Genomic DNA, 54713 nt, shown 5'->3' on the forward strand with positions numbered 1-54713 from the left:
CGGTGGCCTCGAACGCCTTGCGCTGGCTGACCGGGCCGTAGGTGTCGACCTCGCAGAGCAGGCTCCCGCCGATGTGCAGCCCGTTCCCGTTCAGCGCGAAACCGTCCGGATTGGACAGTGAGGCGCCGGAGAAGTTGACGTTACCGCCGGTCCGCAGGCCGGGCACCCGGACCTCGCCGTCGGCCTCGAGCCGGTAGGCGAGCAGCGCCCCGGTGACCACCAGCCGGTCCGCCTGGATCGCCTTGCCGCGCGAATGCAGGATCCGGGTCCGGGTCAGCACGACCGAACCGTCGATCACCGCGTCGGTCAGGTTCACCGCGGCGTCCGGCATCCCGCGTTCGCGGTCGGAGCTGCGCCGGATGGTGGTCTCCGGGTTGCTGTCGTTGTCCGAATCGACCTGCACGATCGACCGGATCAGCCGGACGTCGTTGGCGCTGCGGAAGTTTCGCGCCTTCAGCCCGGGCAGCCAGCACTTGCGGAAGACCAGCCCGAGCAGTTTCGCCTCGCGCACGTCCGGCGGGTACTCGAACCGGCAGCGCTCGAAGCGGAACAGGTAGTCCAGGTCGGCCGCGCGCATGTCCAGCCGCCCGGTGATGTACCGGTCCTCGACCGTCACGATCGGCGCGGTCGTGTCCTGCTTGCGCCAGCGCAGCAACCCGACCGAACCCGGTTCCGCGACCTGTTTGAGCAGGTCCTCGGCCTTCAGTTCGTACCGCTTGTCCGGGACCCCGGCGAACGGGTCCAGCTGGGGCAACCCGTTTTCCGTCGGCGTCATCTGACCGTCCTCGATGCCTCCGCTGTCCCGCGACCCCCGTCGGAACGTCGGCATGAACGAACTCCTCTGCTCGGCGTGCACGGACTCCCCACCCGGCCGCCCCAGCGAAGTGGATCATGCGCCTGCCGCGCAATCGGCCAGGTGGAGTACACACCGTGCTTGGACGATCGCACAACGGCAAAAGTTCCTACAGCACGTGATCTGCTACTCGTCCACGTGCGTCGGGTTGAGCACCCGGGAGAGGAACGTCTGCGTGCGCTTGTGCCGCGGATTGCCGATGACCTGCGAAGGCGGCCCCTGTTCGACGACCACGCCGCCGTCCATGAACAGCACCTTGTCGGCCACCTCGCGGGCGAACTGCATCTCGTGGGTGACCACGAGCATGGTCATGCCCTCTTCGGCGAGCTGGCGCATCACGCTGAGCACGTCCCCGACCAGTTCCGGGTCCAGCGCGGAGGTCGGCTCGTCGAACAGCATCACGTCCGGTTCCATGGACAGCGCCCGCGCGATCGCCACCCGCTGCTGCTGGCCGCCGGAGAGCTGGGCGGGCATCGAGGATTCCTTCTCCGCCAGGCCGACCTTCTTCAGGTTGTCCCGCGCGATCCGCTCGGCGTCCTCCTTGTTGCGCTTGAGCACCTTGCGCTGCGCGACCGTGAGGTTGTTCAGCACGGACAGGTGCGCGAAGAGATTGAACGACTGGAACACCATGCCGATCGAGCGGCGGGCGCCGTCGAGGTCGCAGTCCTCGTCGGTCAGCTCGTGGCCGTTCACCACGACCTTGCCGGAATTGGGTTCCTCCAACAGGTTCACGCAGCGCAACAGGGTCGACTTGCCCGAGCCGGACGGCCCGATGATGCAGACCACCTGCCCCCGGCGCACGTCGAGGTCGACGCCCTTGAGCACTTCGAGTTCGCCGAAAGCCTTGTGCAGCCCGGAAACCTCGATCACGGTCTCGCTCGTCATACCGTTCCTCCACCGGGCACGCCGGCACCGTATTTCTTTTCCAGCCGCTGCTGCAGGATCGACAACGGGATCGTGATGACCAGGTAGCACAGGCCCGCCACGACGATCGGCGTCAGCCCCTTGGCTTCCAGCAGGGCCTGGCGGCTGAACTGCGCGAGTTCCTGCTGCAACGGCGTGGTGCCGAGCAGGAACGCCAGCGACGAGTCCTTGGTCAGCATGATCAGCTCGTTGGCCAGCGGCGGCAGGATGATCCGGAACGCCTGCGGGATCACGATGGTGATCATCGACCGGGTCGGGGACATGCCCAGCGAGCGCGCCGCCTCGACCTGGCCGCGCGGGACCGCCTGGATCCCGGCCCGGATCGTCTCCGCCATGTACGCCGAGGACACGATCCCCAGCGACAGCATGATCGCGATGTTGCGCGGCACCTGGGTGGAGAACGCGGTCGGCACGCCGATGCCGACCGCCAGGAAGATCAGCAGCGCGGGCAGGCCGCGGAAGAACTCGATGTAGCCGCGGGCGAACCAGCGGTACGGGCCGACCGAGGACAGCCGCATCAGCGCGAGCAGCAGCCCGAGTCCGAGGCCGAGCGCGAACCCGAGCGCGGTGAACACGATGGTGTTCTTCAGCGCCACGGTGATCACGTCGGGGAACTGCTTCGCGGCGACGTCGAGGTCGAAGAACGCCTTGCCGATCCGGTCCCAGTTGGCGGCGAACGCGACCACCGCGACGATGACCAGCAACAGAACATATTGGGCGCCGCGGAAAGCTTTGCGCCGTTGGCGACGGCTCAGTGCCATGTCACTCCTTCAACAGCACTGTGGCCGGTGCTGGGAGAGCACCGGCCACAGCGGCGACGTCACTTGCTCGCGGGGGCCGCGGTCGGACCGCCGGGCAGCCAGGTGGGGGCTTTGCCGAACCACTTCTGGTAGATCTGCTCGTAAGATTTGTCCTGCACGGAAGCCTTGAGCACGTCGTTGATCTGCTGCAGGAGGGCGGTGTTGCCCTTCTTGACGCCGATCCCGTAGAACTCGTTGGTCTTGAACTCCTTGGCGACCTCGGTGTCCTGGTTGGTCTTCACGAAGTCGTAGAGCACGCCGTTGTCGTTCACCCCGGCGGCGACGCTGCCGTTCTTCACCGCCTGCTCGAGCAGGGCGAGGTCGTCGAAGGTGACGATCTCCGCGCCCGGCGCCTTCTCCTTGGTGTAGTCGGCGCCGGTGGTGGCCGACTGCACGCCCACCTTCTTCCCGGCGAGCTGGGACAGGTCGTTGATCCCGGAGCCCTTCTTCACCAGCAGCGCCTGGGTGGCCTCGAAATAGGGGTCGGAGAAGTCGAACTTCTCCTTGCGCTTGTCGTTGATGGTCATCCCGGCGGCGGCGAGATCGCACTGGCCGCTGTTCATGGATTCGCCGGATTCGATGTTCTCGAAGGCGATGTCCACGATGTTCTGCTTGACATCGAGTTTCTTCGCGACCAGGTCCACCAGTTCGACGTCGAAGCCGACGATCTGATCGCCCTGCTTCACCTGGAAGGGCGCGTACGGCAGGTGCGTGCAGGTGGTGAGACTGCCCTGCTGGACCAGCTGGACACCCCCGGCGGCCGTTCCTCCTCCTTCGCCGCACGCGGTCAGCGCGGCGGTGAGCGCGAGCGCGGGCAGCAGGGCGAGCGCTTTGAGTTTTGATCGCGCCACGGTGTCACTCCTAGTAGTTCATACCGGTCGAGTGCCCGCATACTGCCACTCATCTGAACCGATGCCCAGCATTGCGAAGTTACGGCCCCGTTGCGGTGGGTTCGCCTTTCGGCCATTCGGAGCACCCGCCACTAGGCTTTCAGCGGCACGCGACGCGAGGGGTTCCGGGGTGGAAACCAGCACCGACCAGCGCTGGCTGATCAACGAGCTGTGGCTGCTCGCCGCGGTGCCGTTCGCCCTGGTCACCTGGCAGGCCGTCCAGGCGCCGCGGCTGCACGTGCTGCTGGATTACTGGCACGTCCTGGCGAAGGTCACCGCGGACGACGGCTCGCTGATCCCGGGCGCGCTGTTCAGCTACCACCTGGAGCAGCCGTTCGCGCTGCCGTCCCTGCTGTTCTGGGGCGACGCCGGGCTCGCGGGCGGGGACAACCGGGCGCTCACCCTGCTCACCGTCGCCCTGCTGGCGGCGGTCGTGCTGCTGTTGCGGTCGCTGCTGCCCGAGTCGCTCGGCGCGGTGCGCCGGACCGCGCTGACCGCCGGGTTCGCGTTCCTGCTGCTGTCCGCGCACGGCATCGAACTGTGGTTGCAGGGCACGAACGGCGCGAGCTGGGCGCCCGCGCTGTTCTTCCTGGTCCTCGCCGTGGTGTGCGCGCACCGCGGCCGGTTCTGGCCCGCGCTGGCCGCGGCGGCGATCGGGTCGCTGTCGTTCGGGGTGGCCTTCCCGGCCTGGTTCGCGATCGGCCTGGTCGCGTGGCTGCGGCGGGACGCCTGGTGGCGGGTGGCGGCCCCGGTGGCACTCGGCGCCGCGGTGCTCGCGTTCTGGCTGCTCACCCGCCCCGCCGGGGCGCAGGCGGCGGCCACCTCCGGGTTCGAGCCCGGGCATCGGCTCGCCGTGTTCGGCGCGAGCCTCGGATCCATGTGGTCACCCGGGGTCGCGTGGGTGGCGATCGCCGCCGGGGTGCTGGTCCTCGGCGTGCTGGCGTACTGCGGGCGGGCGGCCGTGCGGGCGCGGGCGGCCGATCAGGCGGGCTGGCTGGGGCTCGGCCTGTGCGCGGTGGCGCTGGCCCTGCTGCTGGCGCTCGGCCGGACGACCGGATCGGGCACGAACGTGGGCCTGCTCAGCCGGTACTCGCTGGTCGGCGGGCTCGCCGCGTGCGCCGCGCTCGCCCTGGCCGCGCTGCGCTGGAACCCGCGACCGGGGTGGCTGGTCGCCGCGGTCGCGGCCGTCGGCCTGGTCACCGAGATCACCGGGTACACGCAGGTCAACCAGGTGCGCGCGAGCTACGAATCGCTCGGCACGGTGGCCTACGCGCTACGCGTGAACGATCCGGCGGCGCTGGCCGAGCTGCGGATCAACCCGGCCGTCGTCCCGGCCGCGCGGTCGCTGGGCGCCTATCCGTTCACCGGCGACTTCACGCTGGGCTGCGGCGGCCGCGAACTCGGCGACCGGGTGCCGCCGGAATCCCCGCGCCCGCTGCCCGGACCGTCTGGTCCTTTGTCGACAAAAGGCGTTGTCGACACGCGGGCGCCGCTGCTGACGGGCTGGGCGGTGGTCGACGGGAAGCGGGCCGACTGCGTGCTGGTGACCGACGACGCGGGGACCGTGACCGGGGGCGGGCTCACCGGCGTCGGCCGCTCCGACGCGGGCGGCCTGACCGGCGAGCCGAACGCGGGCTGGCAGGCGGCCGCCGCACCGGACTCGCGCGGGCGGATCGTCGTGGTCTCGGCGGGCGGTGTGCTCTACCGCATCGACGAGAACGCGCACGGTGAGCGAGGATGACCGGATGAGCGGCAACTCGACACCCCGGCTGCCGCCCTCCGGCCGCCGGGCTCGCGCCCGGACCTCGCGGCGGAACGGCCACCCGGGCGCGCAGTTCGACGGTTACCTCGCCCCTTCGCGCCCGCACGCCGGCGCGTACGACGAGATGTTCGCGCCGGACGGCGTGGTGCGCTCGCCGTACCGCGCGCTGTACGAATCGATCGCCCGGCTGGACTCGTCCGATCTCACCGCGCGGGCCGAGGCGCTGGACCGGGCGATGGTGGACCAGGGGATCACGTTCTCGCTGTCCGGGCAGGAACGGCCCTTCCCGCTCGACCTGGTGCCGCGCGTGGTCGCGCCCGCGGAGTGGGGCAAGCTGGAACGCGGTGTGGCGCAACGGGTTCGCGCGCTGGAGGCGTTCCTGGCCGACGTCTACGGGGACGCCCAGATCCTGCGCGACCGGGTGGTGCCCCGGCGCCTGATCACCTCGTGCTCGCACTTCCAGCGCGAGGCGTTCGGCATCAACCCGCCCAACGGCGTGCGCATCCACGTGGCCGGGATCGATCTGGTCCGCGACGAGGCCGGGACGTTCCGCGTGCTGGAGGACAACCTGCGCAACCCGTCCGGGGTGTCCTACGTGATGGAGAACCGGCGCACCATGGCGCGCGTGTTCCCGGACCTGTTCGCGCAGCACCGGGTGCGCCCGGTCGGCGACTACGCCGCGCACCTGCTGCGCGCGCTGCGGGCGGCGGCCGCGCCGAACGTGGCCGATCCGACGGTCGTCGTGCTCACCCCGGGCGTGCACAACTCCGCGTACTTCGAGCATTCCCTGCTGGCCCGGCTGATGGGCGTGGAACTGGTCGAGGGCCGCGACATGTTCTGCCGGGACAACGTGGTCTACCTGCGCACCACCGAGGGCGAGCGGCCGGTCGACGTGATCTACCGGCGCATCGACGACGAGTTCCTGGATCCGGTGCACTACCGCCCGGATTCCGTGCTCGGCGTGGCCGGGATCCTGAACGCGGCCCGCGCGGGCAACGTGGTGATCGCGAACGCGGTCGGCAACGGCGTCGGCGACGACAAGCTCGTCTACACCTACGTGCCGGATCTGGTGAAGTACTACCTGAACGAGAAGCCGCTGCTGCCCAATGTGGACACCTACCGCTGCTGGCTGCCGGACGAGCTGGACCACGTGCTCGCCCACCTCGACGAGCTGGTGATCAAACCGGTCGAGGGGTCGGGCGGCTACGGGATCGTGTTCGGCCCGGACGCCTCGGCCAAGGAGCTGGCCACCATCCGGCGCAAGGTCAAGGCGCACCGGCGCGGCTGGATCGCCCAGCCGGTCGTCCAGCTCTCCACGGTTCCGTCCAAAGTGGATCAGCACCTGGCGCCCCGGCACGTGGACCTGCGGCCGTTCGCGGTCAACGACGGCAAGGAGATCTTCGTGCTGCCCGGCGGGCTCACCCGGGTGGCGCTGCGCGAGGGCAGCCTCGTGGTGAACTCCTCCCAGGGCGGTGGCTCCAAGGACACCTGGGTGCTCGCGGCGAAGTCGTCCAGCGCGGAACGCGAGCTGGAGCAACCGGCGCTGGGTTCGGCGTCTACTGTGGACGGAATGGTCGCGGAGCAGGGGCCGGAGCTGACCACCGCTCAGCAGCAACAGCAGCAACAGGCATAGTGAGGAGGCCACCGTGCTCGCCCGCAACGCCGAATCGTTGTACTGGATCGGCCGGTACGTCGAGCGCGCCGACGACACGGCGCGGATTCTCAACGTCTCGGTCCACCAGCTGCTGGAGGACGCCACCATCGATCCGGACACCGCGAGCCGCCAGCTGCTCGCGGTGCTGGGGATCGTGCCCGGCGAGATCGAACTGGACGTGTGGAAGCTGACCGAACTGGTCGCGTATTCGAAGGAGAACGCGGCCTCGATCGTCGGGTCGATCAACTCGGCGCGGGAGAACACCCGCGGCGCGCGCGAGGTGGTTTCGACCGAGCTGTGGGAATGCCTGAACGCCACCTGGAACGCGGTGCCCGACCGGCAGCGGTACGCCCGCCGCGCCGGGCCGCACGCGTTTCTGTCCTTTGTGGAGGAACGTGCGGCGATGTTCGCCGGGCTGGCGGATTCCACGATGAGCCGCGACGACGGCTGGCTGTTCCTGGTGCTCGGGCGGTCGATCGAACGCGCGGACATGGTGGTGCGGCTGCTGCTGTCCCGGGTGCACGATCGCGCGTCTTCGCCGGGGTGGATCACCGTGCTGCGCTCGGCGGGCGCGCAGGACACCTACCTGCGCACGTTCCGCGGCGCGCTGGACGCGGGGCGGGTGGTGCAGTTCCTGTTGCGGGACACGCTGTTCCCGCGGTCGGTGTTCCACGCGCTGCGGCAGGCCGAGGACTGCCTGCGCGAGCTGGACCCGAGCCTGAACACGCGCGGGAACGAGAAGGCCGAGGCGCTGCGGCTGCTCGGCCGGGCCCGCAGCGAGCTGGAGTTCCTGCGCCCGTCGGACCTGCTGGAGGACCTGCCGCGGCGGCTGGGCGCGCTGCAGAACTCGATCCGGGATGTCGGGGAAGCGGTGTCGATGCAGTACTTCCACACGTCGCCGTGGGTGGCGTGGCGCGGGGCGGAGGTTTCGCTGTGAACGACAGTTGGCGCGTGCGGGTGGTGCACAGCACCGGTTACCGCTACGAGACACCGGCGACGCAGTCGTACAACGAGGCCCGGCTGACCCCGCGTTCGGACCGGCGGCAGAACGTGGTCGCCACGCGCGTGGAGACCACCCCGGCGACCCGCGCCTACCGGTACACCGATTACTGGGGCGCGGTGGTCACCTCGTTCGACCTGCACGCGCCGCACACCGAGTTCACCGTGCTGGCGACCTCGGTGGTGGAAACCGCCGACGCCAGCGAGCCGATCCACGAGGCGAGCTGGCGCGATCTGCGGTCGGACGCCGTGGTCGACGAGCACACGGAGTTCCTGACCCCGACCAAGTACACCCCGCGCGACCGGGAACTCGCCGGGGTCGCGCGGGATCTGCGCAAGGGCAAGGATCCCGCGGACGCCGTGCTCGCGATCTGCGACTGGGTGCACGAGCAGCTGAAGTACCAGCCGGGCACCACCGGCGTGCACAGCACCGCGACCGATGCCTGGCAGGCCCGCGAAGGCGTGTGCCAGGACTACGCGCACGTGACCCTGGTGATGCTGCGCGCGATCGGCATCCCCGCCCGGTACGTCTCGGGTTACCTGCACACCCGCCCGGAAGCCAAACTCGGCGAAACCGTCGCGGGCGAGAGCCATGCGTGGATCGACGCGTGGACCGGCGGCTGGTGGGCCCACGACCCGACCAACGCGATTCCCGTCGGCCCCCGCCACGTCTGGGTCGCCACCGGCCGAGACTACGCCGATGTGGCGCCCCTGAAGGGAATCTTCACCAGCGGCGGCCAATCCACCCTGGACGTCTCGGTCCAACTGACCCGCCTCGCCTGACCCCGCGAGTCGCACACTCCGGTAACCGAGTTGCACACTCAGGCAAGCGAGTTACACGTTCACGACCGGACCAGCGTGTCCCCGCCGGGCGCACGCGGCCATCCGTTGCGGTGATTCGGCGTGCCGTGCGGACACCGTGCTGACCAGCGGTTCTAGGTTCTGGTTATGCCCGGAAAACCGGATCGGTCCACCTCGCCCCGACGCCGCGAACTCGCCGACGAACTGGCTGATGCCCGCAAGCTCGCGAACCTGTCGGTGCGGGACCTGGCGGACCGGATGGAGTGCTCGCCCAACAAGGTCTTCCGCATGGAGACGGATGCCAAGGGCGCCACCGAATTCGACGTGACCTCATTCCTCCTCCACTGCGGCGCCTCGCGGGAGAAGACCCTGCGAGTCCTGAACCTGGTCCACGAAACCGACGATGCCTACCGGCTCCGAACGCACGGCGAGCGCCTCCCCGACGAGTTGCGTTCGCTGGCAGTGCAGGAGAACCTGGCCAACTCGATCACCGGCTTCGAGCCCCAGCTCATCCCAGGAATCCTGCAGACCGAGGACTACGCCCGCGCGGTTTTCAGATCAGCTGGGATGTTTGCCGAAGATGACATCGAAACTCGGGTTCGGGCCCGGCGCGCTCGGCAACACGTGCTGCACCGGCCGCAGCCTCCTCGGTTCACCTTCTTCCTGCACGAGCAAGCGGTGCGCACGATGGTCGGCGGGCCGAGCGTGATGCATGAACAGATCCTGCACCTGCTCCTCACCGGTTCTGCCGGGCGAGCGGTGCTACGGGTGATCCCGGAGTCGGCTTGCCCGGGCGGTGTTCTGGGAGGTTCGTTCTGGTTGCTGCGGTACATCGAACATCGGCCACTGGTGTACGTGCAAACCGAAGCGGTCAGTCTCTTTCTCGAAGATCCCGAACAGATCGCTCACTACCAGAAGATCCTCGCCAGGCTGGCCGAACTCGCCCTGGATGGGCGACAATCGCCGGAGTGGCTTGCCACCGTGGCAAGCGATCTGGAGCGATTGAAGAACGGATCGAGATGGCCGCCGGAGACACCACCGACCTGATCTGGCGCAAGAGCAGCTACAGCACTGGCGCAGGTGGACAGGAGTGTGTCGAGGTCGCCTTCAGGTCGCCGTCTGTGGCCGTGCGGGATTCCAAGAACCCGGGGTCGGGCGTGCTTTCCTTCCCTCCGGCGCAGTGGCGGGCGTTCATGACCAGGCTGAGGGTCAGGCGATAGCCGCGATGTCGCCGTCGTCGAAGTAGATCGCTTGGTGGAGCCTGCCGCCAAGGGCGGCGGCATAGCGGACCAGCACATCCTGACCCGAGATCTTGCCCTGCTCGATCTGGGAGACGCGGCCCTTGGTGACCCCCATCCGGTCGGCGATCTGCTGCTGGGTCAGGCCACGGTTGCGACGGATTTCGGCCAAGCGATGCCCTTGGACCGTCGCGAGCAGTTCCTGCTTGCCAGCTTCGACGGCTTCCTCGCCACCGGCGCGTTCGACGTGTGCCGTGCGAACGTCCTTCCAACGTGTATATCCGGTCATGACCTGCCCTCCTCTTCTGCCTGACGTTGCTTCAGATAGATCTCATACCGTTGCTCGGCCAAGGGAATCGCGTGCCGATACCAGGCATTCCACTGCCCGGCCTTGTCACCCGCGACCAGAAGGACGCTGGACCGCCACGGATCAAACACGAATAGGATTCGCACGGTACCAGGCCGCAACTCCTTCAGGTTCTGAATCTGGGAGCCGATGATCGTGTCGACCAGCGGTCGCCCCAGACCGGGACCGCCCTCGGCTAACGCGTCGATCGCCTGCACAACCCGTGCGTGCGTCGCGTCGTCGAGGTGCTCGATCCACCCAAGGACCTCATCGACGACATAGACTTCCCACTCCTCGACGGCCACCCAGCAAGTTTAGCAAATGCTATACCTGCGGCGGCGTTGGAGGATGAGGATCGCGATCAAGTAGACGCCGCCCAGGGCCGCCGCGACTACGCCGACCGGCAACAGCGAGGCGTCCAGGAGGCGTTGGCCCAGGTAGTCGGCGGCGACCACGAGCAACGCGCCCAGGCACAGGGAGGCCAGCAGGTTCGGGCCGGGGCGCCGGGTGAGGCGGCGGGCCACTTGCGGGGCGCACAGGGCGATGAACGGGATCGGGCCCGCGGTGGCGACGGCGACCGCGACCAGGGCGACCGCCAGCCCGAACAGCGCCGGGCGCACCCGGCCCACCGCGACGCCGATGCCGATGGCCGCGTCATCGCCCATTTCCAGCATGCGCAGGGGCCGCCCCAGCACGAGCACCGCGGGGATCAGGATCACCAGCGCGGCGGCGATCGGGACGAAGTAGTTCCAGTCGCGGCCCGCGAGGTTGCCGACCAGCCACGTGGTCGCGGCACCGGCGTTCGCGGTGAGCGCGCGGGTCAGCAGGTACGACTCCACGCCGACGAGCACCGCGCTGAGCGCGATGCCGATCAGCACCAGCCGCCCGCTCCGCAAACCCTGCGGCGCGCACAACGCCATCACCAGCGCGGCGGTGAGCAGCCCGCCGATCAGCGCGCCGACGGCGACCAGCGCGGGCGAACCGCCGAACAACAGAATCGTCGCGACGCCGCCGGTCGCCGCCCCGGTGGTGAAGCCGAGGATGTCCGGGCTGCCCAGGGGATTCCGGGTCAGCGTCTGGAAAACCGTCCCGGCGAGCCCGAGCGCGGCGCCGACCAGGATGGCGACCAGCACGCGCGGCAGGCGGCCCGTGACGACCAGGTACTGGGCCTTGGTTCCTTGCCCGGCAAGGGTTTCCAGCACCTCGGCCGGGGTCAGGTGGTAGTCGCCGGTGCCCACCGACAACACCGCGAGCACGAGCGTCACCAGGACGAACCCGGTGATCACCACGGCCGAGCGCTTCATCGCCGCACCGCCTTCAGCCGCCGCACCACGAGCACGAACGCGAGGCCGCCCACGATGTCGGTCATGATCCCGACCTGCACCTCGCCGGGCGAGCCGAGCACCCGGCCGAGCACATCGCAGCCGAGCAGCAGCACCGGCGCGAGGATCAGCGACAGGAGCAGCACCCACCGCTCGTCCTGCCCGGCCAGCAACCGCGCCAGGTGCGGAATCATCAAGCCCACGAACGCGATCGGCCCGCAGGCCGCGGTCGCCGCGGCGCACAGCAGGCCGACCGCGACCATGCTCGCGAGCCGGGTGAACGCGGGGTTCGCGCCGAGCCCTCGCGCGGCGTCCTCGCCGAGTGCGATCGCGTTCAGCGCGCGCCCGAGCACCAGCGCCAGCACGACCCCGGCGAGGAAGAACGGGATCAGCCCGCCGAACGCGCCGACGTCCCGGTTGGCCAGCGAACCGACCAGCCAGAACCGCATCTGATCGAGGTTGTGCGTGTTGATCACCTGCATGGCCTGGTTGAACCCGACGAACGCCGCCTGGATCGCGACCCCGGCCAGCGCCAGCCGGATCGGGCTGGTCGCGCCGCGGCCGCCGCCGACCGCGTAGACCAGCGCGGTGCCGAGCAGCGCGCCCGCGAACGCGAACCACACGAGCTGGCCGGGCTGCGTGATACCGAGCCCGGCCGAGGCGGCGACGATCGCGACCGCGGCGCCGTGGTTGATGCCGAGCAGCCCGGGGTCGGCGACCGGGTTCCGGGTGACCGCCTGCATCAGGGCTCCGGCGAGGCCGAGCGCCATCCCGACCCCGACGCCGAGCAGGGTGCGCGGCAGCCGGTCGCCGCGGATGACCGCGTCCTCGTAACCACCCGAATTGGCGAAGAGACCGTGCAGGACCTCACTCAGCGTAAGCCTGTTCGAGCCGATCGCGATGGACAGCAGCACCACGGCCACCAACGCGGCCACGGCGCTGAGCAGGATCAATGCCCGCGGAGGCCGCCGGATGCGCGGCGGAGCGGGCGAGGTGATCGTCACCATGGTCATCAGATTAAGGTAAGGCTAACCTGTGGCCGTGACCCCTCTCCGTAACCAGCTCTCCCGGCGCGGATTCCTCCTCGGCACGGCCGGGGCGGGCGCGCTCGCCGCACTGACCGCCTGTGGCTACCAGGACGACAAAGCCGCCGGGGGCGGCGGCACCTGGACCTTCACCGACGACCGGGGCCGCAAGCTCGAAGGCGAGCGGCCGACCCGGATCGTCGCGCAGGTGACCGCGGCCGCCGCGCTGTGGGACTTCGGCGTGCGGCCGATCGGCGTGTTCGGCCCGTCGAAGCTGCCCGACGGCAAACCGGATCCGCAGGTCGGCGCGGTGGACCTGAACACGGTGACCTCGCTGGGCAACGTGTGGGGCGAGTTCAACTACGACAAGTACGTCTCGCTCAACCCGCAGTTGCTGATCAGCGTGATGTACCTGCCGGACGAGCTGTGGTACGTGCCGAAGGAGCAGGCGCCGCAGATCGACAAGGTCGCGCCGAGCGTGGGTCTGCAGCTCAAGGAGATCGCGATGCCGGACGGGATCGCGAAGTTCGCCGCGCTGGCCAAGGCGCTCGGCGCGGACGTCGACGCGCCCGCGGTGACCCAGGCGAAGGCGGCCTACGAGCGGGCGAACGCCGAGTTCGCGGCGGCCGCCAAGAAGGCGTCCGGGCTCAAGGTGCTCGCGGTTTCCGCGGCGAAGGACGCGTTGTGGGCGATCTACCCGCCCGCGCTGCCGATCACCAACCACCTCACCAAGCAGGGCCTGCATCTCGTGGTGCCGGAGAATCCGGATTCGACCGGCTTCTACGAGCAGCTGAGCTGGGAGAACGCGGGCCGCTACCCGGCGGACGTGATCCTCTACGACAACCGCTTCGGCGCGCTCACCCCGAACGACCTGACCGGCAACCCGACCTGGTCGCAGCTCCCGGCGGTCAAGGCGGGCCGCCTGATCGGGTGGAACTCGGAAACCCCGTTCAGCTACCAGCGCTACACCGAACTCCTCACCACCCTCACCACCGGCCTCACCCGCTTCGCCGGAGCCTGACCCCGCGAAGCTTTCATGAGGGGACCCCTCCAGACGAATTTTGTCTGGAGGGGTCCCCTCATGAACGTGACCGGCCGGGTCAGCCGGTGGCGTGGGCGTGCAGGATGTGGGCGACGGCTTCGGTGACGCGTTGTGCCTGGGGCAGGTGGAGCCATTCGTCGGGCACGTGGGCGTTGGAATCCGGGCCCAGGGCGCCGGTGACCAGGAACTGGGCTGCCGGGTACTTCTCCGCGAGCAGTCCCATGAACGGGATCGAGCCGCCGAGGCCGACGCTTCGCCACGGCCGGCCGAAGACCCGGTCGCTCACCAGCTCCAGCGCGTTCGCCAGCCAGGGTGCCGCGTCCGGCGCGTTCCAGCCGCCCGCGTGTTCCACGCCGCCCAGCTCCACGGTCGCCCCGTACGGAACGTCCGTGGTGAGCGCCTTCTCGACCGCGTTCAGCGCGGCCGCCGAGTCCGCGGTCGGCGGCAGCCGGAAGCTCAGCGCGAGCGTGGTCGCGTCGCGCAGGACGTTCCCGGCGTTCGCGGGCTCGGGGAACCCGGCGGCGCCGATGACCGAAAGGGTCGGCCGCCAGCTGTTGTTGAGCAGGAGTTCCACGTCGTCGTCGGACACCGTGCGCATGCCCCGCGCCACCGGGAACGCGGTGCGGATCGCACCCGGCGAGACCTCGGCGGTCGCCCGGGCCTCGGCCAGGCGGTTCGCCGGGACGTCCACGTTCAGCTCGGCGAGCTTGATCTCACCGGTCGCCGAGTCCTCGATCCGGTCGAGCAGCTGCCGCAGGATCCGGAACGAACTCGGCACCACGCCGCTGGCCAGCCCGGAGTGCTGCGCCGATTCGAGCACCCGCACGGTGGCGTGCACCTGCACCAGGCCGCGCAGGCTGGTGGTCAGCCACAACCGCTCGTAGTCGTTGCCGCCGGAGTCCAGGCAGATCACGAACGACACCTCGCCGAGCCGCTCGGCCAGGTGCTCCAGGTACACCGGCAGGTCCGGGCTGCCCGATTCCTCACCGGTTTCCAGCAGCACGACCGCCCGCGCGTGCTTGCCGCCCCCGGCGCGGATCGCCTCGAGCGCGGTCGCCGCCGCGTATCCCGCATACCCGTCATCCGCCGAACCGCGGCCGTAGAGCCGGTCGCCCCGGATCACCGGCGTCCACGGCCCGAGCCCTTCGGACCAGCCGCCGACCGGGGGCTGCTTGTCCAGGTGGCCGTAGAGCAGCACGGTTCCCTTGTCCTCGGCGCCCTCGCTCGCGGGCACGTCGAGCAGCAGCACCGGAGTGTGCCCCGGCAACTCGACGACCTCGATCTTCGCGCCCGGGATCGGTCGCGCGGCGAGCCAGTTCCGCACGTGGTCGATCGCCGCCGCCAGCTGACCGGTTCGCGCCCAGTCGGCGTCGAAGGCCGGGGACAGGGCGGGGATCTCGACCAGGCCGGACAGGCTCGGGAGAACCTCGCCGGCCCAGTTGGTCAGGACGGTTTCGCGTACGGTTCGCTGCTCCACGTCCGCCATCCTGCCATCACGAGAAGGCGTGCGAATGCAGGATGCGGGCGATCGCCTCGGTGACCCGTTCGGTCTGGACGAGATGCAGCCATTCGTCCGGTACGTGCGCGTTGTTCCCCGGCCCGCGCGGACCGGTGGCCACGAACTGGGCGTCCGGATAGGCCCGCGCGAACAGCCCGAGGAACGGGATCGTCCCGCCCAGCCCGTTCGCGCGCCACGGCTTCCCGAACACCACGGCACTCGTTTCGTCCAAAGTGGACTTCAGCCAGGGGGCGAGCGGCGGCGCGTTCCAGCCGGTGGCCGCGCCGGTGCGGGTGATCTCGGCCCGCGCGCCGAACGGCACGTCCGCGCGCAGCGCGCGTTCGACCGCCGCGAGCGCGGCCGGGCCGTCGACCGTGGGCGGCAACCGCAGGCTGAGCTTCAGGCTGGTGTAGGGGCGCAGCACGTTCCCGGCGTCGGCGAGGCCCGGCAGCCCGTCCGCGCCGGTGATCGAGAGCGTGGTCCGCCAGGTGTTGCCGAGGATCAGCTCGACCGGATCGTCGGCGACCGGCCGGACGCCCTCGGCCAGCGGGATCTCCGGCACGAGCAGGCCCTCGGCGACCGCCGCCCGCACCTCGGCGAGCCGGTCCGGCGGCACCTCGGCGAGCAGTTCGGGCAGCCGGATCGCGCCCGTGCGCGGATCCTCGATGCGGTCCAGCAGTTCCCGCAGGATCCGGAACGAACTCGCGACCACGCCGCTCGCGTGCCCGGAGTGCACCCCGGCCTTCAGCACCCGCACGGTCAGGTCGAGGAACGCGATCCCGCGCAGCGAGGTGGCCAGCCACAACCGCTCGTAGTCGCCGCCCGCGGTGTCCAGGCAGACGACCAGCCCGACCCGGCCGAGGTCGTCGCGCAGGTGCGCCAGGTACGCGGCCAGGTCCGGGCTGCCGGACTCCTCGCTGGTCTCCAGCAGCAGCACGGTCCGGGCATGCGCGCCGCCCGCCGCGTGCAGCGCCTCCAGCGCGGTGGCCGCCGCGAACGCCGCGTAGCCGTCGTCGCCCGCGCCGCGCCCGTAGAGGCGGCCGTCCTTTTCCACCGGTGTCCACGGATCGAGGCCGGGCGACCACACCCCGGCGGGCGGCTGCTTGTCCAGGTGCCCGTAGATCACCACGGTGTCGGCGTTCGTCGCGTCCCCGGTCGCCGGGAGGTCGGCCAGCAGCAGCGGGGTCCGCCCCTCGAGCTGCACGACTTCGATTCTCATGGTCGGCGCCAGGCGGGACTCCAGCCAGTCGCCGACCAGCGCGACCGCGGCGTGCAGGTTCTTGTGGTGGACCCAGTCGGCGTCGAAGGCGGGCGAGAGCGCGGGGATGCGGACGAACTCGCGCAGGCCGGCCAGGGCTGCACCGCTCCAGGCCTGCCGCACGGTGTCCCGGAGGAGGTGCGGGTCCATCCCACGATCGTGACACGAACACGCGGTGGCGCACGTCACACTCTCGGTCGCCGGCGTACGCGGTGACGCACTCCCGCCACCGCCCGGAGCACGCCCGACCGCCATGTCGAGCCTGGCTTGAACCCCCGACTTTCGGCGGGCACATCGTCGGGCTTCCAAGCGTTTTCCCAGCTCAACACTGGTTTCTCAGCAACAAATCAGCATCGGCGACTCACCAGAACAGCCCAGTCCATGCCAGGATGGCCGCGTGAACCGTCACCGCCGACGGTGACCCGAGCGCTTCGGACCCGATGCGCAGGAGCCCGTCGGCGCCGTCGTTGCGGCCGCCACAAGCGGCTGCGCGGCACTGACACCGAGGAGACAAGCGCATGTCCTCTGCCGAACAGTGGACGCACCCTGAGCCTGGCGCCGGGCCCGCCGCACAAGCGGCACAACCGTCCCGAGAACAGGTGATTGCGGGTTTGCGAGCAACGAACGAAGGCGGCGCTGAGCTCACTCAGCTGCTGACCCCCGAGGGCGAGCGTGTCGACTCGCCGCAATTCGACTCCTACGTCGCCGACGTCGATGCCGAAGTGCTGCGCGGGCTGTACCGCGACATGGTGCTGGTCCGGCGTGCCGACCGCGAGTCCAACGCGATGCAGCGGCAGGGGCAGCTGGGCATCTGGGTTCCGCTGCTCGGCCAGGAAGCCGCGCAGATCGGCTCCGGCCGGGCCCTGCGGAAGCGGGACATGGCCTTCCCCAGCTACCGCGAGCACGGCGTGGCGTTCACCCGCGGCGTCGACTTCAAGGAGCTGCTCGGGATCTTCCGGTGCAGCGACCAGAGCGGCTGGGACTTCCAGGCCCACGGCTTCCACCCGTACACGATCGTCATCGGCAACCAGGTGCTCAACGCGGCCGGCTACGCGATGGGCCAGAAGTTCGAGGGCAAGGTCGGCGACGACGACGGCGAGGCGACCATCGTCTACTTCGGCGACGGCGCGACCAGCCAGGGCGACGTGCACGAGGGCTTCGTCTGGGCCGCGGTGTACGACGCGCCGCTGGTGTTCTTCTGCCAGAACAACCAGTGGGCGATCTCCGAACCGACCGAGCGCCAGTCGCGGCTCCCGCTCTACCAGCGCGCCCGCGGTTACGGCTTCCCCGGCATCCGTGTCGACGGCAACGACGTGCTGGCCTGCCTCGCGGTGACCCGCTGGGCGCTCGACGAATGCCGCCACGGCAACGGCCCGGTGCTGATCGAGGCGTTCACCTACCGGATGGACGCGCACACCACGACCGACGACCCCACCCGCTACCGGCTCTCCGAGGAGCTCGAGGTGTGGAAGCACAAGGACCCGATCGAGCGGGTCCGCGTGCACCTGGCCCGCAACGGCCTGGCGGATCAGGACTTCTTCGACAAGGTCCAGGCCGAGGCCGACGACTTCGCCGCGGACCTGCGCGACTTCTGCTTCAACATGCCCGATCCGCCGCCGGAGCGGATCTTCAGCGAGGTCTACGCCGAGCCGTCGCCGGTGCTGGACGCCCAGCGCGAGGAGTACCTGGCCTACCTCGCCGGGTTCGCCGAGGCGGGTGGTCACTGATGGCCGCGCCGGTTAAGTCCACAGTAGACAGTGCGCACTCGACCGTGCAGAAGCTGACCATCGGCAAGGGCCTGAACCTGGGCCTGCGCACGGCGATGGAAGCCGACGACAAGGTGATCATTCTCGGGGAGGACGTCGGCAAGCTCGGCGGCGTCTTCCGGATCACCGACGGGCTGCAGAAGGACTTCGGCGAGCAGCGCGTGCTGGACACCCCGCTCGCCGAGTCCGGGATCATCGGCACCGCGGTCGGGCTGGCCGTGCGCGGGTTCCGCCCGGTGTGCGAGATCCAGTTCGAGGGGTTCATCTTCCCCGGCTTCGACCAGATCTCCAGCCAGCTCGCGAAACTGCACTACCGTTCGCAGGGCCGGATCAAGATGCCGGTGGTCATCCGGGTGCCGTTCGGCGGCGGGATCGGCGCGGTGGAGCACCACTCCGAATCGCCGGAATCGCTGTTCTCGCACATTCCCGGGTTGAAGGTGGTCTCCTGCTCCAACCCCGCCGACGCGTACTGGATGATCCAGCAGGCCATCGCCTGCGACGATCCGGTGCTGTTCTTCGAACCGAAGCGGCTGTACCACTCGGGCGCCGTGCGCGCCGAGGTGGACACCGCGGCCACGCCCGATCCGCTGTTCGCCTCCCGGGTGGTCCGCCAGGGCACCGCGGCGACGGTGGTCGCCTACGGGCCGTCGGTGAAGGTCTGCCTGGACGCCGCGACCGCGGCCGCCGAGGAGGGCACCTCGCTCGAGGTGATCGACCTGCGCACCCTGTCCCCGCTCGACCTCGGCCCGGTCTTCGAATCGGTGCGCCGCACCGGCCGCCTCATCGCGGTCAGCGAGGCGCCGTCGGAGTCGTCGCTCACCTCGGAAATCGCCGCGCGCGTGCAACAGGAATGCTTCTACTCGCTGGAGGCCCCCGTCCTCCGGGTGACCGGATTCGACACGCCGTACCCGCCGAGCAAGCTCGAGGAGGAGTACCTCCCCGATCTGGACCGGGTGCTGCACGCCGTCGACCGTTCGCTCAGCTGGTGAAGGGGGATTCGCACAGATGCCCGAGTACAAGCAGTTTCCCCTTGCCGACACGGCGGAGGGGCTGACCGAGGCCGACATCCTCACCTGGCACGTAAAGCCGGGCGACGAGGTGACGGTCAACCAGATCGTGGTCGAGGTGGAGACCGCGAAGGCCGCGGTGGAACTCCCGATCCCGTGGGCGGGTGTGGTCACCGAGCTGCACGTCGAGCCGGGGCAGACCGTCGAGGTCGGCACCCCGATCCTCACCATCGACGTGGACCCGAACGGCACGGCGGCGCCCGCGCCCTCGGCCAACGGCTCCGCCGCCGCGGCCGAGGAACCTGCCGAAGAAGAGGAGATGAAACCCCTCGTCGGCTACGGCTCGAAGAAGGTCGTCGCCAAACGGCGTCCGCGCAAGGAAACCACCGCCGAACCGCCCGCCGCGCAACCGCCCGCGGCGGCTGTGGCCCCGGCGCCGAGCGCTCCGGCACCGAGCGCGCCGGAGCCCAGGGGTGGGTACGTGCCGCTGGCGAAGCCGCCGGTGCGCAAGCTCGCCAAGGACCTCGGCGTCGATCTGCACTCGCTGACCGGGTCGGCGGACGGCGGCGTGATCACCCGCGACGACGTGCGGCGGGCGGCGAGCGGGGCACCCGCCGACACACCGTCCACTGTGGAGGGTTACGACCCGGCGACCCGGGAGCGCCGGGTGCCGATCAAGGGTGTGCGCAAGAAGACCGCGCAGGCCATGGTGGCCAGCAAGTTCACCGCGCCGCACGTCACCGAGTTCCTCACCGTCGACGTCACGCCGATGATGGAACTGCGGGCGAAGCTGAAGAACAGCCCGGAGTTCGCGGGCGTGAAGCTGACCCCGCTGGCGTTCGCGGCCAAGGCCATGTGCCTGGCGGCGAAGCGGACGCCGGACGTCAACGCGGTGTGGGACGAGGAGAACCAGGAGATCGTCTACAAGGACTACGTCCACCTGGGCGTGGCCGCGGCGACTCCGCGCGGGCTGATCGTGCCGAAGATCCGGGACGCGGACGGGCTTTCGCTCCTGGAGCTGGCGCGGGCGCTGGAAGAACTCACGGCCACCGCGCGCGCGGGCAAGACCACACCCGGCGACATGATCAACGGCACGATCACCATCAGCAACGTGGGCGTGCTCGGGGTGGACACCGGGACGCCGATCATCACCCCCGGTGAGTCGGCGATCCTCGCGTTCGGCTCGATCAAGGACACCCCGTGGGTGGTGGACGGGGAGATCAAGGTCCGCAAGGTGCTGCAGCTCGCGCTGAGCTTCGACCACCGGTTGATCGACGGTCAGCAGGGCGCGGAGTACCTCGCCGACGTCGGCGCGCTGCTCGCCGATCCGGCGATCGCCTTCACTTACTAGGCGGCAGCTTCAGGTACGCGGTACCCCGCTCCAGGTCGATCCGGCTGCGGGGCGGGGCGCCGTCGTCCTCCTCCTGGGACATCACCAGTTCGACATCGCGCTGCCGCAGCTCGTTGCGCTTGGTTTGGTAGAGGAAGGCGAACATCTCCTCGGTGCCCAGCGCGGCGGCCATCCGCTTGCCGCCGCCCAGGCCGGAGGAGCTGTTCTCGCCCCGCCGCGGCTTCCACGGGATCCACCGGAACCGGCCCAGCCAGCCGCCGAACAGCTCGAAGATCACCGCGAAGAAGAGCAGCAGGAACAAACCCGGGATCGAGATCGCCACGACCAGGAGCATGTCCATGACCGGCCAACGACCCGATCATGATCACGGTTCCGCGACGCTCGCTTTCCGCGAAGTCGGCACCCGCGGCGGCGTACCCGTGGTGCTGCTCCACGCGTTGGGCAGCACCGCTCGCACCTGGGACGGCTTCGCGGCACGGCTGGCGGTCGCCACGTCCTCGCCCAGGATCTGCGGGGACACGGCGGCAGCGGCGGCTGGTCGTCGAGGACACCCCGCCGCCACCCGAGACGCCGCCGGAACCTCACTGTTCGCCGAGTCGGCACGATCCTGTTGCTCGAACGTGGAAAGCTGGCCGGAATCGCCGCCCGCGAGCAGCCGATGGAACTCGGCGGGCGGTATGCGGAGTTGTTCACACTGCGGGCTGGAGAGGGGAACACGTGCTCGATCCGTACTGGGTTTCGCGGTTCAGCGAGACCTTCGCGCGCCCGGCCTCCGCGGTGACCGAACGGATCTGGGCGCGCGTCTACGGCGACGAGTACCCGGCCGGGCTCGGCATCCACAGCTACCTGTCGGTGACCGAACTGGAGAAGTTCGACGCCGAGCTGCGGCTGGCGCCGGGCGCGCTCCTGGTGGACGCGGGGTGCGGCCGGGGTGGCCCGGGCCTGTGGGTGGCGGCCCGGACCGGCGCCCGGCTGCTCGGCGTCGACATCGCGGAACCCGCGCTGGCGAGCGCCCGCGAGCGCGCGGCGGCCCTGGGGCTCGGCGAACGGGCCGAGTACCGCGTCGGTTCGTTCGACGCGCTGGGCCTGCCGGACGCGAGCGCGCGGGCGGCGATGAGCGTCGACGCGCTGCTGTTCGCCGAAGACAAGGCGAGTGCCCTGCGGGAGTTCGCCCGCGTCCTGGAGCCCGGTGGCCGCCTGTGCCTGACCACCTGGGACTACCACTCGCAGCCGGTGGGCCGGCCGCCGCAGGTGCCCGACCACCGGCCGCTGCTGGAAGCGGCCGGGTTCACCGTGCGCGAATACGCCGAAACCGAGGCGTGGCGGGAACGGCAGGCCAGGACCACCGAACTCCTGCTCGACGAGGTCGAGGAACTCGCCGCCGAATCCGGGCGGGATCCCGCGGAACTGCGCTCGCGCATCGAGGAGATGAAGGCGACCAACGACTGCATGATCCGGCGGGTCTTTCTGGTGGCCGAACGGGAGGGAAGCCGATGACCATCCTCGCGGAGGAACTGGGCGTCGCGGCCGGGGAGGACTGGCTGTTCCGCGAGCTGGATCTCGTGGTGGGTGAAGGCGAGTGCGCGGTGCTGACCGGGCCGAACGGCGCCGGGAAGTCGACCCTGCTGCGCTGCCTGTACGGCTCGCAAGCGCCGACCGAGGGCACGGTGACCGTCTGCGGCACGCCGCCGGACGAGCGGTCGCCCGCGTTCCGGCGGCGGGTGTCGGTGCTGCTCGACGATTCGGCGCTGTTCGACGAGCTCACCCCGCGCCAGCACCTGGACCTGCTGCTGCGGTCGTTCCCCGGGGTGGAGGTCCAGGCCGATCCGGGGCGGCTGCTCGCGTTCGCCGGGCTGGACCACCGCATCGACGTCCCGGCCGGGCAGCTGTCCGCGGGGCAGCGGCGCCGCCTGCTCCTGCTGGGCTGCGTCGCGCGGCCGCACGAGGTGCTGCTGCTCGACGAACCGGAACGCGCGCTCGACGCCGAGGGCCGGGAGTGGCTCGCGGACCTGATCACCGAGAGCACCCGCGCCGGGGCCGCGGTGGTCGCCGCCAGCCACTTCCGGCCGCTGGTCGACCAGGTCGCCGATTCCATCGTGGACTTCACATGAAGCGCTGGCTCGGCAGGAACTCCGACGAGGCCGCCAGCCGCTTGGTGGCCGCGTTCGTGGCGCTCGGCGTGCTCGGGTCGCCGTTCTACAACACCGCGGTCGTGCGCGCGGAACTGCTCGGCGACACCCCGGTCACCGATCTGGCCAGCCTCGCGGTGCTCTGCGTCGGGCTCGCGCTGGCCTGGCGTTCCCTGCTGCGGCGGAGTTTCGCGTGGGCCGATCCGGCCCGGCTGACCTGGGCCGACTTCGACGGCTCCCGGCCGCGGCGGATCGGCGGTCAGCTCCTGCTCGCGTGGGCGGGCCGGTTCGGCGCGGTCGTCTACGCGACGCTGGTCAGCGCGCTGCTGCTCGGCTGGTCCCCGGCCCTGGTACCGGTGGCGTGCGCGCTGTTCGCCGCCACCGCGCTGCTCGCCCTGGTCACCGCCCACCGCCGCACCGGGCCGGTGGTGCGGTGGGCGGAGAACCTGGTGCCGCTGCCACTCGCCGTGCTCGCGCTGACCGGATCGCAACCCGCGACGCTGTGGCCGATCGCGATCGTGGCGGCGGCCGCCGCGGTGGCGTGCGCGCTGCTGCCGGGAACGCGGACCACGACCGGCACCGGCCGCCGCGAGCTGGTCGACCGGTTCACCGAGCGCATGGTCCGCCGCACCTCGATGACCTTCCTCGACGTCTGGGCCCTGCTGCCCGCCGGGCGCCCGATCCGCTGGGCGACCGTCCTCAGTGGACGGTTCGTGCTCGCCCGGTTCGTGCTGGCCGGGGTGCTCGCCCGCGGGCGGACGCTGCCGCTGGTGGCGTTGCTCGCGGTCGGTGTGGCCGTGCTGCACCAGGTGTTCCCGGCGTTGAACCTGGTGTGGCTGATCGGGATCGGCGGTTACCTGGCGACCCTGCCGATGGCCGCGTCGCTGGCCGAACTGCGCCGGGTGCCCGGGCTCCGCCGCTGGCTCAACTGCTCCGAACGCGCGCTCAAACTGACCGCGGTCGCGGTGCTCACCGTGCTGCTGGCGCTGTGGCTCGGGCTGGTGCTGCTGCTCGGCGTGCCGTGGTCGTGGCAGCTCGGGCTGGTGATGCTGCTGGCCGCCGCCGCGATGGTCCGGACGGTCACCGGCCGGATGGTGGCCTACGACAACGTGGGCGAGGTGTCGATCCTCGGCGTGCTGATCCCCGCGGGACTGGTCGGCCAGCTCGTCCAGGGCCCCGATCTGCTGCTGGTCGGGCTCATCGTGCTCGGCGCCGGGGTGACGCTGTGGATCGCGGCGCCGATCGTGCTCGGCCTGAGCACCGCGTCGACGCTGCGGGCGCCGGCCTGAAACCGATGCGACGAATCGCGGTGATCGGCTGCGGGGGCGCCGGGAAGTCGACCTTCTCCCGCCGGCTCGGGGAAATCCTCGGCCTGCCGGTGACCCATCTCGACCGGTTGTTCTGGCGACCGGGCTGGGTGCCGACCGAACGCGCGGAATGGCGCCGGATCCAGCGCGGGCTGGTCGCGGCGGACCGCTGGATCCTGGACGGGAACTACGGCGGCACCATGGACATCCGGCTCGCCGCGGCGGACACCGTGATCCTGCTGGACTTCCCGCGCCGGACCTGCCTGCGCCGGGCGCTGCGCCGCACGATCCGCGGCGGCGAGCAGGCGCCGGGCTGCCCCGAACGCTTCGATCCCGAGTTCCTGCGCTGGATCTGGACCTGGCCGCACGCCGGTCGCCGCCGGATGTTCGCGCACCTGGCCGAACACGGCGGCGGGACGCGGCAGATCCTGCTGAGCAGCCCGCGGGAAGCGGCGGCCTACCTGGCTCGGGTGCGCTCGCGGTAACGCACGTGCCGCTCCGGCAGCGTGGTGCCGGTGAGCGTCAGCCCGCTGACGTTGAGCTGCTTGACCGGCCCGTCCCCGGTTTCGGCGTGGAACCGGACCCGGTCGAGTTCGCAGTCGCGCAGCCACAGGACGTGCTCGCGCTGCACGGCCTCGCGCAGATCGAACTCGCCGCCGGTCAGCAGCGAATCCTCGATGACCAGGCGCGCCTCGCTCTCCGCCACGCTCGGCCGCTCCGCGGTGAGCCCGGTGAAGTCGAACGCGCACTCGTGGAACTCGCACCGGCCGAAGACCACGTCACCGTGCCGCCACTGCGGCCCGGTGACCACGATCCGGGTGCGCTCGAACCGGCAGTCGGCCAGCGCGAAGTTCTCGCCCGCGGCCCGCTCGCCGGAGATGAGCACCACCCCGCCTTCGAACCGGGCACCCACCAGCGAACACGACACCTCGAACCGGGTCTCCCCGGCTCGGAACACCGCGTCGCGGAAGTCGCCCGCCCGCGCCCCGGGCGGGCCGAGCACGGTGTGTTCGCCCTCGAACAGCGCCTGTTCCAGCCGCACCCGGCCGATCGGGAAGGTCCTGATCAGATCGACATCGGTGAACCCGGCGGCGGTCAGGTCGAGGTCGAGATCGTGGCCCACCCGCCACCACTCGCCGGAGAGGCGGTCGCCGAGCAGCCGCAGCAGGGTCTGCCGCACCTTCCGCTCCACCGTGTCCTCGCCGTCCCGGGGCAGCCGCAGGTATCCGCACAGCACGTCGACGCAGATCTGGCGGTTGTCCTGCCAGTCGTCGGCGAGCCCGGCCATCGCGTAGACCCCGGCGAGCCGCACCGCCGCGTTCTCGTGCGCGAGTTGCTCGGCGGCCGTGCCGAACCGCTCGTTGTAGCTCTGCGCCTGCTCCCGCTCGTCCCGGGCGCGCGCCAGCCCGTGTTCGGCCTCGGTGACCCGTTGCTTGCGCAGGTTGACCGCGAGCAGCACCACCCCGCCCAGCCCGGCGACCACGGCCAGCGCGATCTTGAGCAGATCCAGCACCTGCGCGGTGCCGAACGTGTTCGCCGGAGGCAGCCGGGGCCAGCCGAACAGCCAGAGCAGCCCGCTGGTCACCCCGGCGGCCACCACCACGGCGAAGAAGAGCCAGCGCGACACCGACCCGAGGATCGTGCTCGGCTGGCGGCCGGTTTCGCCGGAGAACCGGATTCCCGCACCGCGGCGCCGCATCCGCCCGAGGATGATCACCAGCAGCAGGGCGGCCGCCGTCATCCCGGCCAGGATCTTCGGGTCCCCGTGCCCCCACCAACTCCACACGGACGGTGACCTTAGTTCCCCCGCCTGACCTGCGGGGAGCAAAACGGACAGGTCGTTCGTTGTCGCGGTATGGCTGTTGTGCTGCTGCTCTATGTGGTTGCCGAGGTGGCCGCCGTCTGGGCGGTGAGCTCGGCCATCGGTTTCCTCGGGACCATCGGCCTGCTGCTGGCCGGGGCGTTCCTCGGTTCGTGGCTGGCCCGGCGCGAGGGCGCCCGCGCGATGCGCGCGTTCGTGGCGACCGCCCGGGCCGGGAAGCCCGCGCACGCCGAGATCACCGACGGGATGCTGATCGCCCTCGGCGGCGTGCTGATCATGCTGCCCGGATTCGTCAGCGACCTGGCCGGTCTGCTCCTGCTGCTGCCGCCGAGCCGCGGCCTGGTCCGCCGGGCGTGGCTGCGCCGGATCGAGAAGCGCGCCCCGGTGGGGTACTCCGCCCCGGGCGGGGTGATCGTGGTGGACAGCGAGGTCGTGGACGAGCAGCGCCCGCCGCGCTCGCATCCGGTCATCGACGCGGGGTAGGAATGTCGAAGTAGCTGCTCAGCCGCACCGCGGGGGCGTATTCGCCCTTGACCCGGACCCGTCCGGTCACGAACATCGTCGCCGCCGCGGTGATTCCGGTCGCCATTCGGATGAAATCCTCCGCGGAAACCGTGATGGTGGTGTCCGGAGTGCGGCCGAGATCGGCGCTGGAAACGCAGAAACCGTCCTCGATCACCGTCTGGAAGCGATCGAATCCGTCTTCTCCGTCACCATCGGAAAATCGCCAGCCGACCACGATGTTGACATGCTTCGCCCGGTCCGCGACAAAATGATCGGACATTCTCCGGAATATCTCGTCGAGGAACACCGAGCGTAATTCCGCGTGTTCGGCGATCGCCTTGATCTGCTCGCGCGACGCCCGCTGCACCAGGTCGACCAGGGTCTCCGTGGTGAGCGAGGGCAGTTCCACCCCGGCCCCGCTCGTGCCCAGCATGTGCAGCGTCTCCAGCAGCTGGATGAACTGCTCGGGGCTCAGCTTGCCCAGGTCGAGCCTGCGCGCGAACGCGTTGATCGCGTGCTCGTCGCGCTGTGTTCGGGTGATCACTCGGGGCCGCCGGGAAACCCGAAGCCGTTTCCGCCAGCGGCGCACCAGCTTTCGCGGGGACACGGGCAACGAGTGTACCGGCCTAATCTGGTTTGGGAAGGTCGAAGAATCCGATCAACCCGGCCGCGAATGCGAGATCGCCTTTCACCTTGATTTTTCCGGTGACGAACAAAACCGCCGGTGTCGCCTGGTGGGTGATCAGTTTGAAGAAATCGGTCGGGCCGACGGTGATGGTCACCCGCGGCTGCTCGCGCATCTCGCGGCTCACCGTGCAGCCGCCGTCCGCGATGACCGTCTCGTACCGGTCGTAGCCGCCCGCACCGGAGCCGCCGGTCAGCCGCCAGTGCACCACCGCGTGCACGTTCTTCGCCCGATCGGGTCTGATGTGCGATCGCATCCGGTCGAAGATCTCGCCGAGCACCCGCTCGCGCAGGGCGGGCTCGGCCACGACCCGGTCCAGTTGCGCCTTCGAGGCACGCGCGACGAGTTTCGCGAAATGGCGCGGATCGACCTTGCCCAGATCGAGCGCGGGGGCGGCTTCGGCCACCCGGACCAGCGCCGCGAGCAGGCGGCGGAAGTCGTCCTGGCCGAGATCGGCGGGGTCCACGGCGGCGGCGAGTTCGTTCACGTCCAAGGACGCGATCTCCGGCCCGGCCGGGTCGATCCGCTCGAGCGCGTCGACCAGGGCCTTTCCCTTGAGATCGAACAAATCCAGCCCCGCCAGTCCGGTGTCGTCGGCCATCACGCCTCCCCGCCATACCTACCGACCCGTAAGTTTACGCGCGAGTAGGTTAGTGGGCAAGCTGCCTACTCGTGCGGCGAAACCACACGTCCACCTGCGGTACAGGTAACGTTTTGGCGCGAAAGGAGGGCCGCGTGACAGAGCAAGCACAGCGTCCACCGGAACGTGCACGCCGGCTGCCGAGGGCAGTCCGGGAACGGCAGATCCTGGACGCCGCGGTCGAGGTTTTCTCCCGCTACGGCTACCACTCGGCGTCGATGGACGAGATCTCCGAGGTGGCGGGCGTCTCGAAGCCGATGATCTACACCTACCTCGGCTCGAAGGAGGACCTCTTCACCAAGTGCATCCGCCGGGAGGCCACCCGGCTGCTGGAAGCCATCCAGGGCGGGGTGCGGCCCGAACTCGCCCCGGACATGCAGCTGTGGCACGGCCTCCGCTCGTTCTACAAGTTCGTCGCCGAGTACCGCGACTCGTGGACCGTGCTGCACCGGCAGGCGCTGACCGTCGGCGGGGAGTTCGCCGCGGAGATCACCGCGATGCGCACCCGCGCGATCGAACTGGTGGCCGCGCTGGTGGTGTCGGCGGGCACCCGCAAGGGACTCGGCGAGCAGGCCGAGTTCTCCGGTGAGGGCATGGCCGCCGCGCTCGTCGGAGCCGCCGAGTCCCTCGCGGACTGGTGGCTCGACCACTCCGACGTCAGCGACGGCGTGCTGGCCTCCTGGCTGATGAACCTGATCTGGCTCGGTTTCAACGACCTCGTCGAGGGCGACGTCTGGAAACCCGCGCAGTAGCCGCCACTCAGGCCGGGGTGATGGCGCCTTCCAGGTGCGGTTTGGGTTTGCGGGCGTTCCAGAGTTCGAACGTCCAGCCGCCGTCGGTCCGCCAGGAGGTGAACGCGGCCCGGGCGGGCAGCAGCACCGGCTGCTTGAACCGGACCTCGACGGTGAACGCCTCCGGCAACCGGCCTTCGAAGGACGCCAGGCTGTGGGCCTTCGTCCACATGCCGTGCGCGATCGCCGCCGGGAACCCGAACGCCTTGGCGGTCAACGGGTGCAGGTGGATCGGGTTCCGGTCGCCGGACACCTCGGCGTACCGGCGGCCGATGTCGCCGGGCACGTGCCAGACCGCGTTCGGCGAAGGCGGGGCCAGTTGCTCCTTCTTGCCGCCCTCGCCGCCGGAGGCCCCCGCGCCGCGGCGCAGGTAGGTGCTCACGTCCGTCCACACCGGACCTTCGTCCGCGGCGGAAGCGCGGTCCGGCACCAGTTCGCTGATCACGTCGAACTGGGTGCCCTTCTCGTGCGGCCGCAGGTTCTCCGCGCGCACCCGCAGCGTGAACGGCTCGTCCAGGGTCACCGGGCGGCGCTGGGTGATCCGGTTCGCCACGTGCACCATGCCCAGCAGCGGGAAGGGGAACCCCTTCTCGGTCATCAGCGCCATCTGCAGCGGGAACGCGAGGATGTGCGGGTAGGTCGCCGGGAGCGCGTCGGTCAGCCCGAACCCGCACACGTGGTTGTACGCGGCGAGCTCCTTCGGGTCGACGACCACGCCGTGGCGCACGTACTCGGTGTCCGGCAGCGGCGTGCCCACCGGTTTCCCGCCACCGCCCAGGCCGCCGAGCAGCGCCTTCGGGTAGAGCGAGCCGAGGCTCGGGGACGAGGTCAGTTCCTTGACGGCCATCGCGTCACGCTCCCAGCAGGGCCTGGCCGCAGACGCGGACCACGTTGCCGTTGACCGCGGCCGAGGCGGGGTTGGCGTACCAGGCGATGGTCTCGGCGACGTCCACCGGCAGGCCGCCCTGGCCGAGGCTGGACAGCCGCCGCCCGGCCTCGCGGATGAACAGCGGCACTGCGGCGGTCATCTTGGTCTCGATGAACCCGGGGGCGACCGCGTTGATCGTGCCGCCGCGCTCGGCGAGCACCGGGGCGCCCACGTTGACCATGCCGATCACGCCCGCCTTGCTGGTGGCGTAGTTGGTCTGCCCCACGTTCCCGGCGATCCCGGCGATCGACGAGACGCCGATGATCCGGCCGCCGTCGTGCAGCACCTTGTCGGCGAGCAGCTTGTCGTTGACCGCGAGCTGCGAGGCCAGGTTCACCGCGATGACCGAGTCCCAGCCGCCCTCGGTGAGGTTGCCGAGCGTCTTGTCCCGGGTGATGCCCGCGTTGTGCACCACGATGTCCACGCCGCCGTGGCGCTGGGTGAGGTGCTCGGCGAGCTTCTCCGGCGCGTCCGCGGCGGTGATGTCCAGCTGCAGCGCGGTCCCGCCGACCTTGTTGGCCGTCTTGGACAGGTCCGCGCCCTGCGCCGGGATGTCCAGCGCCACGACGTGCGCGCCGTCGCGGGCGAGCACCTCGGCGATGGCCGCGCCGATGCCCCGCGACGCGCCGGTGACCAGGGCGACCTTCCCGGCGAGCGGCTTGTCCCAGCTCTCCGGCGCGGTGACCTGCGCCTGGCCGACCGCGCCGATCCGGATCACCTGGGCGTCGACGAACGCCGATTTGGCCGACAGCAGGAAGCGCAGGGTCGACTCGGTGGCCTCCTCGGCGCCGGTCGCGACGTAGACCAGCTGCGCGGTCGCGCCGCGCTTCAGTTCCTTGGCCACCGAGCGGACGAACCCCTCGAGCGCGCGCTGGGCGACCCGCTCGCGGCCCTCGGCCAGTTCCGGCGGGGTGCCCAGCACGACCACCCGGCCGCAGTAGCCGACCCGGCGGATCACCGGCTGGAAGAACTTGTAGACCTCGCGCAGCTGCTTCGGATCGGTCACCCCGGTCGCGTCGAACACCAGCGCGCCGTACTTCTGGTCGCCCGCCGCCTCGGTGACCACGTCGATGCCCGCGTCGGCGAGCTGGGTCTTCACCGTCTTCTCCAGCCGTCCGCCCGGCGCGGCGCCCAGAAGTGCGGGACCCTCGAGGGGTGGCTGCCCCGGCTGGTACCGGCGCAGGGTGGCCGGATTCGGCAGGCCGAGCTTCGGCACCAGGAACTTCCCCACCGGGGTCTTGGTGAACTGTTGGTACCTGTCAGCCATCGCCGATGCCTTCCGTGTGCCGGTTCCGTCACTGCGCAGTCTAACCTACTCGCGGGTAGGTTACACTCGATACTGGGTTCCACATCACGGATGACCAGAAACATTTCGGCGCTGGAGGAAGCGATGAGCTCAGCGGAGAAGCCGGCGAGCGGACGGGCTCGCTCGACCAGGAGCACGGCGAAGGGCGGCACCGCCAAGGCCAAGGCGGCCGCGGCGAACTCCGGCGTCCGCAAGGTGGCGATCATCGGCGGCAACCGGATCCCGTTCGCGCGGTCCAACGGCCCGTACGCGAACGCCTCCAACCAGGACATGCTCACCGCCGCGCTGGACGGCCTGGTCAGCCGGTACGGCCTGCAGGGCGAGGTGATCGGCGAGGTCGCGGCCGGCGCGGTGCTCAAGCACTCCAAGGACTTCAACCTCGCGCGCGAATGCGTGCTGGGCAGCAAGCTCGCCCCGGAGACGCCCGCCTCGGACGTGCAGATGGCCTGCGGCACCGGCCTGCAGGCGATCGTCAACGTGGCGAACAAGATCGCGCTCGGCCAGATCGACTCGGCGATCGCCGGCGGCGTGGACACCACCAGCGACGCCCCGCTGCCGGTGAACGAGGACCTGCGCCGGATCCTGATCCAGCTGAACGCCGCCAAGACGCTCGGCGACCGGCTCAAGCTCGTCGCCAAGATCCGCCCCGGCCACATCGTCCCGGCGATCCCGCGCAACTCCGAACCGCGCACCGGGCTGTCCATGGGCGAGCACGCGGCGATCACCGCCAAGGAATGGGAGATCACCCGCGAAGCCCAGGACGAACTGGCCGCGACCAGCCACCAGCGGCTCGCGGCGGCCTACGACCGCGGCTTCTTCGACGATCTGGTGACACCGTTCCTCAAGCTCTCCCGCGACCAGAACCTGCGCGGCGACTCGACCGTGGAGAAGCTGGCCAAGCTCAAGCCGGTCTTCGGCGGCCCCGAGGGCACGATGACTGCGGCCAACTCCACCCCGCTGTCCGACGGCGCGTCGACCGTGCTGCTGGCCACCGAGGAATGGGCGGCGGCCCGCAACCTGCCGGTGCTGGCGTACCTGACGATCTCGCAGACCGCGGCCGTGGACTACGTGCACGGTGGCGAGGGCCTGCTGATGGCCCCGGCGTACGCGGTGCCGCGGATGCTCGCCAAGGCCGGGCTGACCTTGCAGGACTTCGACTTCTACGAGATCCACGAGGCGTTCGCGTCCCAGGTGCTCTGCACCCTGAAGGCGTGGGAGGACGACGCCTTCGCCAAGGAGAAGCTCGGGCTGGACTCGCCGCTCGGCTCGATCGACCGCGCGAAGCTGAACGTGAACGGCTCGTCGCTGGCCGCCGGGCACCCGTTCGCCGCGACCGGCGGGCGGATCGTGGCGACGCTGGCGAAGCTGCTGAACGAGAAGGGTTCCGGCCGGGGCCTGATCTCCATCTGCGCGGCGGGAGGCCAGGGGATCACGGCGATCCTGGAGAAGTAAACAGTGCGACTTTGTCGGTGCCACCGCATACCCTGACCGGCATCCAAACCGGACAGGGGGTGGCGGCATGCCCGAAACCGTCGCGGTGCGCACCGAGGCGCTGGTCAAGACGTACCGGTCGACCCGCGCCCTGGACGGCGTCGACCTGGAGATCCCGCACGGGCAAGTGCTCGGCCTGCTCGGGCCGAACGGCGCCGGCAAGACGACCACCGTCCGCATCCTGACCACCCTGCTCCGGCCGGATTCCGGCCGGGCCTGGGTGGCCGGGCACGACGTGCTCGCCGAACCGGAGAAGGTCCGGCGGGTGATCGGGCTGTCCGGCCAGTACGCCGCGGTCGACGAGAACCTGACCGGGTTCGAGAACCTGTACATGGTCGGCCGGTTGTACGGCCGCGGCCGGGCCGCCGCGCGCAAGCGCGCCCGCGAGCTGCTGTCGCGGTTCGCGCTGGAGGAGGCGGGCGACCGCCCGGCCAAGGGGTACTCCGGCGGGATGCGGCGCCGCCTCGACCTGGCCGGTGCGCTGGTCGCCGAACCGGCCGTGGTGGTGCTGGACGAGCCGACCACCGGGCTCGATCCGCGCGGGCGGATCGACACCTGGGCGGTGATCAAGGAACTCGTCGCGGACGGCGCGACCGTGCTGCTCACCACCCAGTACCTCGAGGAGGCCGATCAGCTCGCCGACGGGATCGTGGTGATCGACAAGGGGAAGGTCATCGCGCGCGGCACGGCCGACGAGCTGAAACGCCAGACCGGCGGCGAGCGCCTGGAACTGGTGGTCGGCGAGCCGGCGGAACTGGCCGCCACCGCCAGCGTGCTCGCCGAGGTGGGCACCGGCGAACCGCACGTCGACCCGCACCTGCGCAAGGTCGACGTGCTGGTGGACACCGGCACCAAGGCGCTGATCGAGGCGCTGCGCCGCCTGGACGCGCAGAGCATCACCGTGCAGGACGTCGCCCTGCACCGGCCCACGCTGGACGACGTGTTCCTCACGCTCACCGGCCATGGTGCGGAGGAGACGGGGGAGGAGGCCCGATGAACGCGGTCGCGAAGGCGTTCTCCGACGGCGGGGTCGTCACCTGGCGGAACCTGATGAACGTCCGGCGCAACCCGGACTGGCTGATGGCGGCCACCGTGCAGCCGATCATGTTCGTGCTGCTGTTCGCATACGTCTTCGGCGACGCGATCGGCGGCGAGGCGGGCGGCGCGGCCTACCGCGAGTTCCTGATCGCCGGGATCTTCGCGCAGACGGTCGCGTTCAACTCGGCGTTCACCGTGATCGGGTTCGCGAACGACCTGCAGAAGGGGATCATCGACCGGTTCCGCTCGCTGCCGATGTCCCGGTTCGCGGTGATCTTCGGCCGCACCACGTCCGATCTGATGGTCAGCGTGATCGCGCTGATCGTGATGTCGGCGTGCGGGCTGATCGTCGGCTGGCGGATCCGGGGCAGCTTCGGGGACGCGGTGCTCGGCTACCTGGTGATGCTGATGTTCGCGTGGGCGCTGTCCTGGGTGGGCGCGCTGATCGGGCTGGTGGCGCGCAGCGTCGAGGTCGCGCAGAGCGCGGGGCTGATCTGGATGTTCCCGCTCAGCTTCATCTCGTCCGCGTTCGTCCCCGCCGACAAGCTGCCCGGGTTCCTGGAAGTGGTCGCGGAGTGGAACCCGTTCACCGCGGTCATCAACGCGACCCGGGACCTGTTCGGCAACCGGTTCGGCGAGCCGACGGCCGGCTGGCCCGCCGAGCACGCCGCGCTCTACGCCATCCTGTGCTGCGTGGCGATCATCGCGATCTTCGCGCCACTGGCCGCCGCCCGCTACCGCCGCGTGGCCAGCCGCTAACCGGACCCTGAAAGGGGTCGTGAGTGTTTTGACCGGTTAGAACCGGTCTGTCCACTCACGACCCGTTCGGCCGGGTCAGCCGGGCAGGGCGGATTCCACGGCCTTGCTCGCGCGTCCGGCCAGGAACACCGTCCGGCGGCGGGCGTGGCCGGTGCTCTCCTGCACCTGCTTGCCGGCCTTCTTCGCGGCGCGGCGGGCCCGCCAGCCGAGCGAGGGCTTGCCGCCGGTGTCCCCGGCCGCGAGCAGCAGGCCACCCGCCAGCCCGGCGTTCTTCAGGAAGTGGATCAGCTGTTCCTGGCGGTCGGCCGGTTCCTGCTTCTCCCAGAACGCGTGGCCGGCCAGGGTGGTCGGCACCAGGCTGCCCAGCAGGGCCAGCGAGGCCAGCCGGGGCGCCTTGCCGAACGCCAGCGCGGTACCGGCGCCGATCTTGACCAGCCCGTCGATCCGGATCAGCGTCACCGGATCGGTGGGCACCGCGTCCGGCAGCGAACCGGCGCGCGGGCCGAGGGTCTTGTCGATCAGGGGCTTCGCGGCCTGCGCGTGCCCTTCGCTGTCCCGCAGCGCCCCGATCCCGCCGAAGATGAAGATGGACGCGAGCAGTGGGCGTGCCACTCGACGGAGAATCACGATCGTCGCCTTCCTCTGGCCAGTCCGAGCCTGTCGCCTCGAAGTTACCCGTTCTCGCGCATCTTCACTCCCATCCGCACTAGCAGGTTCTAATCGAATCTAGTGATCTTGTTAGATAGCGCAATATAATCCGAGAGTGTTGCCGCCAACAGGCTGAATACCCATCCCGGATGGTCGCTTTCGTGGCTGGACACCTGGTCACGTGGCGGTTCTGCGCAGCATCATGGGGTCTCGCAAGGGCACGCCCCGGACCCCGGCGATCCATCTGGAGACCAGAAGTCAGGGGCGAGCGATGGAGCGCAGCGAGAATCGGGCCACACCACCCTCCGGACGGGTCGGCATGGCCGACGTGCAACGCCTGGAGGAGTCCACCCGGGAATTCCGGGCCCTCGATTACCGAGACGGCGGCGGCGCCTGCCGGGACGCCGTGCTCACCGCGTTGTCCGGTGCGGATCAGTTACTCGCCTCGGCCGCGAACGACCAGGTGCTCGACCGGCTGTGCGTCGCGCTGGCCGATCTGCACAACCTCGCGGGCTGGACGAGTTTCGACATCGGCCTGGTCGACGCGTCCCTCGGCCATTTCGACCAGGCGCTGCGGCTGGCGACGAACTGCCACCACCACGGCCTGGTGGCGAACATCTGCTATCGGATGGGCCGGGTGCGCCTGCACCACGACGCGCCCGAGGAGAGCCTCGAGCACTTCGAACTGGGCCAGCTCTCCGCGAAGGAGGCGGGATCGTCGCTCGCCGCCGCCATCCTCTCCGCGAACCAGGCGTGGGCCTACGCGCGGATGGGCAACAGCGGCCGGGCGCTGTCGCTGCTCGGCCAGGCGGAGAGCCAGCTCGACGCGGCCGATCCCGATCTGGCGCCGCCGTGGGCGTGGTTCTTCGACGCCAACGATTTCTCCGCGATGCGGGCGACCGTGTACACCGAACTGGCCCGGGTCGTCGATCTGAGCCACACCCGCTCGGCGATCCCCGCGCTCACCACGGCCATCGCGGGCTACGACGAGAACATGGCCCGCAGCCGATCTTTCATGCTGATCATGCTGGCCACGAACCACCTGCTGGAAGGCGATCTGGACGAGGCCGCCGCGGTCGGCGTCCGGGCCCTGGAAATGGCCGGGCGCCTGACCTCGTCCCGGGCCCGGGACCGGATGCGGCCGCTGAAGAACGAGGCCGACCGCCGCCGGGACAACACCGGCATCCGCGATCTGTCCGACCGGGTCGCCGCGTTCATGTCCGGTCAGGGATAGGCGCGCGGGAGCCGGAAGCCGCGGGCGGCGGCGACCTCGCGCAGCCGGTCCGGGTAGTCGGTGATGATGCCGTCCACGCCGTCGTCGATGAGCTTGTGCATCGTCGCCGGATCGTCGACCGTCCACGGGATCACCTTCAGACCCGCGCGGTGCGCCTCGCCGACCAGGGCCTTGGTGGTGAACGGCTGGTAGCCGGGGTCGTTCACGGTCCCGCCCTGCGGGTTGCCGTGCACCGGCGACAGCGCCCGGGCGCCGAACGATTTGACCGCGCGGACCGGGCTGCCGCCGAAGTCGTCGATGTCCAGGCCGCCCAGCCACGGCGACTTGCCGGGCTTGCCCGCCTGGAGGAACTCCGGCTGGGTCAGGGCGACGGTCGGCAGCCACGGCGCGACCTCGCGCATCAGCATCAGCGCGCCCCAGTCGAAGCTCTGGATGGTGACGTTGCGCGCGAAACCGGACCGGTTGATCTCGTGCGCGGCCCGGTGCACGAACCACTCGCGCGGCGCGGTCTCCCGCGGCGCGGCGGCCTCGACCTTGGTCTCGATGTTGAAGCGGATTCCCCACGCGCGGTGCCGCCGGGCGAGGTCGAACACTTCGGCGAGCGTCGGCATCTTCGCGCCGGGCGAGAGCTGCTGGTTCGGGAAGTTCGGCTGGCGCAGCGAGCCGCAGTCCAGCGTGCGCACCTGCGCGAAGGTGAGGTCCTTGACGTACTTGCCGACATAGGGGAACGCCGGGTCACCCGGGGTCGCGGGCGCGGTGTCGCGGCATTTGGCCGGGGTGGTCTTCCGGTCGTGCGTGATCACCTCTCGGCCGTCGGCGGTGATCTGCAGGTCGAGCTCAAGCGTGGTCACGCCGAGTTCGAGCGCGGTCTCGAAGGAGGCCAGCGTGCTCTCCACGGTGAGCCCGATCCCGCCGCGATGCGCCTGGATGTCGAACTGCCCGCGCGGACGCGCCTGCGCCGCCCCAGGGGTCAGCCCGGCGACCGCCGCCGCTACCACCACCACACTGCTCAACGCCCTCAGCACACCCACCACACTTCCACCCCACCCATCCCCCGAAAACCCCGATCAGGTGACATCTCCCCGAACCCCACCTGTCATGAGGGGACCCCTCCGGACAATTTTCGTCAGGAGGGGTCCCCTCATGACACGCCGGTAGCGGATTCTGGACGAATATCGGGCTTTCGCTAGAAAGGTCGATACGGTCCTAGGGTGGACCCGATCCGCAACCCCTTCGCACCGGGCGCCGGGCAGCGGCCGCCCGAGCTCGCCGGGCGTGTGCGCGAACTCAAGGCGTTCGAGGTCGTGCTGGAACGTGTCGCCCGGGGGCGGCCGGAGCGCAGCCTGGTGCTGACCGGACTGCGCGGGGTCGGCAAGACCGTGCTGCTCGGCGAGCTGCGGTCGATGGCCGTCCGGCACGGCTGGGGCGCCGGGAAGATCGAGGCGCGCCCGGACGCCGAACTGCGCCGGCCGCTGTCGGCCGCGCTGCACCGGGCGATCCGGGACCTCGCCGTGCGGCACCGGGCGCCGGACCGGGTCGAGCAGGTGCTGGCCGTGCTCAAGGCGTTCGCGTTGCGGGCGAACAAACCCGACGCGAAGCTCCGCGACCGCTGGCAGCCCGGGATCGACGTCCCCGCGGCGCAGGGCCGGGCGGATTCCGGGGACATCGAGATCGATCTGGTGGAGCTGTTCACCGATGTCGCCGAGCTCGCCGCGGACGTGGGCACCGGGGTCGCGCTGCTGATCGACGAGATCCAGGACCTGGGCCCGGACGACGTCTCCGCCCTGTGCGCCGCGTGCCACGAACTGTCCCAGTCGGGCGCACCGCTGGTCGTGGTCGGCGCCGGGCTGCCGCATGTGCCCGCGGTGCTGTCCGCGTCGAAGTCCTACTCCGAGCGGCTCTTCCGGTACGCGCGCATCGACCGCCTGGACCGCGGCGACGCCGACCACGCGGTGCTCGCCCCGATAGAGCGCGAGGAAGCCGGGATAGAGCCGGAAGCCCTGGACGCGCTGTTCGACGCGTCCGGCGGTTACCCGTATTTCATCCAGGCATACAGCAAGGCCGCCTGGGACGCGGCGCCCGCGGACCCGATCACGGTCCAGGACGTCCAGGTGGCCGCGCCGGAGGCGGAATCGGAACTGGCGGTCGGCTTCTTCGGCTCGCGGTACGAACGCGCCACCCCGGCCGAACGCGAGTACCTGCTGGCGATGGCCGAGCTGACCCAGGGCCGGGACGAACCCGCGGGCACCTCGGACGTGGCGGTCTACCTGGGCCGCAAACCCTCGTCGCTGTCCCCGGCGCGGGACAGCCTGATGAAGAAGGGGCTGGTGTACTCCGCCGAGCGGGGACACATCGCCTTCACCGTGCCGCACTTCGGGCACTACCTGCTCGGCCGCGCCGACGACTGAGGCCGGGCCGGTTTCTCGGGTTCGCTAGCCGCTCATACGGCTCTCTAGCGCTGTCTAGCTTGCTGGCGATAATCGCCCAGACAGGCCCAGACGTTACCTCAACGTGACCAGGGCCACGAAGTTTGATCGGAAAACCCGCCACTTCGCCGACGATTCATCGGCAAGTGTGCCATGTCACCGGATAATCGTTGGCGACCTTGTGAAAAAAGGTGCATACTAGAGGCACAGCCACCGAGACTCAAGGGGATACCGAAACCGATGAACAACATCGCCGCCAAGCTCCGTGCCCGCCGCGCCGAGGCTCGCACTCGCCGGGCGCTGAACCGGGCGATCGACAACGCGGCCACCGCGACCGTTCGTCAGGAGCTCATCGCGATCGCCCAGGCCCGCCAGCCGCACATGCGCTGACCCGGGCCACACCAACGGGTGCAAATACCACCCAAACGAGTGACCTACGACACATAGAGCATGGGGTGTAACGCCACCGACTACGGCGTCGATACCCCAGTTGACCCCGTGATGCTGGCGGACCCCCGACCTGGCAGCATCACGGGGTTTCCATATTCGGCGTGTTCGCTGCGGCCCTGGCGGGCCTGCAGCTTCCCGCCGACCTGTTCGTTGTGGGGGGCGACCCCCCACACCCCCGCGTTACGAGCTCCGCGCCTTGGCGAGCGCTGGGCGCGATGATCTTGGACCAGCATCGGTCCCGAAAGTCCTTTTAAATCACTTGCGTTGCCGACGTGTGGCCATATGCTTGACCTTGTCAAGGGAAATGGTTGAGGTGGTCAAGTGAATGGCGTCGAGTTGGCGGAGCGGGTTGCGGCGGTCAGGGCATTCAACCGGCTTTACACCCGGGTTATCGGGGTGCTTGACGAGGAGATGGTGGGGACGCCGTTCTCGTTGAGTGAGGCTCGGGTGCTGTTCGAGCTGGCGCAGCGGGAGGTCACCGAGGTCGCCGATCTGCGGCGGGAGCTGGGGCTCGACGGGGGCTATGCGAGCCGGTTGCTGGGGAAGCTGGAGTCCCGGGGGTTGCTCCGGCGGGATCGGTCGCCGGAGGACGCGCGGCGGCAGATCGCCTGGTTGACCGAGGAGGGGCGGGCGGCCCAGCGGTCGCTCGAAGATCGGACGCAGGATCAGATCGGGGGCCTGCTGCGGCGGTTGACCGAGGACGACCAGCAGCGGCTGCTGCGGTCGATGGACACCGTCAGCAAGCTGGTCGGGGAGCAACGCCGGGATCCGACGCTGGTGTTGCGGCCGCCGCGGGCGGGGGACCTGGGCTGGGTCGTGCAGCGGCACGGGGCGTTGTACACCGAGGAGTACGGGTGGGACGCCCGGTTCGAGGCGCTGGTCGCCAAGGTCGCCGCCGACTTCCTGGAGGGCCGGGGCAACCCGCGGCAGGCGGGCTGGATCGCCGAAGTCGACGGCGAGCGGGTCGGCAGCGTGTTCTGCATGCCCGGGCGGGATGAGAAGACCGCCCAGCTGCGTTTACTGATTGTGGAACCGAGCGCACGGGGGCTCGGCGTCGGCAGGCGCCTGGTCGCCGAATGCATCGAATTCGCCCGCGCGAGCGGGCACAGCGCGGTCGAGCTGTGGACGATCTCCGTGCTCACCGCCGCCCGCAAGATCTACCAGCGGGCCGGATTCCAGCTCGTGTCGCAGGCGCCGGAACACGGATTCGGGCCCGAGCTGACCAAGCAGTTCTGGCGGTTGGAGTTGTAACCGTGTTCGTCGTGTACTGCCCGACCTGCGATCGCCGGACCTTACTCGGTGTGGACGAGGTCGACTGGGTACACAACCTCGCCCCCGGGATGATCTCGGTGACCGGCGCCTGCCCGCACGGGCACACCGTCGTCGTGCTCACCGGCGACGCGTTCACCCCGCGGCCCGATCCGCGGATCCCGCCGCACGTGCCCTCGCTCTGGGTGCGCGCGTACCGGCATCCGCGGCGGCTGATCTCGCGCCTGCTGGCCTGGGTGATCCGGATGTACGAGGTTCAGCGGGACCTGCACACCGCGTTCTACCGGTTCTAGCGCGGCACGCGCCCGAGCAGGTAGAACTCGTCGTTCGGGCGCAGCGCCGTGAGGTGCGCGAGCCGGTTGGACATCGCGAACAGCGCGGTGATCGCGCCGACGTCCCAGATCTCGTCGTCGGTGAGCCCGGCGGCCCGGGCCGCGTCCAGATCGGGTTCGCCGAAGGTCGCCGAGTCGTGCGCCAGGGCCAGCGCGAGGTCCACGATCGCGCGGCCGCGCTCGTCCAGCTCCACCTGCCACGGGTTGCTGGACACGCGGTCGGCGAGCTGGGGGTCCTTCGCCCGGATGCGCAGGATCGCGCCGTGCGCGACCACGCAGTAGGTGCAGTGGTTCGCGCCCGAGGTCGCCACCACGACCAGTTCCCGCTCGGCCTTGCTCAGCCCTTCGGACCGTTCCATCAACGCGTCGTGGTAGTCCAGGAACGCCCGCAGCTCGGCCGGGCGGTGCCCCAGCGCGCGGAAGATGTTCGGCACGAACCCGGACTTCTCCGCGATCGCCCCGATCCGCTCGCGCAGGTCCTCGGGCAACCCGTCCGGTTCGACGACCGGGAATCTGCTCACCTGATCGCTCATGACTGCCACGCTAGCGGTGTCAGTTCCCGGCGCGCTCGTTCGTCTAGGTAGCGCTTTGACACCTCGAAGGTTGGAGGAGACATGCCGAAATACGTGGCCTTCCTGCGGGAGGCCGGCCAAGCGCGGGCCGGGATGAGCCCGGACGAGGCGCAGCGCACGCTGGAGCGCTACCTCGCCTGGAGCGAAGACCTGGACAAGGCGGGCAACCCGGTGGGCGGCGGCGGCCTGTCCGTCAGCAAGAGCCGGGTGCTGCGCCGGGCCGGGGGCGAACTCGAGGCCAGCGACGGGCCGTACACCGAGGCCGCCGAGATCGTCGGGGGATTCCTGGTGATCGAGGCGGCGGATCTGGACGAGGCGGAGAAGATCTTCGGCAGCCACCCGCATCTGGACTTCGGTTCGATGGAGGTCCGCAAGATCGGCGAAGCGGGATGTGAGGCGTGATGCCGAGGTTCGTGGGGTTCGCGGTCGGCGGCGGTGAGCATCCGGACTGGGCCGATCCCGAACTGGCGGAGCGGGCCCTGGAACGGTACGCCGCCTGGGACGAAGAAGTCCGCGCCCAGGGCCGGTACCGCGGCGGCGTGGGCCTCGCGTCGGAAGCGAAGGTCCTCCGCAAGAAGGAAAGCGACGTGCTGGTCAGCGACGGGCCGTTCGCCGAGGCAGCCGAGGTGATCGGCGGGTACGCCGAGATCGAGGCGGCCGACCTGGACGAGGCGATCGCGGTGTTCCGCACGCATCCGCACCTCGACTACGGATTCCTGGAGGTCCGGGAGGTGACCCTGCGGTGACCGCACCGGCCGGCGTGGTGGAGCACCTGTTCCGGCACAGCGCCGGGCGGATCACCGCCACGCTGGCCCGCGTCCTCGGGCCGGAACGGCTGGATCTGGCCGAGGACGCGGTCGCCGACGCGCTGGTGCAGGCGTTGCGGATCTGGCCGCAGAGCGGGGTGCCGGAGAATCCGGGCGGCTGGCTGTTCCGGACCGCGCGCAACCGGGCCGTGGACCTGTTGCGCCGCGAGGACACGCTGCGCGCCAAACTGCCCGCGCTGGCCGGGCTCGGCTGTGCCGACGAGGTCCGCGCCGGGGACGACGAACTCGCGCTGATGGTGCTGTGCTGCCATCCCGAACTGCCCCCGGCGTCCCGGGTGGCGCTCACCCTGAAAACCGTCGGCGGGCTCGGCGTGCGCGAGATCGCGGCCGCGCTGCTGACCCGACCGGCCACCGTGGAACAACGGCTGGCCCGGGCCAAACGCTGGTTGCGCGCGGCCGGGCAGCCGGTCGAACTGCCCGGCCCGGAAACCCTTGAGTCCAGAGTGGACAGTGTGCTTTCGGTGCTGTACCTGCTGTTCAACGAGGGCTACGACGCCACGGTCGGCGAGGTGGCGGTACGCGGGGAACTGTGCGGCGAGGCCATCCGGCTGTGCCGCCTGCTGCTCACCGACCGCCGCACCGAACTGCCCCGCGCGCGTGCCCTGCTCGCGTTGATGCTGCTGCAGGGCAGCCGCCTGCCCGCGCGCGTCGACGCGGACGGCGACCTCCTCCTGCTCGGCGAGCAGGACCGCGACCGCTGGGACCACGCGATGATCGCCGAAGGCATCCGGGTCTTCGCCGCCGCCTGCACCGGGCCCGCGGAGTCCGCGTACCACGTGGAAGCGGCCATCGCGGTCTGCCACACCGCGGCGGAAACCGACTGGCCGCGCGTCCTCGGGCTCTACGACCGGCTGCTCGAACTGCGGGATTCCCCGGTCGCCCGGCTGAACCGGGCGATCGCGCTGGCCATGGCGCACGGGGTGCCCGAAGGGATCGCCGAACTGGAGCGGCTGGAGGATCATCCGCGGCTCGCCGGGTACGCGCTGCTCCCGGCGGCGCTCGGCACGCTCTGGTCGCGGGCGGGCGAACCGGACCGGGCGGCCGCGTACTTCCGCCACGCGCTCACCCTGCCCGCCGCCGAACCGCAGCGCCGGTTCCTCCGCCGCCGCCTCGCCGAGTGTTCAGGTGCCGTTGACCTCGAGCTGATAGACCGGGACGGGTGAGCTGGACCGAGTACGTCGACGGCTACTGCGAACGCGTGGCACCGGGGTTCTGGGGCGAACCGCTCAACGCGGTGAGCAACCTGGCGTTCCTGGTCGCCACGGTCGCGATCTGGCGGCTCGGCCGGAACTCGCCCGGGCCGGTGCGTGCGCTCGGGCCCCTGGTCGGGCTGGTTTTCGCCGCCAGCACGGCGTTCCACACCTTCGCCACCCGCTGGGGCGCCGCCGCCGACACCGGTTTCATCCTCGTGTTCGTGCTCTACTACGCGGTCTGCTTCACGCGGGTCTTCCTCGGCGTGCGGTGGCGGTTCGCCTGGCTCGCGGCACCGCTGTTCACCGCCTTCGCCGTCCCGGTCGCATACGCGGGCGGCGGCTACCTGCCCGCGTTGCTCGGCCTGTTCGGGCTCGCCGCGATCCTGGCCGCCCGCCGCGACCCGGACTGGTCACGGTTCGCGGTGGTGGGCGGGATCTTCGCGGTTTCCCTGTCGTTGCGGACCGCGGACCACGCGGTGTGCGGCCACCTGCCAATCGGCACGCATTTCCTCTGGCACCTGCTCAACGGCTGCGTGCTCTACCTGGTCTCCCGGGCCGCCATCCTCAGAGCCGGGTCCGCCGAGTCTCCCCGGCCACCAGCATTCCCACGACCGTCAGCGCCAGGCAGCCCACCAGCATGAGCACCACCGGAACCGCGGTACCGGTACCGCGCAGGAACGCGGTGCCGAGCAGCGGGGCCGCCGCGCCGGAGAACACGGTGGCCGCCTGGTACCCGAGCGAAACCCCGGAGTACCGCAGTTCGGTGGTGAACAGTTCCGCGTAGAACGCCGACTGGGCCCCGGTGAGCACGCCGTGCAGCAGCAACCCGACCGCCACCGCGACGAACACCGCCGCCTGGTCCTTGCTCCCCACCAGGCCGAAGAACGCGGGCGTCCACCCGGCGGCGAGCACCGCGGCGACGACCGCGACCGCGCGGCGGCCGAACCGGTCGGACAGCGCCCCGCCCGCGAGCATGCCGAGCACCTGCACCACCGAACCCACGGTGACCGCGCCGGTCGCCACCCCCTTGGGCACGCCGATGTGCTGCGCGTAGACCAGCAGGAAGATGGTGAACACGTAGAACGCCGCGTTCTCGCCGAGCCGCGCGGCGAACGCGCTGAACAGCGGGCGCGGATGGCGGGCGAACACCGCCAGGATCGGGGCGCGCGCGGTCTTCTCCGCCTTCGCGGTCTCGGCGAACAGCGGGGATTCCTCCACCCGCAACCGGATCCACAGTCCAATCGCGACAATCACCAGGGAGGCGAGGAACGGCAATCGCCAGCCCCACGAGCCGTACTGCGCGTCCGTGGTCAGCCAGGCCACCAGGGTCAGCGCGCCGTTCGCGAGCAGGTTGCCGAGCGGGCCGCCGGTCTGCGGCCACGCGGTCCAGAACCCGCGGCGCGCCGGGGGACCGTGCTCGGCCACCAGGATCACCGCGCCGCCGAACTCCCCGCCGAGCGCGAACCCCTGTACCAGGCGCAGCACGGTGAGCAGGATCGGCGCGGTGATCCCGATCTGCGCGTAACCGGGCAGCACGCCGATCAGCGCCGAGGCGACGCCCATCATCAGCAGGCTGATCACCAGCAGCCGCTTGCGGCCCAGTTTGTCGCCGAAGTGCCCGAAGATCACCCCGCCGAGCGGCCGCGCGAAGAACCCGAGCGCGTAGGTGACCAGCGCGGCGAGCACCCCGAGCAGGCCGACGGTGTTCGGGAAGAACACCTTCGGGAAGATCGCGGTCGCCGCGGCGGCGTACAGGAAGAAGTCGAAGAACTCGACGGTGGTGCCGACGACCCCGGCGCCGACGACACGTGCGAACCCGGCTGGGCGAACCGACGTCACCGGGCCCTCCTTTCCCCCAGCTCCCGGCTAGTGCACGGCGATCGGCCGCAGGTCCTTGTCGTCCTCGTCCACGTGGTAGTCGACGCCCTCGGTTTCGTCGGTGCCGTTGGCCGCCTTCACCGCGCGGGCGATGAAGGTGACGATCGCGGCCACGATCAGGTTGGCCAGCAGGGCCACCACGCCGACGTAGATCTGCACCTGGGAACCGCCGAACGGATGCCAGCCGAACAGGTTGATCTTCTCCAGCGCGAGGGCGGAGCCGCCGAAGTGCAGCTTGCCGCTCGCCGGGTTCGGGATGTCGTAGAGCAGCAGCATGCCCCAGCCCATCCCGACGACCCAGCCCGCGACCAGGCCCCAGAGGTGGAACCAGCGCGTGTACAACGCGATCGCGACCGCGGGCAGCGTCTGCAGGATCATCACCCCGCCGATCAGCTGCAGATCGATGGAGAACTGCGGGTCGATGAAGAGAATGAACGCCACCGCGCCGAACTTCACGATCAGCGAGGCGAGTTTGGCCTGCTTCGCCTGCTGCCGCGGGGTGGCGTCCCGCTTGATGTACTCCTTGTAGACGTTGCGGGTCCACAGGTTCGCCGCCGCGATCGACATGATCGCCGCCGGGACCAGGGCGCCGATCCCGATCGCGGCGAACGCGATCCCGGCGAACCAGGACGGGAACTGCTCCTCGAACAGCTTGGGCACGATCGTGTTCGTGTCGGCGCGGCCGGTCGCCTGGTTGGTCAGCGCCTTGGTGCCCGCGGCGACCGCGACGTAACCGAGCAGCGCGAGCAGGCCCAGCAGCAACGAATACGCGGGCAGCGCGGACATGTTCCGCTTGATCACGTTCCGCCCGCGCGAGGCCAGCACGCCGGTCACCGAATGCGGGTACAGGAACAGCGCCAGCGCGGACCCGAGCGCGAGCGTGGCGTACTGCAGCTGGTTGTTGGCGTTGAGCAGAATGCCGTCGCTGGCCGCCTTCGATTCGGTGAACTTCTTGTCCGCCGCGCCGAAGATCACGTCCCAGCCACCGAGTTTGCTCGGCAGGTAGAGCACCGCGACGATGATCACGATGTAGATCAGGATGTCCTTGACGAACGCGATCAGCGCGGGGGCGCGCAGGCCGGACTGGTAGGTGTACACGGCCAGCACGACGAACGCGATCAGCAGCGGCAGGTGGCCGAGGATCCCGGAACCGTTGAAACCCAGGGTCCGCAGCACCGATTCCAGGCCCACCAGCTGCAGCGCGATGTAGGGCATGGTCGCCACGATCCCGGTGATGGCGACCAGCAGCGCGAGCACCGAGGAGCCGTAGCGCCCGCGCACGAAGTCGGCGGGCGTGACGTAACCGCGCGCGCGGGAAACCGACCACAACCGCAGCAGCGGCAGGAAGACGATCGGGTACGCGATGATCGTGTAGGGCAGCGCGAAGAACCCGGTCGCCCCGGCACTGAACAGCAGCGCGGGCACCGCGACGAAGGTGTACGCGGTGTAGAGGTCGCCGCCGATCAGGAACCAGGTGATCCAGGAGCCGAACTTCCGGCCGCCGAGCCCCCATTCGTCCAGGTGGTCCAGGGTGGCCCCGGCCTTCCACCGCGCGGCCACGAACCCGAGCACGGTGACCACCGCGAACAACAGCACGAAGATGATCAGCTCGGTCCAGTGCAGGTCGTTCACCGGGCGCTCCCCTCGTCGAGTTCGTCGACGTCCGTGGTGTCCGGTTTGGCGACCGTCGGCTTCGACTTCGTCTTGACGTACACGATCGAGGTGCACACCACGCCGAGGGCGATGCCGAGGAACTGGCACCAGTAGAAGAACGGCATGCCGAACAAGGCCGGCCCCGTGCGGTTGTACAACGGGGTGATCAGGATCCACAGGGGGAGCAGGAGCAGGAGGTTCCACGGGCTGAACTGCAGCCCGCTCACCTTCCCGCCCGCCTTACCAGTCGACATGCGGCCTCACTCTTGACGCGGTTCCCGGCGAATAATGCCGCTTGACCCTAAGACCTCGGACGGGTCACGTCACGCCAGTCCGATATCGATTTGATCAGCGCCTCGCTAAAGTCTGGCGAGGTTCACAAATCCGGGGGGTGCGTGATGGGCGGCGGGCGTTGGCGCCTGGTTGGTGCGCTGGCGCTCGCCCTGGTGGCGCTGGGTGCCTGCACGAGCACGACCGGTGGCACCGCCCAGCCGCTGCCGCATCCCGCGTCGGTCGCCGACGACTCCGCGCCGAAGCGGACCGTGCTGCCGCAGGCGGGTCAGTGCGTCCGGGACACCGGCATCGCGCCGCTGCCCTGCACCGAACCGCACACCATCGAGATCACCGCGGTCGGCACGCTCGCCGCCGGGCCCGGGGCCGCCTACCCGGAGCCCGCGGCCGTGCTCCGCGCGGAGTTGCCGGGCTGCTACGCGGTGCTGCCCGGCTACCTGGGCAGCGCCGAGTTCCCGGCGACCTCGCTGGACGCGTGGCTGGGCTGGCCCACCCGCGAGCAGTGGGACCAGGGCCAGCGCTGGCGGCTGTGCGGGGTGTCCGACCTGGGCCTGGACGGCAAGGCGGCGCCCCGGACCGGATCGTTGCGCGGCGCGTTGAGCGGTGACGGGATGTTCCGGTTCCAGCTCTGCTCGTCGGCGAAGGCCAGCGGCCCGGCGCTGCGGCGGGTCCCGTGCGACACGCCGCACGTCGCGGAGAGCGTGCCCGGGGTGCTCAGCCTGGGTGCGCCGGGCGGGGCGCCGCCGTCGGCCGACGCCGTCAACCAGCTCGGCCAGCCGCACTGCAAACCCCGCGTCGACGGTTATCTCGGCATCCCGGACGGCCGCGTGGAGGTCTTCTACGCCTGGCGCTGGCCCGGCGCGGAGCAGTACGCGAACGGCAACACGTATCTGGTCTGTTTCGCCGAAACACAGGTTCCGGTGAATCGCCCATTACGCGGAATCGGCACTGGGCCGTTGCCAAAATGACACCCAGGCACCCGACCAAGGGCGGTTGCTTCCGGGCTCGGTGGCAGATATCAAGTACCAGTCGCGAGGGCACCTGCGGCGTTTTGCGAGGTGAGGGGGCTGGAGTCGGGCCCGCCGCGCTTCGAATGCCATTAACCAAAAAGGGGCAAAGTATGACAAGACTGCGCTATGCGATGGTGATTCCGGCCGTGGCCGGCACCATGCTGGCGGGGTTCACTCCGGCCTTCGCCGCCGGTCCGGCCGGACAACCGCTGAACTCCACGAACATCCCGGCGCGCTACGCCGACCAGACGCTCGACTGGCACAAGTGCACCGGTGACGAGCTCCCGGCCCCGCCGCCGCCCGGGGCCGAAGGCATCGAATGCGCCACCTACCAGTCGCCGCGCAACTGGGACCGCACCGAGGACAAGATCGACCTCACCATCGCGGTCAGCCGCCTCAAGGCGACCGGGCAGGCGACCGCCAGCGTCGTCACCAACCCCGGCGGCCCCGGCGCGCCCGGCCGGAGCTTCCCGGCGCGCCTGCGCAACCAGGCCAAGCTGCGGGCGCACCAGGAGATCGTCGGCTTCGACCCGCGCGGCACCGGCAAGAGCACGAACATCACGTGCGGTGGCGCGATCGGCACCGGCAGCAGCCTGGACCCGCGGGACCGCAGCCGCCCGAACCTGAACCTGATCCTGGACGCCACCAAGTACGCGGCGAACTCCTGCCAGGCCAAGTCCGGCGAGCTGGGCCCGCTGATCAACACGTACCAGACGGTCAAGGACATCGACCTGCTGCGCGTGCTGCTCAAGCGCGACAAGATCAACTGGGTCGGCTACTCGGCGGGCACCTGGCTGGGCTCGCACTACGCGCAGGCGTTCCCGACGCGGGCGGACAAGTTCGTGCTGGACTCGGCGACCGAGTTCACCACGACCTGGCAGAAGTCGTTCGACTGGCAGCCGCTGGGCTTCGAGCGGCGCTGGCGGCAGGACTTCCTGCCGTGGATGGCGACCTACGACAACAAGTACCACTTCGGCGCCACCGGTGAGGCGGCCCGGCAGACCTACGAGCAGGTCCGCTACGCGCTGACCCAGAACCCGGTGGAGATCGACGGCAAGAAGCTGTCGGCGAACGAGCTGGACTCGTACATCGCGTCGCAGATCTACAGCAAGCGGGCCTTCCCCGGCCTGGCTTCCTACCTGGTCAACGTGCGCACGCTGACCCAGGGCACCGCCCCGGCCGACCAGAAGACCGCCGCCGCGCAGCAGGTCAAGGCCCGCAAGGCCGACGAGAAGGCGAGCGGCCCGCAGCCGCTGATGGTGCCGAGCGACTACGACGACGCGTACGACGCGAGCTTCTGGACCATCCCCTGCAACGAGGGGCCGTGGACCGGGAACCGCTCGAGCGTGATCAAGCAGTCGCAGCGGCTCATCGACCAGGACCTGCCGCTGCTGGGCGCGGGCTGGCTGATCCAGCCGTGCATCTTCTGGAAGAACCAGCCGAGGCCGCTGCCCGTGCTGGACGGCAAGGGCGTGTCCCCGGTGCTGATCGTGCAGTCGACGCACGACCCGGCCACCCCGATCGAGGGCGCCACCCGGGCGCACCAGGCGTTCGCCGGTTCGCGGATGATCACCGTCACCAACGAGGGTGACCACGGCATCTACGCCGGCGGGAACGCGGCTGTGGACAAGGTCGTGGAGCAGTACCTGGTCGACGGGATCGTCCCGAACGACCAGAGCCTGCCGGGCATGCCGCTTCCGGTGCCGCCCGCCAACTAGGGCGTACGCGGCTGTTGGGCCCCGTCGAGCTCCGGCTCGGCGGGGCCCTCTTCGTGGGCGCCCGGCTCGTCCGGTCCGGCGGACGCCGATCCGAGGAATTCGGTGAGCACCACGAGCAGCACGGCACCCAGCGCGAGGACCAGCATCGCGGCTGCGGCGAGCAACATTCGGACCTCCTTTCGCCCGGTCCGCGCGGCGACCGGGTGGCCGCCGTCACTCAGTCAGACGTGGCGACCATGCGGAGCGTTGCGAAACTCCGGATTGCTTTCTGGTTGCGAGCGGTTGGCCTCCACAGGCTGTGCACAGAGTTGTCCACAGGCTGTGGGCAAGTTGGGTACTACTATTGGCGGCATGGTGCGAGTGCCGCTGACCGAAGCCGAACGCGAGCGCGGCGAGCGCCTCGGCTCCGCCCTCCGCGCGGCGCGGGGCGAGCGGAGCATGGTGCAGGTGGCCGCCGAGGCCGGGATCTCGGTGGAGACCCTGCGCAAGATCGAGACCGGGCGCATCCCCACCCCGGCGTTCTTCACGGTCGTCGCCGTCGCCGACGCCGTCGGCCTCCCGCTCGACGCCCTCCGCGACGCCACCTCGGTCTCCAACGCCCCACCCCTCTCGGCCTGACCGCGCTTATCCCAAGGGACCGGACAGACCCGTTGTGGATACCTCGGGTCACCCGAAAGTGCGCACCTAGCGGCGGGGGGTGGCGGCCAAGGCGGCGCGGATCAGGTCGGTGAGGCCGGAGACCGGCACCTTCGGGTCGACCATCCGCTGGATCGCCACCCCGACCGCGAGGCTCACCAAGCTCCGGGCCAGCGCCTTCGACGGCAGCAGCCCGTCCAGGCCGAGCCGGGGCAGCTGCCGGTCGATCGACTTCGCGATCAGGCCGACCAGCGAGCGCTGCCGGTCGGCGAGCGCGCCGACCAGGGCGGGCTCCTGCCGCGCCTCCAGCGCGAACTCCAGCTCCACCCGGGGCCAGCCACCGTCCAATGTGGTCTCCGCCCACTTCTCGAACGCGGTCAGCTTCTCCTCGATGTCGCCTTCCTCGGCGAAGATCTCCGCGACCGCGCTCAGCGTCTCGTCGCGGATCCGGTCCAGCACGACCAGCGCGAGCGCGCTCTTGCCCTCGAAGTTCGAGTACACCGCGCCGGTGGAGTAGCCCGCTTCCTCGGCGACCTTGGACAGCGAGGTCGCGAGGTAGCCGTCGCGCAGGAACAGCTCGCGCGCGGTTTCGATCAACCGCTCGCGCGTGCGGGCCTGGCTTTCGGCACGGGTCAGGCGGGGCATGGGCTCGATCGTATCCGTTGACAATTCGACACTACCCAGATTACGTTCCTATTCACATAGTGGCGTTATCTCAACTGGGAGGCCCCATGTCCCCGCTGGACCGCGCACGCCGGGCCGCCTGGCGATCGGCGAACCGCCTGGTCACCATGCATCCCCGGTCGACCCGCGAGGAGCTGGCCCGCGCGGTGCGCGGCCGGACCGTGCTGGTCACCGGCGCGTCCTTCGGCATCGGCGAGGCGACCGCGCGGCAGCTGGGCGCGGCCGGGGCCACCGTGCTGCTGGTCGCCCGCACCGAGGATCGGCTCGCCGAGGTGGCCCGCGGCATCACGGCGGCGGGCGGCACGGCGCACGTCCACCCGGTCGACCTGACCGACGGCGACGAGATCGACGGGCTGGTCAAACGGGTGCTCGACGAGCACGGCCACGTCGACGTGCTGGTCAACAACGCGGGCAAGTCCATCCGGCGCTCCGTCGAACTGTCCTACGACCGGCCGCAGGACTTCGAGCGCACCATCGGCATCAACTACCTGGCCCCGGTCCGGCTCACCCTCGGCCTGCTGCCGTCGATGCGCGCCCGGCGGTCCGGCCACGTCGTCACGGTGTCCACCCAGGGCGTGCGCGGCATGCCCCCGGCCCCGCGCTGGGGCGCCTACCAGGCGTCGAAGGCCGCGCTGGACGTGTGGATGCGCAGCATGGCCCTGGAGGTCCGCGGGGACGGCATCGCCACCACGAATGTCTACATGGGACTCGTGCGCACCCGGATGAGCGCGCCGACGCCGAGCCTGCGGCGGGTTCCCGCCATGTCCCCGGACCGCGCCGGCGCGGTGGTGTGCGACGCGATCGTGCGGCGGCCGAAATCCGTGGAACCGTGGTGGACCCCGCTGGCGTCCGCCACCTCGTCCGTCCTCAGTGGACCGATCGACGCGGTGCTGAGCGCGGCGTTCCGGCGCGGGGAGGACACCTCCAGCGCCCGCGGCGAACGGGACTGATCCGGCTCAGCGCAGGGCTTCCATGACCGGCGCGAACTTCTCCATGTTGTCCTCGGTCACGTTCAGATAGCTGAACCCGAACCGTTCGCGGCGTTCCCGCAGCCGTTCGGCCATCCGTTCCGGGGTGCCGAACAGGAACGTGGGCATCTCGTCGATCCGGTCCCCGGCGATGTCGCCCAGGTACGGCCGGGCCTCCTCGAGGAAGGCCTCGCGCTCGCCGGGGGCCACCAGCCGCAGCACCAGGATGTTGAACTCGGTCTCCTCGGCGCGGTCACCGAGCAGGCCGCGGACGTACTCGACGCGTTCGTCGACCGCGTCCGCGTCGGCCAGGGCCGGGAACTCGCCGTCGCGGCTCGGGGCGGCGCCGGAGAAGGCGATGATCCGGGCGTGTTCGGCGGCGAGCCGGAGCAGGCGGTCGCCGCGCCCGGCGAGCAGCAGCGGCGGTCCCGGGTCCTGGCTGGGTCGCGGCTGGTACCCGGGATCGGCGTAAAGGCGCTTCAGCTCGAGGATGGTGCGTTCCAGGTGGTCCACGCGTTCGCGCGCGGGCGGGAACGGCATCCCCGCCGCTTCGAACTCGGCCCGCACGTATCCCGCGCCGAGGCCGAGTTCGATCCGGCCGCCGGTGAGCTGGTCGGTCGCGGCCACGTCCCGGGCGAGCAGCGCCGGGTTGTAGAACGGCGCGTTCAGCACGAAGGTGCCCAGGCGCACGCGTTCGGTGGCCTCGGCCGCGAGCACCAGCGCGGGGAAGGGCGCGGGCATGCCGAGGTGGTCGGCGACCGTGACCACGTCGTAGCCGAGTTCCTCGGCCCGGCGGCATTTCGCCACCCATTCTTCGCGGGAGGACGGGACGAGCATGTTGACACCGAAGCGGAACGGGTGCGAGGTCATGATCCATATCTACACCCGGCGCACCCGGCCGTGCATGATGTTCTGGTGCATCCACTCGGGACGCTTCTGTTCGTGTGCAACGGGAACGCGACCCGTTCGGTGCTCGCGGGCCGGTTGGTGGCGGCCGCGTGCCCGGCGCTGCGGGTGGTCACCGCGGGCACGATCGTCCTCGAAGGACTGCCGATGTCGTTCCGCACCCGGGACGCGCTGATCTCGGTCGGCCTCGACCACCACGGCCATTCGCCGACCCAGTTGCGGGCGGATCACGTCGCGGCGGCGGACGTGATCGTCGGCCTGGAAACCGACAACGTCCGGTACGTCCGGCGCCGCCTGCCCACCGGCGCCGCGAAAGCCGTCACCCTGAAACGCCTGGCCCGCGACCTGCCCGCCGGTCCGGAACCGCTGCGCGATCGGGTCGCCGCGCTGAACCCCGCCGCCGCGCACCTCGAACCCTGGGAGGACGTCGACGATCCGGGCGGCCAGGCCGCCGAGGCCTACCTCTCCTGCGCCCAGGAGATCAAAGCGCTCGTCGACACCCTCGTTCCCCGCCTGATTTCATGAGGGGACCCCTCCAGACGAATTCTGTCCGGAGGGGTCCCCTCATGAAAGCGCGGGCGAGTCAGCCGAGGCGCTGGCGGAGGGCCTCCAGCTCGTCACGCAGCGCGGACGGCACCTTGTCGCCGATCTTCGCGAACCACTCCTCGATCAGCGGCAGCTCCTCGCGCCACTCCTCGGGGCGCACCTCGAGCGCGGCCTGGATGTCCTCGATCGGCTCGGTCAGGCCCTCGGTGTCCAGGTCCTCGGCGCGCGGCACGAACCCGACCGGGGTCTCCACGGCCGACGCCTTGCCCTCGATCCGCTCGATGATCCACTTGAGCACGCGTGAGTTCTCGCCGAATCCCGGCCACAGGAACCGCTTGTCCTCGCCGCGGCGGAACCAGTTCACGTAGAAGATCTTCGGCAGCTTCGCCGCGTCGGCGTTCTTGCCGAGGTCCAGCCAGTGCTGGAAGTAGTCACCGGCGTGGTAGCCGAGGAACGGCAGCATGGCCATCGGGTCGCGGCGCACCTCGCCGACCGTGCCGGCCGCGGCCGCGGTCTTCTCCGACGACATGGTCGCGCCCATGAACACCCCGTGCTGCCAGTCGCGGGCCTCGTTCACCAGCGGGACCGTGGTCTTGCGGCGGCCGCCGAACAGGATCGCCGAGATCGGCACGCCCTTCGGGTCGTCCCACTCCGGCGCGAGGATCGGGCACTGCGACATCGGCGTGCAGTACCGCGAGTTCGGGTGCGCGGCCTTCTCCTCGGAATCCGGGGTCCAGTCCTGCTTCTTCCACGAGGTCGCGTGCGCGGGCGTGTTCTCCATGCCCTCCCACCAGATGTCCCCGTCGTCGGTCAGCGCGACGTTGGTGAACACGGTGTTGCCCTGCTCGATGGTGCGCATCGCGTTCGGGTTGGTGTGGTAGTCGGTGCCCGGCGCCACGCCGAAGAAGCCGAACTCCGGGTTGACCGCGTAGAGGCGGCCGTCCTCGCCGAACCGCATCCACGCGATGTCGTCGCCGAGGGTTTCCGCGCGCCAGCCGGGAATCGTCGGCTGCAGCATGGCGAGGTTGGTCTTGCCGCAGGCGCTCGGGAACGCGGCCGCGACGTAGTACGCCTTGTTCTCCGGGGAGATCAGCTTGAGGATCAGCATGTGCTCGGCGAGCCAGCCCTCGTCGCGCGCGATCACCGAACCGATGCGCAGCGAGTAGCACTTCTTGCCCAGCAACGAGTTTCCGCCGTAGCCCGAGCCGTAGCTCCAGATCGTGCGGGTCTCCGGGAAGTGCGTGATGTACTTGGTGTCGTTGCACGGCCACGGCACGTCCTGCTCGCCCGGCTCCAGCGGCTTGCCGACCGAGTGCAGCGCGGGCACGAAGTCCCGTTCGGTGCCGTCCTCGGTGACGAACTTGTCCAAAGCGGCCTTACCGGCCCGGGTCATCACCCGCATCGACGCCACCACGTAGGCGAAGTCGGTGATCTCGATGCCGAGCTTCGGGTTCTCGTCGCCGAGCGGTCCCATGCAGAACGGGATGACGTACATGGTGCGACCGCGCATACAGCCCCGGTAGAGCTCGGTCATGG

Annotated in this window: 60 protein-coding genes (2 of these 60 running past the window's edge); 33 read left to right on the forward strand and 27 right to left on the reverse strand. The window is 70.3% G+C overall.

Annotation, left to right across the window (positions count from 1 at the left end):
* From FXO23_RS00590 to FXO23_RS00605, 4 genes are all read right to left on the reverse strand, one after another.
* Positions 1-775, reverse strand: partial view of a bactofilin family protein gene (locus FXO23_RS00590; RefSeq protein WP_158879489.1) — the 5' portion only. Its footprint begins 1538 nt before the window's first position; the window shows 775 of its 2313 coding nt (coding positions 1-775); the start codon lies at positions 773-775; the stop codon falls past the left edge of the window.
* Positions 776-979: 204 nt separating this feature from the next.
* The gene (locus tag FXO23_RS00595) at positions 980-1738 is read right to left on the reverse strand and encodes an amino acid ABC transporter ATP-binding protein (protein ID WP_158879490.1); all 759 of its coding nucleotides are present in this window, start codon (positions 1736-1738) and stop codon (positions 980-982) included.
* A complete protein-coding gene (locus FXO23_RS00600) occupies positions 1735-2538 on the reverse strand; it encodes an amino acid ABC transporter permease (RefSeq protein WP_158879491.1) in 804 nt (267 codons plus the stop codon). Before FXO23_RS00600 ends, FXO23_RS00595 begins: the two co-directional genes overlap by 4 nt.
* Positions 2539-2597: 59 nt before the next feature.
* The gene (locus FXO23_RS00605; RefSeq protein ID WP_158879492.1) at positions 2598-3428 is read right to left on the reverse strand and encodes a transporter substrate-binding domain-containing protein; all 831 of its coding nucleotides are present in this window, start codon (positions 3426-3428) and stop codon (positions 2598-2600) included.
* Between the two features lie 169 nt (positions 3429-3597).
* On the opposite strand from FXO23_RS00605, the gene FXO23_RS00610 reads away from it, so the two are divergent.
* The 6 genes from FXO23_RS00610 (at position 3598) to FXO23_RS00635 (ending at position 9903) form a co-directional block, all read left to right on the forward strand.
* Entirely contained in the window at positions 3598-5208 is a 1611-nt protein-coding gene (locus tag FXO23_RS00610) for a DUF2079 domain-containing protein (protein ID WP_246256795.1), read from the forward strand.
* A gap of 4 nt (positions 5209-5212) precedes the next feature.
* Positions 5213-6862 (forward strand): circularly permuted type 2 ATP-grasp protein, encoded by a 1650-nt coding sequence (locus tag FXO23_RS00615; protein ID WP_158879493.1) that lies wholly within the window; start codon positions 5213-5215, stop codon positions 6860-6862.
* A 13-nt stretch (positions 6863-6875) separates the two neighbouring features.
* Positions 6876-7820: an alpha-E domain-containing protein gene (locus FXO23_RS00620; protein WP_158879494.1), complete on the forward strand. Its 945-nt coding sequence runs from the start codon at positions 6876-6878 to the stop codon at positions 7818-7820.
* Entirely contained in the window at positions 7817-8665 is an 849-nt protein-coding gene (locus tag FXO23_RS00625; RefSeq protein ID WP_158879495.1) for a transglutaminase family protein, read from the forward strand. Before FXO23_RS00620 ends, FXO23_RS00625 begins: the two co-directional genes overlap by 4 nt.
* Before the next feature lie 165 nt (positions 8666-8830).
* Positions 8831-9730, forward strand: coding sequence for a DUF5753 domain-containing protein (locus FXO23_RS00630; protein WP_158879496.1), 900 nt, complete (start codon positions 8831-8833; stop codon positions 9728-9730).
* The gene (locus tag FXO23_RS00635; RefSeq protein WP_158879497.1) at positions 9703-9903 is read left to right on the forward strand and encodes a DUF397 domain-containing protein; all 201 of its coding nucleotides are present in this window, start codon (positions 9703-9705) and stop codon (positions 9901-9903) included. Before FXO23_RS00630 ends, FXO23_RS00635 begins: the two co-directional genes overlap by 28 nt.
* On the opposite strand, the gene FXO23_RS00640 is transcribed toward FXO23_RS00635, so the two are convergent.
* Genes FXO23_RS00640 through FXO23_RS00655 form a run of 4 tightly spaced genes read right to left on the reverse strand, consistent with a single transcriptional unit; the run spans position 9893 to position 12596 of the window.
* Positions 9893-10210: a helix-turn-helix domain-containing protein gene (locus tag FXO23_RS00640; protein WP_158879498.1), complete on the reverse strand. Its 318-nt coding sequence runs from the start codon at positions 10208-10210 to the stop codon at positions 9893-9895. The genes FXO23_RS00635 and FXO23_RS00640 overlap by 11 nt on opposite strands.
* Positions 10207-10572 (reverse strand): type II toxin-antitoxin system RelE/ParE family toxin, encoded by a 366-nt coding sequence (locus tag FXO23_RS00645; RefSeq protein ID WP_158879499.1) that lies wholly within the window; start codon positions 10570-10572, stop codon positions 10207-10209. Before FXO23_RS00645 ends, FXO23_RS00640 begins: the two co-directional genes overlap by 4 nt.
* A 9-nt stretch (positions 10573-10581) precedes the next feature.
* Positions 10582-11571 carry a FecCD family ABC transporter permease gene (locus FXO23_RS00650; protein ID WP_158879500.1) on the reverse strand — a complete coding sequence of 330 codons (990 nt, stop codon included), beginning with the start codon at positions 11569-11571 and terminating at the stop codon, positions 10582-10584.
* Complete coding sequence (locus FXO23_RS00655) at positions 11568-12596, reverse strand: FecCD family ABC transporter permease (RefSeq protein WP_158880038.1); 1029 nt, start codon at positions 12594-12596, stop codon at positions 11568-11570. The genes FXO23_RS00650 and FXO23_RS00655 overlap by 4 nt, the downstream gene beginning before the upstream one ends.
* 34 nt (positions 12597-12630) lie before the next feature.
* On the opposite strand from FXO23_RS00655, the gene FXO23_RS00660 reads away from it, so the two are divergent.
* Complete coding sequence (locus FXO23_RS00660; protein ID WP_246256796.1) at positions 12631-13635, forward strand: ABC transporter substrate-binding protein; 1005 nt, start codon at positions 12631-12633, stop codon at positions 13633-13635.
* A gap of 79 nt (positions 13636-13714) precedes the next feature.
* Here FXO23_RS00660 and FXO23_RS00665 read toward each other — a convergent pair whose 3' ends face one another.
* Together FXO23_RS00665 and FXO23_RS00670 are read right to left on the reverse strand one after the other, a co-directional pair.
* Positions 13715-15142, reverse strand: coding sequence for a M20/M25/M40 family metallo-hydrolase (locus FXO23_RS00665; protein WP_158879502.1), 1428 nt, complete (start codon positions 15140-15142; stop codon positions 13715-13717).
* Between the two features lie 7 nt (positions 15143-15149).
* Positions 15150-16562, reverse strand: a complete 1413-nt coding sequence (locus tag FXO23_RS00670; RefSeq protein ID WP_158879503.1) for a M20/M25/M40 family metallo-hydrolase — start codon at positions 16560-16562, stop codon at positions 15150-15152.
* Positions 16563-16930: 368 nt separating this feature from the next.
* Between FXO23_RS00670 and pdhA the strand changes: the two genes are divergently transcribed.
* From pdhA to FXO23_RS00685, 3 genes are read left to right on the forward strand one after another with little or no spacing between them, the layout of a single operon-like run.
* Positions 16931-18139 (forward strand): pyruvate dehydrogenase (acetyl-transferring) E1 component subunit alpha, encoded by a 1209-nt coding sequence (gene pdhA / locus FXO23_RS00675; protein WP_158879504.1) that lies wholly within the window; start codon positions 16931-16933, stop codon positions 18137-18139.
* On the forward strand, positions 18139-19167 hold the full coding sequence (locus FXO23_RS00680) for an alpha-ketoacid dehydrogenase subunit beta (RefSeq protein WP_158879505.1): 1029 nt from the start codon (positions 18139-18141) through the stop codon (positions 19165-19167). The genes pdhA and FXO23_RS00680 overlap by 1 nt, the downstream gene beginning before the upstream one ends.
* A gap of 16 nt (positions 19168-19183) precedes the next feature.
* On the forward strand, positions 19184-20536 hold the full coding sequence (locus FXO23_RS00685; protein ID WP_158879506.1) for a dihydrolipoamide acetyltransferase family protein: 1353 nt from the start codon (positions 19184-19186) through the stop codon (positions 20534-20536).
* On the opposite strand, the gene FXO23_RS00690 is transcribed toward FXO23_RS00685, so the two are convergent.
* Both FXO23_RS00690 and FXO23_RS51410 read right to left on the reverse strand, forming a co-directional pair.
* Positions 20526-20858 (reverse strand): DUF6191 domain-containing protein, encoded by a 333-nt coding sequence (locus FXO23_RS00690; protein WP_158879507.1) that lies wholly within the window; start codon positions 20856-20858, stop codon positions 20526-20528. The genes FXO23_RS00685 and FXO23_RS00690 overlap by 11 nt on opposite strands.
* A 42-nt stretch (positions 20859-20900) precedes the next feature.
* Positions 20901-21056: a hypothetical protein gene (locus FXO23_RS51410; protein ID WP_246256798.1), complete on the reverse strand. Its 156-nt coding sequence runs from the start codon at positions 21054-21056 to the stop codon at positions 20901-20903.
* A gap of 197 nt (positions 21057-21253) precedes the next feature.
* On the opposite strand from FXO23_RS51410, the gene FXO23_RS00695 reads away from it, so the two are divergent.
* The 4 genes from FXO23_RS00695 to FXO23_RS00710 are packed head-to-tail and all read left to right on the forward strand — an operon-like array spanning position 21254 to position 24457.
* Positions 21254-22033, forward strand: coding sequence for a class I SAM-dependent methyltransferase (locus tag FXO23_RS00695; RefSeq protein WP_246256799.1), 780 nt, complete (start codon positions 21254-21256; stop codon positions 22031-22033).
* Complete coding sequence (locus FXO23_RS00700) at positions 22030-22647, forward strand: ABC transporter ATP-binding protein (RefSeq protein ID WP_158879509.1); 618 nt, start codon at positions 22030-22032, stop codon at positions 22645-22647. Before FXO23_RS00695 ends, FXO23_RS00700 begins: the two co-directional genes overlap by 4 nt.
* Complete coding sequence (locus FXO23_RS00705) at positions 22644-23954, forward strand: hypothetical protein (RefSeq protein ID WP_158879510.1); 1311 nt, start codon at positions 22644-22646, stop codon at positions 23952-23954. Before FXO23_RS00700 ends, FXO23_RS00705 begins: the two co-directional genes overlap by 4 nt.
* Before the next feature lie 5 nt (positions 23955-23959).
* Entirely contained in the window at positions 23960-24457 is a 498-nt protein-coding gene (locus tag FXO23_RS00710; RefSeq protein ID WP_158879511.1) for a P-loop NTPase family protein, read from the forward strand.
* Here FXO23_RS00710 and FXO23_RS00715 read toward each other — a convergent pair.
* The gene (locus FXO23_RS00715) at positions 24430-25758 is read right to left on the reverse strand and encodes a hypothetical protein (RefSeq protein ID WP_158879512.1); all 1329 of its coding nucleotides are present in this window, start codon (positions 25756-25758) and stop codon (positions 24430-24432) included. The two genes, FXO23_RS00710 and FXO23_RS00715, sit on opposite strands and share 28 nt — an antisense overlap.
* A gap of 69 nt (positions 25759-25827) precedes the next feature.
* Between FXO23_RS00715 and FXO23_RS00720 the strand changes: the two genes are divergently transcribed.
* Positions 25828-26277: an FxsA family protein gene (locus FXO23_RS00720; protein WP_158879513.1), complete on the forward strand. Its 450-nt coding sequence runs from the start codon at positions 25828-25830 to the stop codon at positions 26275-26277.
* On the opposite strand, the gene FXO23_RS00725 is transcribed toward FXO23_RS00720, so the two are convergent.
* Together FXO23_RS00725 and FXO23_RS00730 are read right to left on the reverse strand one after the other, a co-directional pair.
* Positions 26261-26809 (reverse strand): SCP2 sterol-binding domain-containing protein, encoded by a 549-nt coding sequence (locus FXO23_RS00725; protein WP_158880041.1) that lies wholly within the window; start codon positions 26807-26809, stop codon positions 26261-26263. The genes FXO23_RS00720 and FXO23_RS00725 overlap by 17 nt on opposite strands.
* Positions 26810-26924: 115 nt before the next feature.
* Positions 26925-27584: an SCP2 sterol-binding domain-containing protein gene (locus FXO23_RS00730; protein WP_158879514.1), complete on the reverse strand. Its 660-nt coding sequence runs from the start codon at positions 27582-27584 to the stop codon at positions 26925-26927.
* A gap of 134 nt (positions 27585-27718) precedes the next feature.
* Between FXO23_RS00730 and FXO23_RS00735 the strand changes: the two genes are divergently transcribed.
* Positions 27719-28375, forward strand: coding sequence for a TetR/AcrR family transcriptional regulator (locus tag FXO23_RS00735; protein WP_158879515.1), 657 nt, complete (start codon positions 27719-27721; stop codon positions 28373-28375).
* 7 nt (positions 28376-28382) lie between these two features.
* Here the strand turns inward: FXO23_RS00735 and FXO23_RS00740 are convergent, their stop codons facing one another.
* Positions 28383-29261 carry a MaoC/PaaZ C-terminal domain-containing protein gene (locus FXO23_RS00740; RefSeq protein WP_158879516.1) on the reverse strand — a complete coding sequence of 293 codons (879 nt, stop codon included), beginning with the start codon at positions 29259-29261 and terminating at the stop codon, positions 28383-28385.
* 4 nt (positions 29262-29265) lie between these two features.
* Positions 29266-30609: a 3-oxoacyl-ACP reductase gene (locus FXO23_RS00745; protein ID WP_158879517.1), complete on the reverse strand. Its 1344-nt coding sequence runs from the start codon at positions 30607-30609 to the stop codon at positions 29266-29268.
* A 123-nt stretch (positions 30610-30732) separates the two neighbouring features.
* Between FXO23_RS00745 and FXO23_RS00750 the strand changes: the two genes are divergently transcribed.
* The 3 genes from FXO23_RS00750 (at position 30733) to FXO23_RS00760 (ending at position 33936) form a co-directional block, all read left to right on the forward strand.
* A complete protein-coding gene (locus tag FXO23_RS00750; protein WP_158880044.1) occupies positions 30733-32100 on the forward strand; it encodes an acetyl-CoA C-acetyltransferase in 1368 nt (455 codons plus the stop codon).
* Between the two features lie 67 nt (positions 32101-32167).
* Positions 32168-33136 (forward strand): ATP-binding cassette domain-containing protein, encoded by a 969-nt coding sequence (locus tag FXO23_RS00755; protein WP_158879518.1) that lies wholly within the window; start codon positions 32168-32170, stop codon positions 33134-33136.
* Positions 33133-33936, forward strand: coding sequence for an ABC transporter permease (locus tag FXO23_RS00760; RefSeq protein ID WP_158879519.1), 804 nt, complete (start codon positions 33133-33135; stop codon positions 33934-33936). Before FXO23_RS00755 ends, FXO23_RS00760 begins: the two co-directional genes overlap by 4 nt.
* 75 nt (positions 33937-34011) lie before the next feature.
* Here FXO23_RS00760 and FXO23_RS00765 read toward each other — a convergent pair whose 3' ends face one another.
* The gene (locus FXO23_RS00765) at positions 34012-34563 is read right to left on the reverse strand and encodes a DoxX family membrane protein (protein ID WP_158879520.1); all 552 of its coding nucleotides are present in this window, start codon (positions 34561-34563) and stop codon (positions 34012-34014) included.
* Positions 34564-34903: 340 nt separating this feature from the next.
* Here FXO23_RS00765 and FXO23_RS00770 point away from each other — a divergent pair, with 340 nt between their 5' ends.
* On the forward strand, positions 34904-35818 hold the full coding sequence (locus FXO23_RS00770) for an NsdA family TPR-like regulatory protein (RefSeq protein WP_158879521.1): 915 nt from the start codon (positions 34904-34906) through the stop codon (positions 35816-35818).
* On the opposite strand, the gene FXO23_RS00775 is transcribed toward FXO23_RS00770, so the two are convergent.
* On the reverse strand, positions 35809-36831 hold the full coding sequence (locus FXO23_RS00775) for a glycerophosphodiester phosphodiesterase family protein (protein ID WP_246256800.1): 1023 nt from the start codon (positions 36829-36831) through the stop codon (positions 35809-35811). The two genes, FXO23_RS00770 and FXO23_RS00775, sit on opposite strands and share 10 nt — an antisense overlap.
* Before the next feature lie 198 nt (positions 36832-37029).
* Between FXO23_RS00775 and FXO23_RS00780 the strand changes: the two genes are divergently transcribed.
* The 4 genes from FXO23_RS00780 to FXO23_RS00790 all read left to right on the forward strand — a co-directional run bounded on the left by FXO23_RS00780 (position 37030) and on the right by FXO23_RS00790 (position 40256).
* Entirely contained in the window at positions 37030-38226 is a 1197-nt protein-coding gene (locus tag FXO23_RS00780; RefSeq protein ID WP_158879523.1) for an ATP-binding protein, read from the forward strand.
* Between the two features lie 258 nt (positions 38227-38484).
* Positions 38485-38634: a hypothetical protein gene (locus FXO23_RS50680; protein ID WP_179956636.1), complete on the forward strand. Its 150-nt coding sequence runs from the start codon at positions 38485-38487 to the stop codon at positions 38632-38634.
* A gap of 381 nt (positions 38635-39015) precedes the next feature.
* A complete protein-coding gene (locus FXO23_RS00785; RefSeq protein WP_158879524.1) occupies positions 39016-39945 on the forward strand; it encodes a bifunctional helix-turn-helix transcriptional regulator/GNAT family N-acetyltransferase in 930 nt (309 codons plus the stop codon).
* Positions 39946-39947: 2 nt separating this feature from the next.
* Positions 39948-40256: a hypothetical protein gene (locus FXO23_RS00790; RefSeq protein WP_158879525.1), complete on the forward strand. Its 309-nt coding sequence runs from the start codon at positions 39948-39950 to the stop codon at positions 40254-40256.
* Here the strand turns inward: FXO23_RS00790 and FXO23_RS00795 are convergent.
* Positions 40253-40828: a peroxidase-related enzyme gene (locus tag FXO23_RS00795; RefSeq protein WP_158879526.1), complete on the reverse strand. Its 576-nt coding sequence runs from the start codon at positions 40826-40828 to the stop codon at positions 40253-40255. The genes FXO23_RS00790 and FXO23_RS00795 overlap by 4 nt on opposite strands.
* An 81-nt stretch (positions 40829-40909) precedes the next feature.
* Here FXO23_RS00795 and FXO23_RS00800 point away from each other — a divergent pair, with 81 nt between their 5' ends.
* Genes FXO23_RS00800 through FXO23_RS00815 form a run of 4 tightly spaced genes read left to right on the forward strand, consistent with a single transcriptional unit; the run spans position 40910 to position 43528 of the window.
* Positions 40910-41269 (forward strand): YciI family protein, encoded by a 360-nt coding sequence (locus tag FXO23_RS00800; protein ID WP_158879527.1) that lies wholly within the window; start codon positions 40910-40912, stop codon positions 41267-41269.
* A complete protein-coding gene (locus tag FXO23_RS00805; RefSeq protein WP_158879528.1) occupies positions 41269-41613 on the forward strand; it encodes a YciI family protein in 345 nt (114 codons plus the stop codon). The genes FXO23_RS00800 and FXO23_RS00805 overlap by 1 nt, the downstream gene beginning before the upstream one ends.
* Positions 41610-42857, forward strand: coding sequence for an RNA polymerase sigma factor (locus FXO23_RS00810; protein WP_158879529.1), 1248 nt, complete (start codon positions 41610-41612; stop codon positions 42855-42857). The genes FXO23_RS00805 and FXO23_RS00810 overlap by 4 nt, the downstream gene beginning before the upstream one ends.
* Positions 42854-43528 (forward strand): hypothetical protein, encoded by a 675-nt coding sequence (locus FXO23_RS00815; RefSeq protein WP_158879530.1) that lies wholly within the window; start codon positions 42854-42856, stop codon positions 43526-43528. Before FXO23_RS00810 ends, FXO23_RS00815 begins: the two co-directional genes overlap by 4 nt.
* On the opposite strand, the gene FXO23_RS00820 is transcribed toward FXO23_RS00815, so the two are convergent.
* From FXO23_RS00820 to FXO23_RS00830, 3 genes are read right to left on the reverse strand one after another with little or no spacing between them, the layout of a single operon-like run.
* Positions 43452-44726 (reverse strand): MFS transporter, encoded by a 1275-nt coding sequence (locus tag FXO23_RS00820; RefSeq protein WP_158879531.1) that lies wholly within the window; start codon positions 44724-44726, stop codon positions 43452-43454. The two genes, FXO23_RS00815 and FXO23_RS00820, sit on opposite strands and share 77 nt — an antisense overlap.
* Before the next feature lie 27 nt (positions 44727-44753).
* Positions 44754-46397 (reverse strand): monocarboxylate uptake permease MctP, encoded by a 1644-nt coding sequence (gene mctP, locus FXO23_RS00825; protein ID WP_158879532.1) that lies wholly within the window; start codon positions 46395-46397, stop codon positions 44754-44756.
* Positions 46394-46672 carry a DUF3311 domain-containing protein gene (locus FXO23_RS00830; RefSeq protein ID WP_158879533.1) on the reverse strand — a complete coding sequence of 93 codons (279 nt, stop codon included), beginning with the start codon at positions 46670-46672 and terminating at the stop codon, positions 46394-46396. The genes mctP and FXO23_RS00830 overlap by 4 nt, the downstream gene beginning before the upstream one ends.
* Before the next feature lie 144 nt (positions 46673-46816).
* Here FXO23_RS00830 and FXO23_RS00835 point away from each other — a divergent pair, with 144 nt between their 5' ends.
* Positions 46817-47677: a septum formation family protein gene (locus FXO23_RS00835; protein WP_158879534.1), complete on the forward strand. Its 861-nt coding sequence runs from the start codon at positions 46817-46819 to the stop codon at positions 47675-47677.
* A gap of 152 nt (positions 47678-47829) precedes the next feature.
* Positions 47830-49437, forward strand: coding sequence for an alpha/beta hydrolase (locus tag FXO23_RS00840; RefSeq protein ID WP_158879535.1), 1608 nt, complete (start codon positions 47830-47832; stop codon positions 49435-49437).
* On the opposite strand, the gene FXO23_RS00845 is transcribed toward FXO23_RS00840, so the two are convergent.
* Positions 49434-49604: a hypothetical protein gene (locus tag FXO23_RS00845; protein WP_158879536.1), complete on the reverse strand. Its 171-nt coding sequence runs from the start codon at positions 49602-49604 to the stop codon at positions 49434-49436. The two genes, FXO23_RS00840 and FXO23_RS00845, sit on opposite strands and share 4 nt — an antisense overlap.
* Before the next feature lie 184 nt (positions 49605-49788).
* On the opposite strand from FXO23_RS00845, the gene FXO23_RS00850 reads away from it, so the two are divergent.
* Positions 49789-50055 carry a helix-turn-helix domain-containing protein gene (locus FXO23_RS00850; protein WP_158879537.1) on the forward strand — a complete coding sequence of 89 codons (267 nt, stop codon included), beginning with the start codon at positions 49789-49791 and terminating at the stop codon, positions 50053-50055.
* 66 nt (positions 50056-50121) lie between these two features.
* Here the strand turns inward: FXO23_RS00850 and FXO23_RS00855 are convergent, their stop codons facing one another.
* On the reverse strand, positions 50122-50718 hold the full coding sequence (locus FXO23_RS00855) for a TetR/AcrR family transcriptional regulator (protein WP_158879538.1): 597 nt from the start codon (positions 50716-50718) through the stop codon (positions 50122-50124).
* 86 nt (positions 50719-50804) lie between these two features.
* On the opposite strand from FXO23_RS00855, the gene FXO23_RS00860 reads away from it, so the two are divergent.
* Positions 50805-51707 carry an SDR family NAD(P)-dependent oxidoreductase gene (locus FXO23_RS00860; protein ID WP_158879539.1) on the forward strand — a complete coding sequence of 301 codons (903 nt, stop codon included), beginning with the start codon at positions 50805-50807 and terminating at the stop codon, positions 51705-51707.
* 6 nt (positions 51708-51713) lie between these two features.
* Here FXO23_RS00860 and FXO23_RS00865 read toward each other — a convergent pair whose 3' ends face one another.
* The gene (locus tag FXO23_RS00865; RefSeq protein ID WP_158879540.1) at positions 51714-52595 is read right to left on the reverse strand and encodes a TIGR03621 family F420-dependent LLM class oxidoreductase; all 882 of its coding nucleotides are present in this window, start codon (positions 52593-52595) and stop codon (positions 51714-51716) included.
* A 72-nt stretch (positions 52596-52667) separates the two neighbouring features.
* Between FXO23_RS00865 and FXO23_RS00870 the strand changes: the two genes are divergently transcribed.
* Positions 52668-53156: an arsenate reductase/protein-tyrosine-phosphatase family protein gene (locus tag FXO23_RS00870; RefSeq protein WP_158879541.1), complete on the forward strand. Its 489-nt coding sequence runs from the start codon at positions 52668-52670 to the stop codon at positions 53154-53156.
* A 58-nt stretch (positions 53157-53214) separates the two neighbouring features.
* Here FXO23_RS00870 and FXO23_RS00875 read toward each other — a convergent pair whose 3' ends face one another.
* On the reverse strand, positions 53215-54713 hold the 3' portion of the coding sequence (locus FXO23_RS00875; protein ID WP_158879542.1) for a phosphoenolpyruvate carboxykinase (GTP). It continues 325 nt past the right edge of the window; 1499 of the gene's 1824 nt are visible here — the last part of the coding sequence; its start codon lies beyond the right edge, outside the window; it ends in the stop codon at positions 53215-53217.

Source organism: Amycolatopsis anabasis (assembly GCF_009765355.1).
GTDB lineage: Bacteria > Actinomycetota > Actinomycetes > Mycobacteriales > Pseudonocardiaceae > Amycolatopsis > Amycolatopsis anabasis.

Excerpts from the sequence above, each read along its gene's own strand:
- FXO23_RS00595 (WP_158879490.1), bottom strand. The coding sequence starts at position 1,738 with ATGACGAGCGAGACCGTGATCGAGGTTTCCGGGCTGCACAAGGCTTTC.
- FXO23_RS00600 (WP_158879491.1), bottom strand. The coding sequence starts at position 2,538 with ATGGCACTGAGCCGTCGCCAACGGCGCAAAGCTTTCCGCGGCGCCCAA.
- FXO23_RS00615 (WP_158879493.1), top strand. The coding sequence starts at position 5,213 with ATGAGCGGCAACTCGACACCCCGGCTGCCGCCCTCCGGCCGCCGGGCT.
- FXO23_RS00630 (WP_158879496.1), top strand. The coding sequence starts at position 8,831 with ATGCCCGGAAAACCGGATCGGTCCACCTCGCCCCGACGCCGCGAACTC.
- FXO23_RS00635 (WP_158879497.1), top strand. The coding sequence starts at position 9,703 with ATGGCCGCCGGAGACACCACCGACCTGATCTGGCGCAAGAGCAGCTAC.
- FXO23_RS00640 (WP_158879498.1), bottom strand. The coding sequence starts at position 10,210 with ATGACCGGATATACACGTTGGAAGGACGTTCGCACGGCACACGTCGAA.
- FXO23_RS00650 (WP_158879500.1), bottom strand. The coding sequence starts at position 11,571 with ATGAAGCGCTCGGCCGTGGTGATCACCGGGTTCGTCCTGGTGACGCTC.
- FXO23_RS00655 (WP_158880038.1), bottom strand. The coding sequence starts at position 12,596 with ATGGTGACGATCACCTCGCCCGCTCCGCCGCGCATCCGGCGGCCTCCG.
- FXO23_RS00665 (WP_158879502.1), bottom strand. The coding sequence starts at position 15,142 with ATGGCGGACGTGGAGCAGCGAACCGTACGCGAAACCGTCCTGACCAAC.
- FXO23_RS00670 (WP_158879503.1), bottom strand. The coding sequence starts at position 16,562 with ATGGACCCGCACCTCCTCCGGGACACCGTGCGGCAGGCCTGGAGCGGT.
- pdhA (WP_158879504.1), top strand. The coding sequence starts at position 16,931 with ATGTCCTCTGCCGAACAGTGGACGCACCCTGAGCCTGGCGCCGGGCCC.
- FXO23_RS00680 (WP_158879505.1), top strand. The coding sequence starts at position 18,139 with ATGGCCGCGCCGGTTAAGTCCACAGTAGACAGTGCGCACTCGACCGTG.
- FXO23_RS00685 (WP_158879506.1), top strand. The coding sequence starts at position 19,184 with ATGCCCGAGTACAAGCAGTTTCCCCTTGCCGACACGGCGGAGGGGCTG.
- FXO23_RS00700 (WP_158879509.1), top strand. The coding sequence starts at position 22,030 with ATGACCATCCTCGCGGAGGAACTGGGCGTCGCGGCCGGGGAGGACTGG.
- FXO23_RS00705 (WP_158879510.1), top strand. The coding sequence starts at position 22,644 with ATGAAGCGCTGGCTCGGCAGGAACTCCGACGAGGCCGCCAGCCGCTTG.
- FXO23_RS00710 (WP_158879511.1), top strand. The coding sequence starts at position 23,960 with ATGCGACGAATCGCGGTGATCGGCTGCGGGGGCGCCGGGAAGTCGACC.
- FXO23_RS00720 (WP_158879513.1), top strand. The coding sequence starts at position 25,828 with ATGGCTGTTGTGCTGCTGCTCTATGTGGTTGCCGAGGTGGCCGCCGTC.
- FXO23_RS00730 (WP_158879514.1), bottom strand. The coding sequence starts at position 27,584 with ATGGCCGACGACACCGGACTGGCGGGGCTGGATTTGTTCGATCTCAAG.
- FXO23_RS00740 (WP_158879516.1), bottom strand. The coding sequence starts at position 29,261 with ATGGCCGTCAAGGAACTGACCTCGTCCCCGAGCCTCGGCTCGCTCTAC.
- FXO23_RS00745 (WP_158879517.1), bottom strand. The coding sequence starts at position 30,609 with ATGGCTGACAGGTACCAACAGTTCACCAAGACCCCGGTGGGGAAGTTC.
- FXO23_RS00750 (WP_158880044.1), top strand. The coding sequence starts at position 30,733 with ATGAGCTCAGCGGAGAAGCCGGCGAGCGGACGGGCTCGCTCGACCAGG.
- FXO23_RS00755 (WP_158879518.1), top strand. The coding sequence starts at position 32,168 with ATGCCCGAAACCGTCGCGGTGCGCACCGAGGCGCTGGTCAAGACGTAC.
- FXO23_RS00760 (WP_158879519.1), top strand. The coding sequence starts at position 33,133 with ATGAACGCGGTCGCGAAGGCGTTCTCCGACGGCGGGGTCGTCACCTGG.
- FXO23_RS00770 (WP_158879521.1), top strand. The coding sequence starts at position 34,904 with ATGGCCGACGTGCAACGCCTGGAGGAGTCCACCCGGGAATTCCGGGCC.
- FXO23_RS50680 (WP_179956636.1), top strand. The coding sequence starts at position 38,485 with ATGAACAACATCGCCGCCAAGCTCCGTGCCCGCCGCGCCGAGGCTCGC.
- FXO23_RS00795 (WP_158879526.1), bottom strand. The coding sequence starts at position 40,828 with ATGAGCGATCAGGTGAGCAGATTCCCGGTCGTCGAACCGGACGGGTTG.
- FXO23_RS00800 (WP_158879527.1), top strand. The coding sequence starts at position 40,910 with ATGCCGAAATACGTGGCCTTCCTGCGGGAGGCCGGCCAAGCGCGGGCC.
- FXO23_RS00805 (WP_158879528.1), top strand. The coding sequence starts at position 41,269 with ATGCCGAGGTTCGTGGGGTTCGCGGTCGGCGGCGGTGAGCATCCGGAC.
- FXO23_RS00830 (WP_158879533.1), bottom strand. The coding sequence starts at position 46,672 with ATGTCGACTGGTAAGGCGGGCGGGAAGGTGAGCGGGCTGCAGTTCAGC.
- FXO23_RS00835 (WP_158879534.1), top strand. The coding sequence starts at position 46,817 with ATGGGCGGCGGGCGTTGGCGCCTGGTTGGTGCGCTGGCGCTCGCCCTG.
- FXO23_RS00840 (WP_158879535.1), top strand. The coding sequence starts at position 47,830 with ATGACAAGACTGCGCTATGCGATGGTGATTCCGGCCGTGGCCGGCACC.
- FXO23_RS00845 (WP_158879536.1), bottom strand. The coding sequence starts at position 49,604 with ATGTTGCTCGCCGCAGCCGCGATGCTGGTCCTCGCGCTGGGTGCCGTG.
- FXO23_RS00850 (WP_158879537.1), top strand. The coding sequence starts at position 49,789 with ATGGTGCGAGTGCCGCTGACCGAAGCCGAACGCGAGCGCGGCGAGCGC.
- FXO23_RS00855 (WP_158879538.1), bottom strand. The coding sequence starts at position 50,718 with ATGCCCCGCCTGACCCGTGCCGAAAGCCAGGCCCGCACGCGCGAGCGG.
- FXO23_RS00860 (WP_158879539.1), top strand. The coding sequence starts at position 50,805 with ATGTCCCCGCTGGACCGCGCACGCCGGGCCGCCTGGCGATCGGCGAAC.
- FXO23_RS00865 (WP_158879540.1), bottom strand. The coding sequence starts at position 52,595 with ATGACCTCGCACCCGTTCCGCTTCGGTGTCAACATGCTCGTCCCGTCC.